The organism is Mycobacterium colombiense, assembly GCF_001672755.1.
Taxonomy (GTDB): Bacteria; Actinomycetota; Actinomycetes; order Mycobacteriales; family Mycobacteriaceae; genus Mycobacterium; species Mycobacterium colombiense_C.
In genome coordinates this window covers 55,763-97,806 of sequence record NZ_LZKI01000119.1, presented here as the reverse complement: position 1 = coordinate 97,806, position 42,044 = coordinate 55,763, and the positions used below count along the sequence as shown (strand labels likewise).

Genomic DNA, 42,044 nt, shown 5'->3' with positions numbered 1-42,044 from the left:
TGACCGATGAGGTGCGGCAGCGCGCCGCCGAGCTGGCCGCCCGGCACCGGACCACCGACCCCGCCATCACCGGCAGCGTCACCGACATGCTGGCCAAGATCGGCGAAGGCATCGCGGTCGACGGCATGGAGGCCCTGCTGCCGGTGCTCCGGCCCGGCGAGCATGTGCTGCTGACCGACCAATTGGCCGAGCGCACACCGGTGTTGCTCTGCGATCCGGAGAAGGTCCGCACCCGGGCCGCCGACCTGATCAAGACCGGCAGCGAGTTCCTCGAAGCGTCGTGGTCGGTCGCCGCGTTGGGTACCGACGCCCCGGTCGACGTGGCGCAGTTCGGCGGATCGGGGTTCGCCGAACTGGACGAGGTGCGGGGCGCGGCGGCCCGTGCCGGCCATCCCTGGTGGACGTTGAGCCAGCTGTCCGACGAATCGGCCGTGGAACTCGATATCCGTTCGGCGCCGTCCGCCCGCGGCCACCAGCACGACATCGACGGCATCTTCGCGATGCTGCGCGCGCACGTCAGCACCGGCGGCTACGCCGTCGTCGTCGCACCCGGCACCGGCACCGCGCATCGCGTGGTGGAGCGACTGGCCGAATGCGACACCCCGGCCGCCATGCTCGAATCGGGTGCCGCGCCCAAGGCGGGCGTGGTCGGTGTGCTCAAGGGGCCGCTGCACGACGGCGTCATCATCCCCGGCGCCACGCTGGTGGTGATCACCGAGACCGATCTGACCGGCAGCCGGGTGGCGGCGGTCGAGGGCAAGCGCCTGGCGGCCAAGCGGCGCAACACCGTTGACCCGTTGGCGCTCACCGCCGGCGATCTGGTGGTGCACGATCAGCACGGCATCGGCCGGTTCGTGGAGATGGTCGAGCGCACCGTCGGCGGCGCCCGCCGCGAGTACCTGGTGCTCGAATACGCCTCGAGCAAGAACCGTGGTGGTGCGGCAAAAAACACAGACAAGCTGTATGTGCCGATGGATTCGCTGGACCAGCTGTCGCGGTACGTCGGGGGGCAGGCGCCCGCGCTGAGCAAGCTGGGCGGCAGCGACTGGACCAACACCAAGACCAAGGCCCGTCGCGCGGTGCGCGAGATCGCCGGCGAGCTGGTGTCGCTGTACGCCAAGCGCCAGGCCAGTCCCGGGCACGCGTTCGGGCCGGACACGCCCTGGCAGGCCGAGATGGAGGACGCGTTCGGCTACACCGAGACCGTCGACCAGCTCACCGCGATCACCGAAGTCAAGGGCGATATGGAAAAGCCGATCCCGATGGACCGGGTGATCTGCGGTGACGTCGGCTACGGCAAGACCGAGATCGCGGTGCGGGCGGCGTTCAAGGCAGTCCAGGACGGCAAGCAGGTCGCCGTGCTGGTGCCCACCACGCTGCTGGCTGACCAGCATCTGCAGACGTTCGCCGACCGGATGACCGGGTTCCCGGTGACCGTCAAGGGGCTGTCCCGGTTCACCGACGGGGCCGAATCCAAGGCCGTGATCGAAGGCCTGGCCGACGGGTCGGTGGACGTGGTGATCGGCACGCACCGGCTGCTGCAGACCGGGGTGCGCTGGAAGGACCTCGGCCTGGTGGTGGTCGACGAGGAGCAGCGGTTCGGCGTCGAGCACAAGGAGCACATCAAGTCGCTGCGCACCCACGTCGACGTGCTGACCATGAGCGCCACCCCCATCCCGCGCACGCTGGAGATGAGCCTGGCCGGCATCCGGGAGATGTCGACAATCCTGACGCCGCCCGAGGAGCGGTATCCGGTGCTGACCTATGTCGGCCCGCACGATGACAAGCAGGTCGCGGCCGCCCTGCGCCGCGAGCTGCTGCGCGACGGGCAGGTCTTCTACGTGCACAACCGGGTCAGCTCGATCGACCGGACGGCGGCCCGGATCCGGGAGCTGGTGCCCGAGGCGCGGGTGGTCGTCGCGCACGGACAGATGCCCGAGGAACGGCTGGAACGCACGGTCCAGGGATTCTGGAACCGCGAATACGACATCCTGGTGTGCACCACGATCGTGGAGACCGGGCTGGACATCTCCAACGCGAACACGCTGATCGTCGAGCGCGCCGACACCTTCGGCCTGTCGCAGCTGCACCAGCTGCGCGGCCGGGTCGGCCGCAGCCGGGAGCGCGGCTACGCCTACTTCCTGTATCCGCCGCACGCGCCGCTGACCGAGACGGCCTACGACCGGCTGGCCACCATCGCGCAGAACAACGAGCTGGGCGCGGGCATGGCGGTCGCGATGAAGGACCTCGAAATCCGCGGGGCCGGCAACGTGTTGGGCGTCGAGCAGTCCGGCCACGTCGCCGGGGTCGGTTTCGACCTGTATGTCCGGCTGGTGGGCGAGGCGGTGGAGGCCTACCGGGCGGCCGCCGACGGCCAGACCGTCACAACGGCCGAGGAGCCCAAGGACGTGCGGATCGACCTGCCGGTCGACGCGCACCTGCCGCCGGACTACATCGCGAGCGACCGGCTGCGCCTGGAGGGATACCGGCGGCTGGCCGCGGCGTCCTCCGACGGCGAGATCGACGCCGTGGTGGAGGAACTCGTCGACCGGTACGGGGCGCTGCCCGAACCGGCCCTGCGGCTGGTGGCGGTGGCGCGGCTGCGGCTGCTGTGCCGCGCCGCCGGCATCACCGAGGTGTCGGCGGCGTCGGCGTCGACGGTGCGGCTCTCGCCGATGACGCTGCCGGACTCGGCTCAGGTGCGGCTCAAGCGGATGTACCCGGCCGCGAGCTACCGCGCCACGACGTCCACCGTGCAGGTTCCCATTCCGCGGGCCGGCGGGGTGGGCGCGCCGCGACTGCGCGATGTCGAGCTGGTGCAGATGGTCGCCAACCTGGTGACGGCACTGCAGGGCAAACCGCAGACCGACATTGGTATAACGAGTGAACTACCTGCATCGATGGCAAGTGAGGAGCGACAGGCGTGATCCGCGCCCGCGACGATGTAGTGGGGGTACCGCCCGCTTGCGGGGGACGAAGCGATGAGGAGGAGGGGCGCCGGTGATCGTCGTCTTGTTCGACCCCCGCCGTCCCTCGCTGGTGCCTGTCGAAGCCATCGAGCACCTCAGCGGCGAGGTGCAGTACACCGAGGAGATGCCCGTCGCGGTGCCGTGGTCGCTGTCCGCGGCGCGCCCGGTGCACTCCGGCGAGGACGCCCCGGTGCTGCTCTCGTCGGACCCCGACCACCCCGCCGTCGTGGCGCGGTTGGCTGCCGGGGCCCGGCTGATCTCGGCGCCCGAGACCCCGCGCGGTGAACGGTTGGTCGATGCCGTGGCGATGATGGACAAGCTGCGCACCGCCGGGCCGTGGGAGAGCGAACAAACCCATGACTCGCTGCGCAGGTTTCTGCTGGAGGAGACCTACGAGTTGCTGGACGCGGTCGGCAGCGGCAATGCCGACCAGTTGCGTGAAGAACTCGGCGACGTGCTGCTGCAGGTGCTGTTCCACGCCCGCATCGCCGAGGACGCGTCGCAGTTCCCCTTCACCATCGACGATGTCGCAGCCACCCTGATGCGCAAACTGGGCAACCGGGTGCCGGGAGTGCTTGCCGGGCAATCGATTTCGCTCGAAGAGCAGTTGGCCCAGTGGGAGGAGCGCAAGGCGGCCGAGAAGCCGCGCAAATCGGTGATGGACGACGTGCACACCGGACAGCCCGCATTGGCGCTGGCGCAGAAGGTCATTGCGCGTGCCGGCAAAGCGGGCCTGCCCGCGGACCTGATTCCTGAGGCGGTCACCTCGATCTCGGTCTCGGCCGACGTCGATGCCGAAAATTCTCTGCGCAGCGCCGCTCTGGAGTTCGTGGCGACGGTCCGCGGAGTCGAGCGGGTGATCGCGGCGGCGCGCCGCGGCACCGGTGTTCCCGAGGAGTTCGACGTCGCCCCGGTGGGCGAGATCTCCGAGGAGGAGTGGCGCGAGCACTGGCCGACCGAGGAAACTGCGGTCGACGATCGGCCGCAGGAGTCGGCGCCCGAGACCGACGGCGCGGCCGACGCGTCCGTCGATGTGGTCGAGGAAGAAACCACCGCGGACGCCACCGCCGAGGACGCCTGACGGGGCGGTGACGCCCGTAGCGCGGTGCCGCGACGCACTAATTCGCACTTTCGGCGATTCAGTCAGAGCGATCACCGGAATGTTTGCCGCTTTTGTCGTCGGCCGCTCGGTAATATCGCGGATGAGGTTGCGAATCCCCGTGGTCGGCGAAGGTCTGACTGCGCTAGCCGAGACGACGAGCAGCTAACCGAGCATTAGCTGAAACCGACGAGAGGTCGGTGCGCCGAGGCCCGAGGCAACCGGGCAGTTGCCGAACGCATGGGACGATGGTGTGGCGGAAGTTGGTGCAGGCGAGTTTAGGGGAGCTCAGAAAAGCATGGTGTCGCCGAGGCGTTGGATGCGCGCGGCCGCCGTGATCGGCGCGACCGCGATTGTTCTGGCCTCCAGCTGCACCTGGCAGCTCAGCCTGTTCATCCCCGACGGCGTCCCGCCACCGGCCGGGGATCCGGTGCCTGCGGTGGACACCCACGCCAGCGGCCGGCCCGCGGATCAGTTGCGGGAGTGGGCCCAACAGCGATCGGCGGGGCTGGAGATCCCGGTGATCGCGCTCGAGGCGTACGCCTATGCAGCCCGGGTCGCCGAAGTCGAGAACCCGAAATGTCACATCGCGTGGACCACCCTGGCCGGCATCGGCCAGGTGGAGAGCCACCACGGCACCTACCGCGGCGCGCGGCTGGCCCCCAACGGCGATGTGAGCCCCCCGATTCGGGGCGTCCGCCTCGACGGCAGCGGCGGCACGTTGCGCATCGTCGACACGGAGGAAGACGTCACCGACGAAGACGGTGTGACGCGCGCCATGGGGCCGATGCAGTTCATCCCGGAGACGTGGCGGCTCTACGGTGTCGACGCTCACAATGACGGCCGCGTCAGCCCGGACAACATCGACGACGCCGCGCTCGCGGCGGCCGGGTATCTGTGTTGGCGCGGAAAGGATCTCGGGACACCCCGCGGCTGGATCACCGCGCTGCGCGCCTACAACAACTCCGGTGTGTACGCCCGAGCGGTCCGCGATTGGGCGACCGCTTACGCGAAGGGTCACCCGCTGTAGCAGGATGTATCGCTGACCGGAAAATGCACGCACCGGCGACGACGCAAGGAGAACTCAGTGCCGATTATCGAGCAGGTGGGGGCCCGCGAGATCCTCGATTCCCGTGGTAACCCGACAGTCGAGGTCGAGATAGCCCTGATCGACGGGACGTTTGCCCGCGCGGCGGTGCCGTCCGGCGCGTCGACGGGCGAGCACGAGGCCGTCGAGCTGCGCGACGGCGGCGAGCGCTACGGCGGCAAGGGCGTGCAGAAAGCGGTGCAGGCGGTGCTGGACGAGATCGGTCCGGCGGTGATCGGCCTGAACGCCGACGATCAGCGGCTGGTGGACCAGGCGCTGCTGGATCTGGACGGCACCCCCGACAAGTCGAGGCTGGGCGGCAACGCGATTCTGGGTGTGTCGCTGGCCGTGGCCAAGGCCGCCGCCGATTCCGCTGAGCTGCCGCTGTTCCGCTACCTCGGCGGCCCGAACGCGCACATCCTGCCGGTGCCGATGATGAACATCCTCAACGGCGGCGCGCACGCCGACACCGCCGTCGACATCCAGGAGTTCATGGTGGCGCCGATCGGTGCGCCCAGCTTCGCCGAGGCGTTGCGCTGGGGCGCCGAGGTGTACCACGCGCTGAAGTCGGTGCTGAAGAAGGAGGGCCTGAGCACCGGCCTGGGCGACGAGGGCGGTTTCGCCCCCGACGTCGCGGGCACCGTCGCGGCCCTGGACCTGATCAGCCGGGCCATCGAGTCGGTCGGTTTCAAGCTCGGCGCCGATGTGGCGCTGGCGCTCGACGCGGCGGCCACCGAGTTCTTCACCGACGGCACCGGCTACAAGTTCGAGGGCGCCACCCGCACCGCCGAACAGATGGCGGAGTTCTACGCCGGGCTGCTCGGCTCGTATCCGCTGGTGTCGATCGAAGACCCGCTGTCAGAAGACGATTGGGACGGGTGGGTGACCCTGACCGCGTCGATCGGTGACCGGGTGCAGCTGGTGGGCGACGACATCTTCGTCACGAATCCCGAGCGCCTGGAAGAGGGCATCGACAAGGGGGTGGCAAACGCGTTGCTGGTCAAGGTGAATCAGATCGGCACGCTGACCGAGACCCTGGACGCCGTCGCGCTCGCCCACCACAGCGGCTATCGCACGATGATGAGTCACCGCAGCGGCGAGACCGAGGACACCACGATCGCCGACCTGGCGGTGGCCGTCGGCAGCGGGCAGATCAAGACCGGCGCGCCGGCCCGCAGCGAGCGCGTCGCCAAGTACAACCAGCTGCTGCGGATCGAGGAGGCGCTCGGTGACGCCGCGCGCTACGCCGGCGACCTGGCCTTCCCGCGGTACGCCGTGGAGGCGAAATAGCTTGACGCTCAACGGCCGACATGGCTGACGCGAAACGGCCCGACTCGAAACGGCGCTCCCCGGCATCCCGCCCGGGGAAGGCCGGCGATTCGGGTCGGGGACGTCGCACGGCCAAGCCGTCCTCCAAGCCGTCGTCGCGGACGTCGCCCGCGGCGAACCAGTCCGGCCGGACCGCCACGCGAACGCAGCAAGAGCATGTCGTCGAGCCCATCACGCGCAAGGCCGCAGAATCGGTGGAGCAGCGCTCCGAGCAGCGGCTGGGTTTCACCGCGCGCCGTGCGGCGGTGCTGGCCGCGGTGATCTGCGTGCTGACGTTGACCATCGCCGGACCGGTGCGCACCTACTTCGCGCAGCGCACCGAGATGAATCAGCTGGCCGCCAGCGAAGCGGCGCTGCGCCGCCAGGTCGCGGACCTGGAGCAGCGCAAGGCCAAACTCGGTGACCCGGCCTACATTGCGGCGCAGGCCCGCGAGCGCCTCGGCTTCGTCAAGCCCGGGGACATCCCGTTCCAGGTTCAGCTTCCGCCGTCGGCGGCCGAGCCCGCCCAGCCGGGATCCCCGACGGCGAAACCGACCAACGGTGACCCCTGGTACACGTCGCTATGGCACACCATCGCCGACACCCCGCACCTGCCGCCGGCCAAAGCGCCTGCGCCCGAAGCCCCGCCGGCCGAACCGGGATCGCCCGGGCCGGTGCCCGCGCCGAATCCCACGGGTCCCGGTGGCTGATCATGCCGACCTGGAAGCGGTGGCGCGCCAGCTCGGGCGCGAGCCGCGCGGGGTACTCGAAATCGCCTACCGGTGTCCCAATGGTGAACCCGGTGTGGTGAAGACCGCACCGAAACTGCCTGACGGCACGCCGTTTCCGACGCTGTACTACCTGACCCATCCGGCCCTGACGGCCGCGGCCAGCAGACTGGAGACCACGGGGCTGATGCGTGAGATGACCGAAAGGCTGGGCCAGGACCCGGAATTGGCGGCCGCCTACCGGCGCGCCCACGAGTCGTATCTGGCCGAACGGGACGCGATCGAATCGCTGGGGACCACGTTCTCCGGCGGCGGAATGCCAGACCGGGTCAAGTGTCTGCACGTGCTGATCGCCCATTCGTTGGCCAAGGGCCCCGGCGTGAACCCGTTCGGCGACGAGGCGCTGGCGATCCTGGCCGACGAGCCCGCGATGGCCGGCATCTTGGTGGCGGGCCAATGGTGAACGGCAGGTTCGCGGGAATCGACTGCGGCACCAACTCAATCCGGTTGCTGATCGCCGACTTTGACCGTGGGCTGCGCGACGTGCACCGGGAGACGCGGATCGTGCGGCTGGGTCAGGGTGTCGACGCGACCGGTGAGTTCGCGGCGGACGCGATCGCCCGCACCCGCGCGGCGCTCACCGATTATGCGGGCTTGCTCGAAAAGCATGGCGCGCAGCGGGTGCGGATGGTGGCCACGTCGGCCGCCCGCGACGTCGCCAACCGCGACGCGTTCTTCGCGATGACGGCCGAGGTGTTGGGTGCGGTGCTGCCCGGGGCGGTTGCGGAGGTGATCACCGGCGCCGAAGAGGCCGAGCTCTCGTTCCGGGGAGCGGTCGGCGAGTTGGACAGTGCAACAGGACCTTTCGTCGTCGTCGACCTGGGTGGCGGCTCCACCGAAATCGTGGTCGGCGGCGACGCGGTGACGGCGAGCTACTCGGCCGACATCGGCTGCGTGCGGCTGACCGAACGCTGTCTGCATTCGGACCCGCCGACGCCCGACGAGGTGGCGGCGGCCCGGCAGGTGGTGCGCGAACGACTCGAGGTCGCGCTTGGTGTGGTGCCCGTGGAGGGCGCGAAGACCTGGGTGGGGCTGGCCGGGACGATGACGACGCTGTCCGCGCTGGCCCACAACATGACGACGTATGACTCTGCGGCCATTCACCTTTCGCGTGTCGCCGGCGATGATCTGCTGTCGGTGTGCGAGCGGCTGATCGGCATGACGCGGGCCGCGCGCGCAGCGCTGCCGCCGATGCACGAGGGCCGGGCCGACGTGATCGGCGGGGGCGCGATCGTCGTCGAGGAGCTGGCGCGCGAGCTGCGCGCCCGTGCGGGGATCGACGAGCTGACGGTCAGCGAGCACGACATCCTGGACGGCATCGTGTTGTCCATCGCCGAGTAGGTCACATCCGCCCCACCGGCCTCTAGAAAGGTGGGCATGTCTTTTGCCCGCCTCGTAGCGACAATCTGGCGGTGTCGTACCCGTGTGCGACCGTCCGGGAATGAGCTATTCACTCAAGGGGATCGAGCTGCGCTACGTGCTGGCGATGCAGCTGGCGGTACATGGACCGGCCACCATCACCGAGCTGACCGAAGCGCTTGACTGGCATGGATTCTGCGTGCCCGGCCGAACATCGAAAGCTATCTCGGATGCGCTGCGATGGGAGGTCGGACGAGACAGGGTGCGACGACTCGGGCGCGGCCGGTATGGGCCAGGATACCTGCCGCGCGGCACCGAGCATCGGATCCACCAACGCGTGCTGGCGTTGCGCGAGGCGGCCAAGTTGTCGCTATGAGGCGGGCGATTAACCAACCCACCTGCGTAGAGGCGAGAGTGGCTGGTGTGACCCGGGCGCGAGCCACAAGTCTCACGCCTCGAAGCGGTACCCCATGCCCGACTCGGTCAGCAGGTGTTTGGGATGCGACGGGTCGTTCTCGAGTTTGCGGCGCAGCTGCGCGAGATACACACGTAGATAATGCGTTTCGGTGGCGTACGCCGGACCCCACACCTCTTTGAGAAGTTCCTCGCGGCCGACGAGCTTGCCACGGTTGCGGGCGAGGACCTCGAGCATTCCCCACTCGGTCGGGGTAAGGTGCACCTCGCTGCCGTTCTTGGTGACCTTCTTGGCGGCCAGGTCGACGGTGAACGATTCGGTCTCGATGACCGGTTGCTCCAATTCGGAGGCGGCGGTGTTGCGGCGCACCGCCGCGCGTAGCCGGGCCAAGAACTCGTCCATCCCAAAGGGTTTGGTCACATAGTCGTCGGCACCGGCGTCCAGCGCCTCGACCTTGTCCGACGAGTCGGTGCGCGCCGACAACACGATCACCGGCGCGGTGAGCCAGCCGCGCAGCCCGGCCAGCACATCGATGCCGGAGATGTCGGGCAGGCCGAGGTCGAGGATCACCACGTCGGGTTTGTGCTCGGCGGCGGCGCGCAACGCGCCGGCCCCGCTGGACGCGGTGATCACCTCGTAGCCCCGCACGGTCAGGTTGATGCGCAGCGCGCGCAGGATCTGCGGTTCGTCGTCGATCACCAAAACCCGCGTCATACCGCGTCCATCGCCTGCGGCGCAGCCATATCCACGATCACGGTTAGTCCGCCTCCCGGGGTGTCGGTGGCCGTAATTGTCCCACCCATCGCCTCGACGAAGCCGCGCGCCACCGACATCCCAAGCCCGACGCCGATGGTGTTGTCCTGATCGCCAAGCCGCTGAAACGCTTCGAAGATCTGGTGCTCGGCCCCGTGCGGGATCCCGGGTCCCTCGTCGATGACGTTGATCAACACGCGATCACCCACCCGCCCGGCGTTGACGCGCACCACACAGTTGGGCGCGTAGCGCAGCGCGTTGTCGATCAGGTTGGCCAGCACGCGCTCCAACAGCCCGGCGTCGGCCATCACCATCGCATCGGCCACGTCGACCTTGACCCGGTCGATGGCAGACCGGAAGAAACCGGTGGCGCCCTTGCCGATGCTGACCAGAGCCCGCTGCACCGCCTCCTCCAGATACACCCGGCGCAGATCCGGGTGGATCACCCCGGCGGCCAAACGCGATGAATCGAGCAGGTTTCCGACCAGTGCGGTCAGCTGATCGATCGACTCCTCGATGGTGGCCAGCAATTCGGCGGTGTCGGCGGGGGAGAAGGCGACGTCCTCGGCGCGCAGGCTGGAGACGGCGACCTTGGCCGCCGCCAGGGGCGTGCGCAGGTCGTGGCTGACCGCCGACAGCAGCGAGCGTCGCAGCTCGTCGGCCCGGACGATCGCCTCGGCGCGGCTGGCCTCTTCGGCGAGCTCACGCTGCCTGATCAAGCCCGCGGCCTGCCTGGCCACCGCGCTGAGCACCCGCCGGTCACGCGCGGAGAGCTTCCTGCCCGCCAGCAGCATCCAGAACTCGTCGTCGCCCACCTCGATCGCGGTGTCGGCGGAATCGACAGTGACACAGGGATTGCGCCCCACGCAGGCGACGACGTCGCCCCTGGTGCCGCCGGCGCGCGCCTCCTCTCCGGGTTCGCGCAACATGGTGACCGTCCGCTGCGCGTAGGTCTCGCGCACCCGCTCGAGCAGCGTCTCGAGATCGGCACCGCGCAGGACCGACCCCGCGAACAGTGTCAGCAGCTCCGCCTCCTGCGAGGCGCGACGGGCTTCCCGGGTGCGTTTGGCCGCGAAGTCGACCAGTACCGCGACGGCGACGGCGATGAGGAGCAGCACCAATTCGGTGATGGCGCTGTTGGGTTCGGCGATCGTGAAGCTGTGCCGCGGGGCGATCAGGAAGTAGTTCAGCAACAATCCGGACAGCACTGCCGAAAGCGCCGCGGGCGCAATGCCTCCCAACAACCCGACCAGCAGCACGCCGACAAAGAACAGGGCGCTCTCGCCGCCGGTGTCTAGGTACGGGTCCAGCGTCGTCACGGTGACCGCGCAGATGGCCGACGGCACGATGATGGCCGCCAGCCACGACGCCACCCGCCGCTCGCGGGGCGCCAGCGAGGACGCACGGAAGCCGCGCTTGGACTCCTCGTGGGTGACCAGGTGCACGTCGATCTTCCCGGACAGCTCGACGATCCTCGGGCCGATGCCCTCCTCGAACAGCCGCGCCCAGCGCGACCGCCGCGAGGTGCCGATCACCAACTGTGTGGCGTTCATTTCGCGGGCGAACTCGAGCAGTGCCGTGGGCACCTCGTCACCGACCACGGTGTGCAGCGAAGCGTCGAGGCTGTTCGCGAGCTCGCGGATCTTCGCCATCCGCGACTCCGACAGACCGGCCAGCCCGTCTCCGCGGATGACGTGCACCACCATCAACTCGGCGGTGGACTTCGACGCGATCCGCGACGCGCGTCGCACCAGGGTCTCGGACTCCGGACCGCCGGTGACCGCCACGACGACCCGCTCGCGGGCCTCCCACATGTCGGTGATCTTGTTCTCGGCCCGGTACTTGGCCAGCGCGGTGTCGACCTGGTCGGCGAGCCACAGCAACGCCAATTCCCTTAATGCTGTGAGGTTTCCACGCCTAAAGTAGTTGGACAGCGCCGCATCTATCCGTTCCGGCGTATAGACGTTGCCGTGAGAAAGCCTGCGCCGCAGAGCTTCTGGTGTAATATCGATGAGCTCGACTTGTGATGCCTGCCGCACGATCGAGTCCGGTACAGTCTCTTTCTGTTCGATGCCGGTGATCTGCGCGACGACGTCGTTCAGGCTTTCCAGGTGCTGCACGTTGACGGTGGAGATCACCGTGATCCCGGCGTCGAGCAGTTCTTCGACGTCCTGCCACCGCTTCGGGTTCTTACTTCCCGGTGTGTTGGTGTGCGCGAGTTCGTCGACGAGGACGACCTGGGGTCGGCGCTCCAGTACGGCCGGCACGTCGAGCTCGGAAAAGGTGCCGCCGCGATACTCGACGTAGCGTGGCGGAATGAACTCGATGCCCTCAAGCAGCTCAGCGGTTTTCGCCCGCCCATGAGTTTCGACCACGCCCGCCACCACATCGGTGCCGCGCTCCAGCCGGCGATGCGCCTCGCCCAGCATCGCGTATGTCTTGCCGACGCCCGGAGCCGCGCCGAGATAGATGCGCAGCTCGCCGCGTTTGTGAGGGTGATCGGTGACGCCCACGTCATCCATCATCCCCCCTCGGCGCTAGCTGGTGACCGGATACCGGCGGTCGAGTTGCAGATTTAGTTGCAGCACATTGACGCACGGTTCACCGAAAAAGCCGAGACCGCGGCCGCTGCTGTTCTGCGCGACCACTTCACGTATCTGATCTGGGCTGACGTGGCGCACTTTGGCCACTCGTGCCACCTGAATGTCGGCGTAGGCGGGGGAGATGTTCGGGTCCAGGCCGCTGCCGCTGGCGGTCACCGCGTCGGCGGGTACGGCCGGGTCGGCCGGTGCGGCACCGCGGATGGGGACGGTCTGTCCGATCGAGTAGTCCTCGCCGTACTTGGCGCATTCGACGCGCACACCTTCGTAGAGGCTGAGGAACGGCATTGTGGTCGAGCCGCACGGCTCGTTGACGCTGACCACCCGGGTGGGGTGGACGACGTTGCCCCGTGCGTCGCGAGCGCCGATCACCGACAGCACCGCGCCGACACCGCCGCCGGTGCAGAATGGCCGCGACCCGTCGACTCCCTCCAGCTTGCCGACCGTGACGCTGCGTGAGCACACGGTCGTCAACAGGCTCGGCTTGAAGCCGGCGTCCGCCGCGGACTTGCCGGCCGCCAGCTGCGACGGATCGGCGAGCGTGTCGACGATGCTCTCCGGACCCAGGTTGCTGCCGCCCGTCGAGGTCGGGTCGTACCCGTCACCGGCCGCCGACGGGCGGCTCTGGAAGTACTGCGGCAGCGCGTTGCCGTCCTTGTCGGTGAATGCCTGGCCGATCAGCCTGCTGCCCACCGGCTTGCCGTGCGCGGTCAGGATCGACCCTTCGGCCTGGTCGCGCAACCCGGGAAACTGCGCGACCAGCCAGATGAACAGGGGATAGGCAAGACCGGTGATGACGGTCAGCACCAGCAGGGTGCGCAGTGCCGCCCAATGCAGGCGAGCGAAGTTCGAAAACGACATGTCAGGACATCCCTGGAATGAATTGGACGACGAGATCGATCAACTTGATTCCGATGAACGGGGCGACGATGCCGCCGAGGCCATAGACATAGAGGTTGCGGCTCAACAACTTTGACGCGCTGCTCGGTGTGTAGCGCACGCCACGCAGCGACAGTGGGATCAGCATGACGATGACGATCGCGTTGAAGATGACCGCCGACAGGATCGCCGACTGCGGGCTGTGCAGCCGCATCACGTTGATCAGGTCCAGGCCGGGGAACAGTGCGACGAACATCGCCGGGATGATCGCGAAGTACTTGGCGATGTCATTGGCGATCGAAAAGGTGGTCAGCGCGCCGCGGGTGATCAGCAACTGCTTGCCGATCTCGACGATCTCGATGAGCTTGGTGGGATCGGAGTCGAGGTCGACCATGTTGCCCGCCTCTTTGGCGGCCGACGTGCCGGTGTTCATCGCCACGCCCACATCGGCTTGGGCCAGGGCCGGTGCGTCATTGGTGCCGTCGCCGGTCATCGCGACCAGCTTGCCGCCTTCTTGTTCGCGCTTGATCAGCGTGAGCTTGTCCTCGGGCGTGGCCTCGGCCAAGAAATCGTCGACACCTGCCTCGTCGGCAATCGCCTTGGCGGTCAACGGGTTATCGCCGGTGATCATCACCGTTCTGATGCCCATCCGGCGCATCTCGTCGAAGCGCTCGCGCATGCCCTGCTTGACGACGTCCTTGAGGTGGATGACACCGAGCACCGTCGCCTTGCCATCGACACTCTCCCCGACGACCAAGGGGGTCCCGCCTCCGGCGGAGACGCCGTCGACGATCTCGCCGAGCTGATGCGGCACCGTGCCGCCGTGGGCGCGTACCCATTCCGCGACCGAACTCGCCGCACCCTTGCGCAGTCGGTGCCCGTCGAGGTCGACACCGGACATGCGCGTTGCGGCCGAGAACTCCACCCAGTGCGCCTGAGCGAGCTCGCCGGGCGTGCGTGCGCGCAGCCCGAAGTGCCGCTTTGCGAACACGACAACCGAACGGCCCTCGGGTGTTTCGTCGGCGAGGCTGGACAACTGCGCGGCATCGGCCAGCTGTTCATTCGTTATCCCGGTGAGCGGGATGAACGCGGCGGCCTGACGGTTGCCCAGCGTGATGGTGCCGGTCTTGTCCAGCAGTAGGGTGTTCACGTCGCCGGCGGCTTCCACCGCCCGGCCCGACATCGCCAGCACATTGCGTTGCACCAAGCGGTCCATGCCCGCGATGCCGATTGCCGACAGCAGCGCGCCGATCGTCGTCGGAATCAGGCAGACCAGCAGTGACACCATCACGATTCCGGTGACACCGCTTGCGCCCAGCGCCTGGCTATCCGGGACACCCGGATTGTTGACCTTGGAGTAGATCGCCAGCGGCTGCAGCGTCGCGACGGCGAACACGAAAATGATCGTCAACGCGGCCAACAGGATGTTCAGCGCGATCTCGTTGGGGGTTTTCTGCCGGTTGGCGCCCTCGACGAGCGCGATCATCCGGTCGATGAAACTTTCGCCGGGCTTCTGGGTGACCTTCACGACGATGCGGTCGCTGAGCACGGTGGTCCCGCCGGTGACCGCCGAACGGTCGCCGCCGGACTCGCGAATCACCGGCGCCGACTCGCCGGTGATGGCCGATTCGTCCACGGAGGCAATGCCTTCCACGACGTCACCGTCACCCGGGATCACCTGCCCCGCCTCGACCACGACGATGTCGCCCTGCAGCAGCTGTGGCGCCGCGACCGCTTCCTCGACCCCGGGGGTGCCGGGTGCCCAGTCTTTGAGTCGCCGGGCCATGGTCTGGGTCTTGGCCCGGCGCAGCGTTTCGGCCTGGGCCTTGCCCCGGCCTTCGGCCACCGCCTCGGCGAGGTTGGCGAACAGCACGGTCAGCCAGAGCCAGACCACCGTCAGCCAGGCGAACCACGTCGGGTTGATGATCGCCAACACGGTGCTCCAGGCGGCACCGATTTCGACGATGAACATCACCGGGTTGCGCCACAGGGTGCGTGGGTCGAGTTTGCGTAGCGCATCCGGTGTCGACTTCCACAGCATCTTCGGATCGAGCAGGCCGCCCTGCACACGCTTTTTGCCTGTTGGCGTTGTTGGCGGTTGCGTCTGCTCGGCCGGTTGGATCGCGGTCGCGGTCATCAGTGGATTCCTTCGGCGAGAGGCCCGAGCGCGAGCATGGGCAAGAACGTGAGGGCGACGACAATCAACGTGACGCCGGCGACCATGCCGACGAACTGTGGCCGATGGGTCGGCAGGGTGCCCGCCGATTCCGGCGTGTGGCCTTGCCTGGCCAATGAGCCGGCCAGGGCGAGCACGAGCACGATGGGCAGGAATCTGCCGAATGCCATGGCCAGGCCGAGAGCGGTGTTGTACCAGTTGGTGTTCGCGCTCAGCCCGGCGAACGCCGACCCGTTGTTGTTGGCCGCCGAGGTGAACGCGTAGAGGATCTCCGACAGACCGTGCGGGCCGCTGTTGGCCATGCCGGCGCGTTCGCCCGGCAGCGCCATCGCGACGGCGGTACCGGTCAGCACGATCAACGGTGTGACCAGGAAATAGCTTGCGGCAAGCTTGATCTCGCGCGGATTGATCTTCTTGCCGAGGTATTCCGGGGTACGCCCGACCATCAAACCCGCGACGAAGACGGTGATCACGGCAAGCACGAGCATGCCGTACAGGCCGGAGCCGGTGCCGCCCGGTGCGACCTCGCCGAGCTGCATGTTGAACATTGCGACCATGCCGCCCAGGCTGGTTAGAGAGTCGTGGGCCGAGTCGACGGCGCCGGTCGAGGTGAGCGTCGTCGAGTCGGCGAACACAGCTGAGTTCGCGATGCCGAATCGCTGCTCGACGCCTTCCATCGCCGAACCGACCGAGGTCGGAACCGTGCCGTGATGCTGCAACTGGAACCACAGCATGAATGTCACGCTGGTGGCATACAGCGTCGCCATGACCCCGGCGATCGCGAAGCCCTGCTTGGTACTTCCCACCATGCGCCCGAAGGTGCGCGGCAGCGAGAAGCTGATCACCAGCAACAGGAAGATTTCCAGCCAGTTCGTCCACGCGGTCGGGTTCTCGAAGGAGTGTGCGGAGTTCGCGTTGTAGAAGCCACCGCCGTTGGTGCCGAGCTCCTTGATGACCTCCTGGCTGGCCACTGGGCCGCCGGTGATGGTCTGCTGGGTGCCGTTGAGGGTGGTCGCGATCTGGTCGTGCAGGTGGAAGTTCTGGATCGCTCCGCCGGCCACCAGCAGGATCGCGCCGATGATCGCGATGGGCAGCAGGATGCGCAACGTCCCGCGCACCAGGTCCACCCAGAAGTTGCCCAGCTCCCCGGTACGCCTGCGGGCGAACCCGCGCACCAGCGCCACCGCCACCGCCATGCCGACGGCGGCCGAAACGAAATTCTGTACCGCCAGCCCGGCCATCTGGACCAGATGGCCCTGGGTTGTCTCACCCGAATAGGCCTGCCAGTTGGTGTTGGTGACGAAGCTGACCGCGGTGTTCCAGGCCAGCGAGGGTGTCATCTTGGTGGCGGGGTCGTGCAGGTGCAATGGCAGCTTGTCCTGCACGAGCTGGAACACGAACAGGAACAGGATGCTGATCGACGAGAACGCCAACACGCTGCGCGCGTAGGCGCCCCACGTCTGCTCCGAGCGGGCATCGACGCCGATCAACCGATAGATCGCCCGTTCCACGAAGGAGTCTTTCTGCGACGTGTACACGCGAAACATGTAGTCGCCCAAGGGGACATGGACCACCGCCAACGCCGCGACGAGGACGGCGAGGAAAACGATCCCCGCTGTTGTTGTGCTCACTAGAACCTCTCCGGGAACAGCAGGGCACCCCCGAGATACAGGGCGATGACGATGGAAAGCACCAGACCGACGATGTTTTCGTAGTTCACAGCCGCTCGACCAGCTTCTGCGCGAGGCCGAGCACGGCGAAGATCGCCACCGTAGCCACGACGTACACCAACACGCCCATCTTGTCTCCGTTCCGCGCCAATCACAGTGCATACGAAAGCGACCTCGGTGAGCCAGCCACAGGACGGGGTGATCGCAAGCGCGGCCGGAGCCGGGCGCCGCGGGTCACCACCATCAAACGACGGTCTCGCCAGCCAAGATCAGCTCGAAATTATCGGGACCTCATCCGCCGGAACGTTCGATTGACGGTTTCCTAACGGGCGCACACTGCACATTTACGGTTTCTTAACGCCCCCGGGCGGGCCGCATCGCGCGTCGCCTTACCGTCGCCTCCGGCGACCAGGCGGAAGAGACGGTACAACCGTTAATTACCTTCTGCAGCAATGTTATTCGTGACCAGCGTGGTGACACCGCCGGTGAGTCAACGTGGTGGTTCGTCGGCGCTCGAGATCAACGGCAGCCGCACCCGGAACACCGTGCTGCTCTCGTTGGATTCGGCGGTGACCGAACCATGATGGGCCTTGACGATCGAGCTGACGATGGCCAGACCCAGCCCATTGCCCGTGCCGTTGGATCTCGACTTGTCGGCCCGAACGAACCGTTCGAACAACTTGGGCAACAGTTCCGCGTCGATTCCCGGACCGTCGTCGGTGACGGTCAGTTCCGCGTAGGGCGCGTCGGGACCGTCACGGCGGCAGGTGATTCCGGTCGTCACCGTGACCCCCGGCGGGGTGTGCACGCGGGCGTTGCTGAGCAGATTGCTGACCAGTTGATGTAGCCGGGCGTTGTCGCCGCGCACCCATACCGGCTCGTCGGGCAGATCTTTGACCCAGTGATGCGTCGACGCTCCCACGGTCGCGTCATTCACCGCATTGCTGACCACCTCGGCCAGGTCGACGTCCTCGGACTGCAGGTCTTGCCCTTCGCCCAGGCGGGAGAGCAGCAGCAGCTCGTCGACGAGCGAAGCCATCCGTCGGGCCTCGGACTCGATTCGGGCCAACGCGTATTCGGTGGTCGGCGGGAGCGCCGAACTGTCCTGACGGGTGAGTTCCGCGTAGCCCTGAATGGCCGCGAGCGGTGTGCGCAATTCGTGGCTGGCGTCGGTGATGAACTGGCGCTGCCGTAGATCCGAGTCGACCCGATGCGCCAGCGCGCTGTCGACGTTGTCCAGCAAGCGGTTCAGCGTATGCCCGACGATCCCGACCTCGTTTTGCGGATTGGTGTCTTGCGGTGGCACCCGGACGCTGATCCGGTGGTCGTCGTCGGTGAGCGGCAGAGCGGCGACACCGGCCGCGATCGACGCCAGCCGGCGCAGCGGACGAAGTGTGTAACCGACCACCCACACGGTGAGTCCGGCGGTGATCACCAACGCCGCCCCGGTGAGCACTATGGTGGTGAGCTGCTTGCGGGCGATGATCCGGTCGGCGAGGTTCTGCGACACCCCGACCACCAGGACGTCGGACCCGGCGACGGTGCTCTCGACGCGGTGAGGCCCCAGCCTGCCGAGGATTTCGGTGCGTGGCGGCCCGTCACTCCACGTCTGCGCTTGCAGGTCGCGGACGACGTCGGCCGGCGCGGGCTTGGGTTCGTCTTCGGAGAAAACCGCCGACCCGATCACGGTGCCGTTGTGCAGCACGGCGATCAGGTTTCCCGGCGTCTGCCCGGTGAACTCGAGCATCGCCTGTGCGATCGGCGGGGTGCCGGGGCGTGGCGAAACATGTTCGCCATTGCGATATTTGGTGTACTGGTGGCTCAACGCGTCCAGGGACTCGGCGACATCGGCATCGCTCATGGCGTTGACATAGCCGCGCAGGCTCAGCACCGAGACGATCCCCACCGTCACCAGCACAACGCTGACCACAGCCAGCACACCCAACAGCAGTTGGCGGCGTAGCGAATGGGGGAACCAGCGCGGAAAGCCCCCGGATGTGGTGTCCAGGTCTCGGGTCATTCCGCAGGCCGCAGCATGTACCCCACACCGCGGACGGTATGAATCATCGGTTCCCGGCCCGAGTCGATCTTCTTTCTCAGATAGGAGATGTAGAGATCCACGATGCTGGTGCGGCCGGCGAAGTCGTAATTCCAGACGCGGTCCAGGATCTCGGTGCGGCTCAGCGCACGGCGGGGATTGCGCATGAGAAAGCGCAGCAATTCGAATTCGGTGGAGGACAGCGATATCGGGTCGCCATCGCGGGTGACTTCCCGGCTGGCGCTGTCGACCTTGAGGTCGCCGACCTTGAGGGTTTCGGCCGTCGGCGTGGGCTGCTGGCCGGAGCGGCGGAGCAACCCACGCAGCCGCGCGACCAGTTCCTCGAGGCTGAACGGCTTGGTCATGTAGTCGTCGGCGCCCGCGGTCAGGCCGGTGACGCGGTCCATCACCGAGTCGCGCGCGGTGAGGAAGAGCGTGGGGGTGTAGGCGTCGGATTGGCGGACGCGTTCCAGGATCCGCAATCCGTCCACGTCGGGAAGCATGATGTCGAGGACGAGCACGTCGGGACTGACGCGATCGAATTTGGCCATGGCCTCGCGCCCGTTGTGGGCGATCTCGACAACCCAGCCTTCGTAGTGCAGCGCCATCTTCACCAGATTGGTCAGCGCCGGCTCGTCGTCGACCAGCAAAACCCTGATGGGTGACCCGTCGGCACGGTAGATCCTGGGCAGCTGCCCCAGGATGGCTTGGCGTGGGCGCTGCGCGGCTGAGTATCCCGACATTGCGCTCATGCTCCTACATTCTGGCAAGCCACACACAGGACTGTCACGGAGTTCATAGAATTCTCAAATGTAGGCCTGTTCGCCGGATCACATCCGGTGCGGCTCAAATATGTGTTCTCTATGTCCCGCGTGTGTCGCCTTGAGATGAATCGGCCTTCGAAAAATACTGGAATGCAGAGTCGTTGGTTTGACGGATGCGATCAGGTACATGGTCGCAGTCACCAAACCAACGGTGCCAGAATCGATTTCATCTAAATCTCAAGCGCTGCGGAGCAGCGAATGTCGTCGATTGTCTAAAACATGCGCACGACGGCAGAGGACGACGGTGTCCCGAGCATCATCACTTTCAAGTCACATCCTGTTACGAATAGTGGTTCATTGACCTGTTTTTCGTGGCGCAGCCCGGCTGCGCGAATTCCCAGACATCGAGCGCGGAGCCGTCCCGGGTCGGCGGCGATGCCCCGACGTGCCCAACGGTGGCCATCGCGGATACGGCGCGTCGCTTCACCGAAGGCATCGCGCTCCGGGCCGCCCAACAAACGACCCGTGCAGCCAAAGGTTCGGCCTTACCCGCCGGCGCCGCACCGGCGGCGCACCGCGCGGGACCGCACGGGCTGCCGGGCGTCATGAGGCGGCTGCGTCGCGGTGGGCCTGCGTCGTTCGTCACATGCGGCCGGCCCAGCAAACTTTTCTAGGATTAAGGAAGACAATGGATTTCGGCGCGTTGCCTCCGGAAGTCAACTCTGGGCGGATGTATCTGGGGCCGGGCCCCGCAACGCTACTGGCCGCCGCGGCGGCCTGGGACGCATTGGCCGCTGAGCTGAGCGCCGCCGCCGGCGGATACGAATCGGTGATCACCACCCTGACCAACGATTGGCTGGGCCCGACGTCGATGTCGATGGCGGCCGCCGTCGCGCCCTACGTGTTGTGGCTGCGGGCAACCGCCGAGCAGTGCGAGCAGTCGGGCATGCAGGCCGCGGCCGCCACGGCCGCGTACGAAACCGCGTACGCGATGACGGTGCCACCGCCGCTCATCGCGGCCAACCGCGCTGCGCTGATGGCCTTGATCGCGACCAACTTCGTCGGGCAGAACACCCCCGCCATCATGGCCACCGAGGCGCAGTACGGCGAGATGTGGGCCCAGGACGCCGCCGCGATGTACAGCTACGCGGCCAGTTCGGCAACCGCCTCGACCTTCAGCGCGTTCCCGCCACCACCACAGACGACGAATCCCGGCGGCGTGACCGGTCAGGCCGGTGCGGTCGCCCACGCGACCGCGGTGCAGGCGGGCGGGCACGCCCAGACGGCCTCGGCGCACGCGATGTCCTCGGTGCCCCAGGCGCTGCAGAACCTGTCCACCCCGGGTTCGTCGACGGGCGCGGGGCTGTCGCCGGCCGCGATGGGCACCGGGGCGTCGCTGGGGTCGTCCGGGGCCTCCGCCCCGGTCAGCGCGCTATCGAGTTTGTCGGGCACCGGTAAAGGTGCCACCAAGGGCGCGAGCACCGGGCTGGGGGCCGTGCAGGGCGTCAGCTCCGCGCTCGGCGGTGCCGCGGGGTCCGGGGAGGCGGCCGGCCTGGCGTCGGATGCGATCGGGCTGGGTTCCGATTTTGCCGGCCTGGGCGCCGACGGTGCCGGGTTGGGCGGCGACGGCGCCGGAGTCGCGATGGACGTGTACGGCTTGGGGCTCGACATGGAGGGGGCGGGTTCGATCATCGGCGCCGAAGGGGGCGCGGCCCCGGGCTTGGGAAGCCTGGGTGACATGGGCGCGCTGGGAAGCCTTGGGCCGGTGGGCGGACTCGGCGCAACCACGTCGGCGAGTGTGGGGCAAGCGTCGTCGCTCGGCACTCTGTCGGTGCCGCCGACGTGGGCCGAGACGGTTTCGTCCGTCGCGCCGCTGCCGGCTTTCGACGCCGCCGCACCCGGGACGGTGGGGGCGGTGTCATCGCCGGCCACCGGCACGGGCATCTCCAAGCTGCCGCTAGGCGCGATGGTCGGACGCGAGTCCGACGGTGGCGCACATCGAATCGGTCTGCGCCCGTCGCTGTTTCCGCGTTCGCCGGTGGCCGGATAGCCGGCGCCCGGCGATCAATCGGGCTTGCGCCGTTGCGGCACAAGCCCGTTCACATACCGAAAAACGGGGCCGCACACCAAGTGGTGTGCGGCCCCGGTGTCGGAGGCGTCAGGCCCAGGAGGACCCAACGGCGCTGTCGGTGCTGGCCATGTTGCTGCCCGCGGACTGAACCTTCTGTCCGTGAGAGTTGGCCTGCTCGTAGATGACCTGGAAGTTGCGACCCAACTGGGTGATGAACTCCTGGCATGCCACCGAACCCGCACCGCCCCAGAAGTCGCCGGCAGCAAGCACATCGCGAACGATGGCCTGGTGCTCTTGCTCCAAGGATGCGGCCTGGGCGCGGATCAACGCACCGTGGGCGTCTACATCGCCGAACTGGTAATTGATGCTCATTTGTTTGGCTCCTTAAAAGTGTTGAGCGACAGCCGCTTTGACTGCTAGCTGCCGAGGATCTGCTGCGAGGCCTGCTCTTGCTGCTCGTAGTTGTTCGCGTCGCGAATCAGTCCGTCACGCACCCCGTGGAGCATGTTGACGATGTTGCGGAAGGCCTGGTTGACCTGTCCCATGGTGTCGTACGAGGTGGCCTGGGCCTGACCGCTCCAGCCGGAGCCGGCGATGTTCATCGACGACGCCCACATCTTGCGAGCCTCGTCCTCAACGGTCTGGGCGTGCACCTCGAAGCGGCCCGCCATCGCCCGCATCTCGTGCGGGTCGGTCATAAAACGTGTTGCCATGTCGGCTGTCTCCTATCGTGAAGCTTCAGTTCGCCGAAGTCTTAACAGTTGTAATTGATGTGGTGGTGGCCGCGTTGCAAATAGACTACGGCCTACCGGTTAATTGCTCGCCTCAAATGGGTGACATGTACCCCCTTCTTCCCATATCAGCGGACCCTCTCAGACGACAACCTGTTTGGGCATGACGATCGGCTTGAAGCCGTACCGCGGGCCGTTGCCGTAGGCGCCGGCTGCCTTTGCTGCCCCCGCCATGCCGGGCATGCCGGGCATCGCGGTGACGGGTTCGGCGGCCTCCGAGGCGACGGTCCAGCCCGACCCCTCGAGCGGGGCGGCCGCCGAGGCCAACTGCGTCGCGGGTGCGGCCGCAGACCACGTGGACGGCACCGACAAACGGCCGACCGTGGATGCCTGTCCGACGGCGGCCGATGTCGCCGCGCCCAGGCCGCCCGTCGGCGCCACCGAACTCACCATGGTGCCTTCGGTGATGCCCGCGATGCCGTCGGGCGCCACGTCGCCGACCGCAATGGCCGGCACGGCACCCAGGGTGTGGCCCAGCGATACAGCCGTCGGAATCGCGTTCATGGTGAACCAGGCCCCGGTGTTGACGGCGCCGTTGATGGCGTTGTACACGGCCGGCGTGCCGAGGAAGTTGTCGATCGAGTCCAGCAGATTGCTGTTGGCATCAGGCAAGGACGACAGAGCGCTCGAAATCGGCGAATCCAGGGCCTGGATCGTGCCGCTCGTCGAGTCGCCGGCAAGGGCGGCATTGTCAACGCCCGAGGCCGTCTCCGGGTTGGTGGTCGACGTCAGCGGCGTCACCGGTTGAAGGGCCGAGGACGCCGTCGACGCTGCCTGGTAGGTGGCGTACATGGTGGTGTCTTGAACCCACATTTCGGCGTACTGCGCCTCGGTGGCTGCGATGGCGGCCGAGTTGATGCCCAGGAAGTTCGTCGCGACCAGCGTCGCCAGCTGCGTTCTGTTGGCAGCGATCGCCGCTGGGGGCACCGTCGCCGCATACGCGGCCTCGTACGCGGCCGCGGACGCAGTGGCCTGAGCGCTGGCCTGCTCGAGGGCAGCTGCAGTCTGGTTCAGATAAGCCACGATCGGCTGTGCTGCGGCCGATGCCGCGGCCGATCCGCCGCCCGTCCAGGAGCCGGTGGTCAGCGTCGACATGATCGACTCCCACTGGGTTGCCGTGCTGCTGACCTCGGCAGCCAGGTTGGCGTATGCCGTCGCAGCGGCCATCATCGGCCCGGACCCCGAGCCGGCGTACATGAGTCCCGAGATGACTTCCGGTGGTGAACCTTCGAGCATTTCTGTCTCCCGTTCCTTTGTCAGTTGGAATTTCGCGGTGCGTTGAGTGGCAGTGATTGCGTCGGCTGGCTAGACGGCCGTCGGCTTCGGCATGACGATCGGCTTGACGCCGTAGCGCGGCGCACCGAAACCGGCGCTGCTGCGGCCGGCCATGCCCACCCCCGGCATGCCCGGGACAACGGTCCCGGCGCCGGCCTGGGGCGCGGCGGCGGTCCATCCCGCCGTTTGGATCGCGCTGACGGGTGTGACGACCGGGGCGGACGTGCCGGCCCAGCTCGGCGGCACCGCCATATTGCTGACCATGGTCGCCGAACCCATCGAGGCCACAGGCACCGCGCCCACGCCCACCATGCCGCCGCCCGCGGCGCCAACGGCGCCGGCCCCGGGCGACGCGGCGATGTCCGCTGCCAATCCGGCGCCGGCGGCATCACCGGAAGTGTCGAGCAGACCACCACCGGCCATTCCCAGCAGGTCGGACGCGGCGGATGCCCAGTTGCCGCCGCCGATGTTCAAGATGTTGGCACCGTTGCTCGAGAGGCCGAAGATCCCGCCGAACATGTTCGGGTTGGTGTTGTTGCCGGTGCTGCCGAGCAGGTATGCGAGCAGGTCGAGGGGAGTGCCCGACGAGCTGCTCGAGCTCGAGGAGGTCACATTCGACAGCACGGCCTGGCTCGCGTTGACGGCCTCGGTGTCGCCGTAGGCGTTGGAGCTGACTCCCAACGTGCTCGCATATTGGTGCAGCTGGGTCTGGGCCTGGGCGGCGACCGTCTGGTACTGGGTGCCGTACGCCGAGAAGAGTGCTGCCTGCTGGATCGATACCGGGTCGGAGGCGGCGGGCGAGACGACGGTGGTCGCAGACGCGGCGCCCGCGTTCTGTGCTTCCAGATTGCCGTTGACTGACGTCAACTGCCCCTGGGCGGCGAGCAAATCTGCAAGCAGTGTCTTTACGAACGACATCTATTGCTCCTTGGGTTCTAAAAATGCCGATCCCCATGCGGTGAGTCGGCCTGTGTATTCACGTCACGTCCCCTGCGTTGGGGAAAGGCTAGCTATCCACCGCCTCCACATTCCCGTCGAAAAGGCGCACGTGATAGCCGTTTACGGCTTCTTAACGGAGAGTGTCATAGTTTTAACAAGCCCTTGCTGGCTGATACCGCGACGTCATCTGAAGTCGGGTGGCGCAAGAGGGAAACGCGCGTGATGCGCGGATACTAGTGGACGCCATCCCACACCGCATGTTAGACGTCTGGCTAATATCGAGACCTGTGGCCGCGCCGTTCGAGTGGGCCGACGCGCCAGGCTCCGACAGCCCGCGCGGCGCAGGGGGACGGAATCAAATCCTGCAGTGCCGGTTGAAGTTCGACCGCCGCACGGGGTCATTGCCGCGCTCAATCGACCCGAGTTGCGGTTCCGGCGGCGCTCGGCTTTGGCCGGGTGTCGCGCAAACTGGGCTGAGCTTCCGGTCGGTTCCCTGAACGGCGGCCCGTGGCGCGTGCTGTGGCGTAAACCACGGGCATGTTCATCGCGGACCGCCGGCTTTGCTCCCGCGATTAGGTGGCACTATTCCCGGCGTTAGGTGGCAAACCCGCGAGCGGCCGCGAGCGTTAGGGGATCTTGCTTCGGAATTCCGGGCAGTATGCGGCCGTCGCGGCGCCGACGATGGTGCCGCTGCCGTTGTTGCTGAGCCCGAGGGTCTTCTGCACGTCGCCGACCGTCTGGGCCAGCGTGTCGCCGCCCGCCCAGTCCTGGCAAACCGCGTGCCCGACGTTGATCATCGCCTGCTCGGAGCCGTTCGGCCAGCCGATCCCATGCTGCTGGAGGGTGTGCAGGTACTGGTCATCCGCCGGGTCGGCGCTCGCCATCGGCGCGACGGCGATGCTGATCAAACCGGCCACCGCGACAGCCACCGGACCGACCAACCGTGCCGCGTTCTTCACTCGTCGACTCCTCCGTGGCGATGCCTGCGTGCAGAAGCCGAATCATAATTGTCTTCGGCAATTCTGTCTCGATGGCTCACCAGCGGTTTCACGCCGCGCAGACAACGAAGGAGCTTGTGCCGAAGTGACCGAGGATCCGCGCGGTGACGGGGTCTCCCGCCAATACGATCGGTGGGAATATCCGCCCCCGGTGGCCGACCTCGCGGCGTGGAGCGAAACGCACTGGGACTGGTTCGATCCGTTCTGGGCCCACCGGTTGTTGTGGCCGGACCGCGAATACCAACCGGACCTCGACATCCTCATCGCAGGTTGCGGCACTTTTCAGGCCGCTCTTTTCGCCTTCAAAAACCCCGGCGCCACGGTGGTGGGCATCGACGTCAGCCAGAATGCCCTGAACCATCAGGAGCAGCTGAAAGACAAGCACGGGCTAAAGAATTTGGAGCTGCGGCTGCTGCCGATCGAAGAGGTCTCGGCGCTGGGGCGCAACTTCGACCTCATCGTCTCCAGCGGCGTCCTGCACCACCTGGCGGATCCACTCGCCGGGCTGACGGCGCTGGGCCAGTGCCTGCGCAGGGATGGGGCCCTGGCCGTCATGCTCTACGCGAAGTACGGCCGCATCGGCGTCGAAATGCTCGAATCGGTGTTTCGCGACCTTAAGCTGTCGCAAGACGAAAGGTCGGTGCAACTGGTCAAAGAGGCGGTCGCGGTGCTGCCCGCCGAACACCCGGCGCACAGCTACTTGAAAGCGGCGCGCGACCTCGTCTCCGACGGCGCCCTGGTCGACACGTTCCTGCACAGTCGCGCGCGAAGCTACACTGTGGCGGAATGCCTGGACCTGGTCGCCGCGGCTGGACTCGCTTTCCAGGGCTGGTTTCACAAGTCGCCGTATTACCCGCACGACATGCTCGCGCCGGTGAGCGAATTCCAATCGGCTTTGAACCGATTGCCCGACGCCCAACTGTGGTCAGTGATGGAACGCCTCCAGCCGGCCAACGCCACCCATTTCTTCCTGGCCTGCCGCCCGGAACGCCCCTCGGAGCAGTACTCGATCGATTTCGCGTCACCGGCGTCACTCGATTACATCCCGCTACTGCGCACGTCATGCCTGCTGTTCGGCGACGAGATCCATTGGCCGGGTGGGAAGCAGAAGCTCAATCCGGCCCAGCTTCCGTTCGTGCAGCACGTCGACGGCCGCCGCACCATCGCGGAGATCATCGAATGTGTGGCACACGCCGGGAACGTCGCCGACGCGCATAGGGACCTGCTGCAGGATTTCGGGCACAAGCTGTTCCAAGGACTTTGGCGCCTGGACTTTCTGGCCATGGCGCTGCACGCCGACCCCACCGGGTAGCTTGCCCACCGTCGGCTACATTCGCGACCGGGCCCCCATAGCCCAATTGGCAGAGGCAGCGGACTTAAAATCCGCCAAGTGTCGGTTCGAGTCCGACTGGGGGCACTGCACTTCGCTGCCGGTTGCCGCCATCGTGCACGCGGACCAACAGTTTGGGCCTGCCGCCGACCGGCCCGCAAATCGTCATCCATACACTGACCCAGCATGGGCATGCTGTTCGGCCTCGCGCCGTGGATCGTGTATTGGGTACTCGTCGGTAACGTTCCGTTCCCCGCGGCCGTGCTGGTCGCATTGGCGATCGCCGCCGCCAGCCTGGGCGTGGGGGGCGCGGCGGGCAGGAAGTGGCAGTTCTTCGATTTTGCTTCCGTCGCAGTGCTTTTGGGTCTCGCCGTGCTGGCCTTCACGCTCGGCGATTCGTTCCTCGAGCGGTGGATACTGCCGCTGAGCAACGCCGGGATCTTTCTGGTGACGCTGATCGGGATGCTGGTCGGCAAGCCCTTCGTGGCCGAGTTCGCCGCGGCGGAACAAGCCGCCGACGTCGTCAAAACCGAGCTGTTCGGCCGGATCGTCAAGATCCTGAGCTGGCTGTGGATCGCGACATTCGCGGGGATGACCGTGTCATCGGTGATCCCGTCGATCCTGGAAGGTCCCGCCGGGCCCGCCGGGACCACCGCCGCCCTGATGCTGGACACGAAGACCCCGCTGTCGTTTCTCTGCTACTGGATCATTCCCTTCGGGCTGCTGGGGCTCACGGCCGTCGCGTCGCGACTGCTGCCCGACCGGATGCTGGTCGGCATCGACGACGTCGCGCGGGAAACCTCGTTCGTCGCCTACGACGAAGCCACCATCGACGAGCTCTACTTTCTGGCCCAGGAACACGCCAACCGCGAGGTCGGCCCCGGCAAGGAAGCGTACGCCGTCAAGGTCGGCGGGATGGGAACTCCGTTGACCGGAGACGAGTCCCGCAAGTCGTGGCCCTCGACCTACAAGGTGCGCGACAAGCGGCACTGAGCCCGCAGCGCGATTGGGCTACGTTGGTTCTCGGCGGAGCGGCCCCGAAACCTGCCGCAGCGCTCCGCATCCGGGTGGTCACAACGGAAATGCCCACCGGAGCGGAGAAAAGGAGTCGTGATGAACGCACCCAGCGCAGACGCCATCCGCGCAGAGACCATCACCATCACCGGCCACGGCGGCGACGAGATCGAGGCCTACCAGGCCGTGCCGCTCGCGCAGGCCTCGCGCGGCGGCGTCGTCTGGATCCACCACATGCCCGGGTACGACCGGGAGACCAAGGAGTTCGTCCGCCGGCTCGCCGTCAGCGGCTACAACGCCGTCGCGCCGAACCTGTACTCACGCGAAGCCCCGGGCGCCGCGCCCGATGACGCGGCCGCCGCGGCGCGCGCCGCCGGCGGGGTGCCCGACGAACGATTGGTCGGCGACGTCGCGGGCGCGGTAGAGCACCTGCGCACGTTGGACGGTGCCAACGGCAAGTTCGGTGTCATCGGGCACTGCTCGGGCGGACGGCACGCCTACCTGGCGGCGTGCTCGCTGCCGTTCGACGCGGCGGTGGACTGCTATGGCGCCTTCATCGTCGAGGATCCGCCGGAGGGCATGCCCAAGGCCATGAAGCCGATTCTGGACCTGGCCCCCCACCTCAGCTGTCCGCTGCTGGGCCTGTTCGGACGCGACGACCGATTCCCGGCGCCCGCCGCGGTGGCCACTTTGGACGCCGAGCTCGACAAGCTGAACAAGCCGCACGAGTTCCACTCCTACGAGGGCGCGGGCCATTCGTTCTTCTCCGTCGACCGGCCGGCGTATCGGCCGGAGGCCGCGGTGAAAGGCTGGCAGCGCATCGACGAGTTCTTCGCCACCTACCTGAAAGGCTAGGCATCTCCCATGTGCACCTACCTCACCGAACATGTCGAGATCGACGGCAGCGGCAAGGGCGCGACGGGATGGTTCGGCGCCAACCGCGCGACGGTGTATGTCGACCATCCCGTCCACGCGCCCTACGGCCACACCGTCAACATCGACGTGATCAACCCGCAGCTCGGCCCGTCGGCCCGGGTGGCCCTGGAACTGACCGAGGAGAGCGCGCTCGCGCTGGCCGAGGCCATCCACAAGGCCATCGGTCACGCCCCGGCCGGACTGGCCTCCAAGGACCAGTAGGTCAGCGATGACTGCCGAAACGGGCTACCCGCAGATGGCCGCCGCGCGCGGCAGGATCGAACCCGCCCCGCGGCGGATCCGTGGTTATCTCGGCGACGCGCTGGTCTTTGACACCACCGCCGCCCGGTACGTGTGGGAAGTCCCGTACTACCCGCAGTACTACATCCCGCTCGACGATGTCCGTTCCGAGTTCCTGCACGACGAAAACCACGCCCAGAAGGTGCAATTCGGCGCGTCGCGGTTGTACTCCCTGGTGGTCGCCGGCCAGACGTACGAGTCCGCCGCACGGGTATTCGACGCCGACGGGGACGGCCCGCTGGCCGGAACCGTGCGCTTCGAGTGGAATCCGTTGCGCTGGTTCGAAGAAGACGAGCCGATCTACGGCCACCCGCGCAATCCGTATTCGCGGGTCGACGCCCTGCGCTCGCACCGGCATGTGCGCGTCGAGCTGGACGGAATTGTCTTGGCCGACACCGCAACTCCCGTGTTGCTGTTCGAAACAGGTTTGCCGACAAGGTATTACATCGATCCGACCGATGTCGCCTTCGAGCACCTGGAACCCAGCCCCACGCAGACGTTGTGCCCGTACAAGGGGACAACGTCGGGTTATTGGTCGGTGCGCGTGGGTGACGCCGTGCACGAGGACCTGGCATGGACATACCACTATCCGCTTCCGGCGGTCGGTCAGATTGCCGGTCTAATCGCTTTCTACAACGAGAAACTCGACATCAGCGTCGACGGGGTCAGGTTGGCGCGACCGCAGACGCAGTTCAGCTAGCCGCGGAGCAATCCGAAATAAATTCTTAAAATCGTGCTCATACAGACGAAACATTGCCATTCGACGCTTTCACCCGTCTACGGCGTCACTTCGCACCGCAGCTGATTCTCAAAGGCCTGCCGGCCCGAATTGGGGTGTGTCTGAACCATGTTGCCATATCCGGATTGGGTGAATCCCGGGGACAACGCCTGGCAGTTGGTGGCGGCGACCCTGGTCGGCCTGATGAGCATTCCAGGCATCGCCGTTCTCTACGGCGGAATCGTGCAGCGAAAGTGGGCCGTCAACACCATGTTGATGGCCTTCACCGGATTCTCCTTGGTGCTGGTCGTGTGGGTGCTCTGGGGTTTCAAGATGGGCTTCGGCGAACCGCTGAAACTCGGCCCCGGCATCCTGCAGTCGGCAGTGGGGAAACCAAGAACCATCCTGAGTAGCAACAACCAGCAGATCGCCTATATCCCGCTGCTGGACGGCACCATGCCGTCTTTCCGCTTTTCGGAGACCACGCTGGCGTACTTCCAGTTCGTGTTCGCGGCCATCACGCCGCTCCTTTTTCTCGGCAGCGTGCTCGGGCGAATGAGCTTCAAGGTCTGGCTGATTTTTGTGCCGCTGTGGTCGACGTTCGCCTACTCGGTCAATGCGTTTCTGTTGTGGGGCGGCGGCTGGTGGTCACACGCGGGCGCGCTGGATTACAGCGGCGGCTACGTGATTCACCTCGCCGCCGGGACTTCCGGGTTCGTCGCCGCGGCGGTGATAGGTCCGAGGCTGGCGCGCGACCGGGAACGCGCGGTGCCGAACAACTTGCCCCTGGCCGCGGTTGGTGCGGGCGTTTTGTGGTTGGGCTGGAACGGCTTCAACGGTGGTGACCCGTATTTTTCGGGTGCCGACGCGTCACTGGCGGTGATCAACACCAATCTCGCGACCGCAGTCGCATTGCTCACCTGGGTGATCTGGGACCTCGTCGGGAGCAAGCAGCGCAAACCCACATTCCTGGGCGCGGTAAACGGGATGATCAGCGGTTTGGTCGCCATCACGCCGGCCGCCGGCTTTGTGAACAGCTTCGGTGCGATGATCATCGGCGCGGTCGCCTCCTCCCTGGTATGGATGTCGTGGAATTGGCTCGGTACGACAAGGCTTTTCAAGAAGGTGGATGACACGCTGGGCGTGTTTCACACGCACGGTGTGGCGGGTTTGGCCGGCGGGCTGCTGGTAGGTGTGCTCGCCGATCCGCACATTGTCGAATATCTGGGCGGCAGCACGGGACAGAACGTGACCTTCGCCGGTTGGCTGTACGGTCACCATCCCAAACAGATATTGATCCAGGCCGGTGCTGCGGGCACGGTCATCGTCTGGGATGCGCTCGTCACGTTTGTCATCCTGAAAGCCCTTGGTCTCTTTATGAATCTGCGGTTGCCCGACGAGGTATTGGAAACCGGCGATCTCGGTGCCCACGACGAAGAGGCTTACCCCGACGAAACACTCGTCACGGGTCGGCGGCTCGAGTTGTCCTCCACATCACGGAGTGACGCGACCGCATCCAAAGCCGCTGAGCCGGTGGATGATTGAGAATGCGAACACGTCATGAAGCTGATTACCGCGATCGTCCAACCCTTTACCCTCGATGACGTCAGGCATGCCGTGGAGTCCGCCGGTGTGCTGGGTTTGACCGTCACCGAAGTCCAGGGGTACGGCAGGCAGCGGGGGCACACCGAGGTCTACCGGGGAGCCGAATACGCGGTCGATTTCGTGCCGAAGGTCCGGGTCGAAGTCCTGATAGACGAGGAATTCGTCGACCGTGTCACCGGGGCGATCATCGGCGCGGCGCGCACCGGGAAGATCGGTGACGGCAAGGTGTGGGTGTCCCCGGTGGAAGCGCTTGTCCGCATCCGGACCGGGGAACGTGACCACGACGCGCTGTGATCCAGGGCAATTCCTGCGCACGGCCATCGTCAGCCCACCGAGGTGTGATCTTTCCCTCGCCGGCCGTAAAACCTGAGAGTTCCTTACTTCTTCGCCCGAAAGCGCGCTCACGTGGGCTGTTAGCGACGCGGGCGAAATCCGCCGGAAGCGGGTTTGCCTGACTTTCGCTACGGGTAAGCGACTGCGAGACAGCGTGACTGGAACCCTGAGCAGAACCTGAGTGCGCGGAGTGACGTGGCTTACGTCGAGCATCTCGAACTGCGGTGGAGCGATCTTTGGCCAGTAGACTACCGAAAACCAGTCTCGTCAGCGCCTTTCGGTGCTGAAAGCCGGTGGATCCGGAGGCCAGATCGTCGCACACGTATCGGCGGCTTCGCCACTGCGCCCACCAGAGCCGACAAACACAGCAAAGGCGGTGCCAGCGTGAACGATGTGAACGGCCCTACGGCCGCGCACGACGATCGAGACGGCCGACTCTTCGAGCTCGACAACACCTCCGTGGTGCGAGTCCCGTTGCACAACGGCCCGATCAGCGATCTTGACATCAGCCCCGACGGGCGCCGGCTGATCGCAACGAACTACGGCCGCAACATGGTTTCGGTCATCGACGCCCACACGTGCCGAGTGTCGAGCACGATCACCGGGCTGTCCGAGCCGTTCGCGGTCGCCATGAGCAGTGCGGACTCGAACTATGCGTACGTCAGCACCGCGACTGCCGGCTGCGACGCCATCGAGGTCATCGACGTCGTGACGAACTGGCGCATCGCCACACACCGGCTCGCGAACAGCGTGACCGACCTGACGGTGAGCCCGGATGGAAAGTACCTTTACGCCGGCCGGAATGCGGCTCGCGGTGCTGATGTGACGGCGTTGGACACCACGACCGGCGAACTCGAGGTCATCGACCTGGCGACCGTGGCGGGAACCAGCACCGAATGCGTGCGGGTCAGCGCCGACGGCCGTCGGCTGTACGTCGGCATGAACGCCCCGACCGGCGGCAGTCTCGTCATGATCGAAACCCGGACGCGGTCCGACAATCGCCGGGTGGGCGGCCGCTCGCGCATCGTCGGCGTCGTCGACCTCGGTCTGCCCGTTCGCGATGTGGCGCTGAGCGACGACGGAGGCACGGCGTATGTGGCGAGCTGCGATCCGGTCGCGGGTGCGGTGCTCGACGTGGTCGACACCCGGGTCAACAAGATCGTCGGCACCCACAAGATCCCGGAGATCACCGGCCCCCTCACGCGGATTACGCTCAGCCGCGACGGCGCGCGGGCCTACCTGGTCAGCGACGACCGCGTCACGGTGCTGAGCACCCACGAGCAGGACATCATCGGCGAGGTCGAGGTGTCCAAACACCCGTCGTGCGTGGTGGAGAGCCCCGACGGCACCCATCTCTACGTTGCCGATTACTCCGGCGTGGTCACCGCGGCGCGCATCGCCTCGACCGCGCCGACACGGGCCCACCGCGGCGCCGGCGACCGGGACCTGTCGGTCGCCGGCTGGCTGCCCGAGCTGCCGGAGTGGGAGTTGGCCCTGGCCTGAGCGGCGGGGCGCCCAAAGCGGCCACGGCCGAACGGGATCCACGCAGTCGGCCGGCAGTCTCCTCGGGTGCTGACACTCTCGCCGAATTCAGGCTTAGGGTGGGAGGCGGCCGAAGGCACAGGTGTTGCCCCGAGACTAAGGCGGTAGATCAGTGGACGGCACGATGCAGGACTATCCGTTGACCATCACCGCGATCATGCGTCACGGCTGCACCGTGCACGGCGAACGCGCCGTCACGACCGCCACGGGGGACGGCTACCGGCGCACGACCTACCGGGAGCTGGGCAGCCAGGCCGCGCAACTGGCGAATGGCCTGCGCCGGCTTGGCGTCACCGGTGACCAGCGGGTGGGCACGTTCATGTGGAACAACGCCGAGCACCTCACCGCATACCTCGCCTTGCCGTCGATGGGCGCCGTCCTGCATACCCTCAACATCCGGCTGTTCCCCGAGCAGATCGCCTTCGTCGCCAACGAGGCCGAGGACCGGGTGGTGCTGGTCGACGCCTCACTGGTCAAATTGCTGGCACCCGTGCTGCCCGAGCTCGAGACCGTGCACACGGTGATCGTGGTCGGCGACGACACCGAGCCGCTGCAGGGCGTGGGTAAGACCGTGCTGCGCTACGCCGACGTCCTCGACGGGGAGCCCACCGAGTTCGACTGGCCGCGCATCGACGAGAACTCCGCGGCCGCGATGTGCTACACCAGCGGCACCACCGGTAACCCGAAAGGCGTTGTCTACAGCCACCGTTCGAGCTTTCTGCACACGATGGCCGCGTGTAGCACCAACGGCATCGGCGTCGGGGCCACCGACTGCGTGCTGCCCATCGTGCCGATGTTCCACGCCAACGCCTGGGGGCTGCCGTACGCGGCGCTGATGGCCGGCGCCGACTTGGTGTTGCCCGATTGCCATCTCGATCCCCGCTCGCTGGTCGCGATGGTCGAGGACCTCAGGCCCACCGTGACCGGCGCGGTGCCGACGATCTGGAACGGCGTCCTGCATCACCTCGAGGACGACCCCGACCACGACATGTCGTCGCTGCGGTTGGTGGTCTGCGGCGGCTCGGCCGTCCCCGTGTCGCTGATGCGCACCTTCGAGGAGAAGCACGACGTGCAGATCCGGCAGCTGTGGGGCATGACGGAGACGTCGCCGCTGGCCACCATGGCGTGGCCGCCGCCGGGCACCCCGGAGGACCAGCACTGGGCCTTCCGCGGGACGCAGGGTCAGCCGGTCTGCGGGGTGGAGATGCGCATCGTCGACGACGACGGTCAGGTGCTGCCCAACGACGGCGAGGCCGTCGGCGAGGTCGAGGTGCGCGGGCCGTGGATCGCCGGCTCCTACTACCTGGGCCGCGACGAATCGAAGTTCGATTCCGGCTGGCTGCGCACCGGCGACGTGGGCCGCATCGACGAGCGCGGGTTCGTCACCCTGACCGACCGCGCCAAGGACGTCATCAAATCCGGTGGGGAATGGATCTCCTCGGTCGAGTTGGAGAACTTCTTGATCGGGCACCCCGATGTGGTCGAGGCGGCCGTGGTCGGCGTTCCCGACGAGCGCTGGGAGGAACGGCCGCTCGCGGTGATCGTGGCCAAGGAGGGCGCGGCGGTGAGTCCCGAACAGCTGCGAAACTTCCTCGCCGACAAGGTCGTTCGGTGGTGGCTGCCCGAGCGGTGGACCTTCGTCGATGAGATCCCGCGCACCAGCGTCGGCAAGTACGACAAGAAAACCATCCGGTCGCGATACGCTGACGACGAATACCAGGTGGTCGAGGCACACTGAGCTGAAAGGCGTTACCCCGGTGGCACATTCACTCGTCGTCGATCAATCCGTGGTGACCCCGGTCGCGGCCCGGGACGCTTTCCATCGGACACTGCCCATTCCGCTGCCGACGCTTTTCCACCGCTGGTATGGGCCCTTCCCGCCGATCAAGGAGGTGCGCGAGCAGACCGGCGCGTGGGACGCGGCGGGCCAGACCCGCGTCGTGCACCTGGCCGGCGGGGCCACCATGCGCGAGGAACTGACCAGCGTCGACCCGCCGCGGTCGTTCAGCTACCGGCTTTCGGAGGTCACCGGCCCGATGGCGCTGCTGGTCGACCACGTGCTCGGCGAATGGATCTTCGCCCCGGCCGGGGGCGGCACCGAGATCACCTGGCGCTGGGACATCCGCCCGCGCTCCGCGCTGACGGCCTGGGCCCTGCCGGTGCTGGGCAGGATGTGGAAGGGCTACGCGCGCCGGGCGCTGCACGACCTGTCGGCCGTGCTGACGGGCTGACCCGCGACCGCTAGCGTGGGGAGCCATGTGCCGACTCTTTGGCCTACACGCCGGGACACACGCGTGCACCGCGACCTTCTGGCTGCTGGACGCCCCGGACAGCCTGGCCCAACAGAGCAGGCGAAATCCGGACGGCAGCGGGCTGGGCGTCTTCGACGAACAGGGCCAACCGCACCTGTACAAGGAGCCGATAGCGGCCTGGCAGGACGCCAAATTCGCGACCGAGGCGCACCGGATGACCGGCACGACCGTCATCGCCCATGTCCGATACGCGACCACCGGTTCGCTCGACATCCGCAACACCCACCCGTTCCTGCAGGATGGACGGATCTTCGCGCACAACGGCGTTCTCGAAGGATTGGACATCCTCGACGAGCGGCTACGTGAGGTCGGCACCGACGACTTGGTGTTGGGCGACACCGACTCCGAGCGGGTCTTCGCGTTGATCACCGCCGCGATCCGGGCACACGACGGCGACATCACCGCCGGCCTCACCGACGCCGTGCGATGGCTCGCCGAGCATGTTCCTATCTACGCGGTCAACGTGTTATTGAGCACGGGCACCGACATGTGGGCGCTGCGCTACCCGGAAACCCATTACCTCTATATTCTGGATCGATCCGACGATGCGGCTTCGCATGATTCCGAATTCGACTTGTGCACCAAGCGGATTCACGCCCGGTCGGAGCATCTGTGTGAGCGGTCGTCGGTGGTGTTCGCCACTGAGGTGATGGACGACGAGCCACGCTGGCGGCTGCTGCCGGCGGGTGAACTCTTCCATGTCGATGCAGATCTGCACATCCACCGCAGCATGATCCTGCCCGACCCGCCCAAACATCTGCTGCGTCGCGAGGAACTGAGCTCGCCGGTGGAGGCGTCGCAGCACGCCCTGCCGAACACCCGGCAACTGGCCTGATCCGTGCTGGCAGGGTAGACGACGTGACAACCAAACGCGCCCTGGTGCTGGCCGGTGGGGGAATAGCGGGAATCGCCTGGGAGACAGGTGTTCTGCGAGGCATCGCCGACGAGTCGCCGGCGGTGGCCCGGCTGCTGACCGAGTCGGACGTGCTGGTCGGGACATCGGCGGGCTCGGCGGTCGCCGCGCAGCTGGGCAGCGGCCACACCCTGGACGAGCTGTTCGACCGGCAGGTCGCCGAGTCGTCGGCAGAGATCGATTCCGGCGTGGACATCGAGACCATCACCGAACTGTTCCTCACGGCCCTGGGCGAGCCGTACGAAGACACGCTGGACCGGACCCGGCAACAGATGCAGCGCATCGGCGCCGTGGCGCTGGCCACCAAAACCGTTCCCGCGCCGGTGCGCCGCGACGTGATCGCGCGGCGCCTGCCGTCGCACCACTGGCCGAACCGGGAGCTGCGGATCACCGCGATCGACGTCGACACCGGCGAATTGACCGTCTTCGACCGCGACTCCGACGTCGAGCTGGTCGATGCCGTCGCGGCCAGCTGCGCGGTGCCCGGGGCGTGGCCGCCGGTGACTATCGCGGGCCGCCACTACATGGACGGCGGCGTGGCCAGCTCGGTCAATCTCGTGGTGGCCGCCGACTGCGCGACGGCGGTGGTCCTGGTGCCCTCGGGCGTGGATGCGCCGTCGCCGTTCGGTGCCGGGCCGGCCGCCGAGGTCTCCGCGTTTCCCGGCGCGGCGTTCGCCGTGTTCGCCGATGCGGGTTCGCTGGCCGCCTTCGGGCCCAACGCGCTGGACCCGGGCTGCCGCATCCCGTCGGCCCGGGCCGGACGCGAGCAGGGCCGCCGCGAAGCCGCGGCCCTCGCCCGCTTCCTAGGCCTGTGATAGCGGTTGGCGCGCAAGCGATTTGAGCGCGGCTCAGCGCTCGATCGCGGGCGGGACGTCCTGCTCGTCCTGGACTTCCAGGGCGTCCAGCGCGTCGTCCGCCAGCGCGCGGCCGGCGGCGATCACCTCCACCGCCCGGTGAAATTCCAGCGCCCGGCACGTCGATCGCGGGACCTCGATGTGCAGGTCGGGCGGGTAGACCGCCAGGGTGTGGCGGGCCAGGGCGGCCTGGGCGATGTCGATCGTCCGGTTCATCACCTCGAAGCTGCCCAGCTTGGGGACGTCGGGTTCCACGCCGGCCAGTGCGCCGGCGTCGTCAACCGGCTGCTCGTCCTCCTGGGTGTCCGCCCAGCTGTCCGGCTCGCCGGCCGGTCCGCCCAGCCTGCTCAGCACCGCCCGCGCCGTCGGCCGATCGAGCAGCGACCGGGCGGCGGCCGTGTCGAGCAGCGCGGAGGTGCTGCGCACCATGCGGGTCAGCCACTCGACGGTGGCACCCGGCTCCGGCTCGCGGTTGCTGACCGCCTCGCTGCCGGACAGGCTCACCGCGATGGTCAGGTGAGCGTTGACCGCGGCGAGCGGCGCCAGCGGCAGCGGATCCAGGATGCCGCCGTCGGCGAGCAGCCGCCCGTCGACCGCGTGGGGGGCGATCACGCCGGGGATCGCAATGGACGCCCGGATCGCCTCGTCGAGGGGGCCGCGCTGAAACCACACGGACTTGCCCGCCAGCAGGTCGGTCGCCACCGCGGTGTAGGGGATGGGCAGTTCTTCGATGGCGACCGGCCCCAGGATGTCGCGCACCGCGTCCAAGATCTTGCCGGCCCGCATCACGCCGGCGGCGCTGATGGACGGGTCCAGCAGCCGCAGGATGGTGCGCTGGGTCAGCGACTTCGCCCAGTCGGCGAACTCGTCGAGCCGCCCGGCCGCCTGCAGGCCGCCGACCAGGGCGCCCATCGAAGAGCCGGAGATGCCGACGATGTCGTAGCCGCGGGCCTCCAGGGCCTCGATTACCCCGATGTGGGCGTAGCCGCGGGCGCCACCGCTGCCGAGGGCGAGTGCCACCCGGGTCGCTTCTGATCGACGCGGAAGTTCGTCAGGCACCCCTACATTTTGCGCGGAGGCGCTCGGTGAGCGGGCGGCGCGGGCACTTTTTTCCGCCGTGATCCCAATTACGCGGCGGCCGAGAATTGCCAGGACGCAGCGCTACCCGCATTCGTCGTTGGCGGCCGCGCGGGCGGCGACGATCACGGCGGCCTGGCGGGCCGGCGTCAGCTTCGACCACGGCGCGTTCCAGCTGCCCGCGGTGCCCGCCGGGGACGCCTGAACCATCGACAGATACGGCTCGAACAGCGACGTATCCCTCTTGGGCTGGGCGTCCATCCACTCTTTCGCGGCGTGACAGGCCTGGTAGTACTCCTCTTCGGTCGAGTCCGCGGGCACGTCGACCCTGGTCGTCACGCCGGCGGGGGACAGGCCCACCGAGCCCGCGGGCGCCGAACCCGGGCCGTTGGCGCCGCCGGATTGCCGTGCCGGGGACGAAGAACCACCGCTGTGGGCGCCGTGCGAGCACCCCGTGACCGCCAGGATGACGGCCGCGGCAACAACCGCAGCCCACCGCCGGGACCGATCACCGCGCCAGCGCACGGTCTCAATCTATGCAACACTGGCGGCCGTGATGGAGCGCTTCGGATTTTGCGAGTGTTGTCGGCCGTAACACGCCGCCGCTTGTCCTGTCCGTTTTCGCGTGAAAGCTCCCGTAAATGTCTGTGCCCGTCGTCACGGTCCCTACTGTGGCTGCCCCGCGCCCGCGAGCCCTCTCCGCCCCGTCCGCCGGCCCGACGCGGCTGCGAGTGCCCGATCTGCTCTACGCCACCGACCAGGCCGCCGACGATGTGCTCAGCGGGCGGTGCGACCATCTGTTGCCCGCGGGCGGCATACCCGAGTCGCGGCGCTGGTTCACCCGCATCCATGGCGACGAGGAACTCGACGTCTGGCTGATCAGCTGGGTGCCCGGCCAGCCGACCGAGCTGCATGACCACGGCGGGTCGCTGGGCGCGCTGACCGTCATATCCGGATCGCTGAACGAATACCGTTGGGATGGACGGGCTTTGCGACGACGTCGGCTGGACGCCGGCGATCAGGCCGGATTCCCGCTGGGCTGGGTGCACGACGTGGTCTGGGCGCCGCGGCCGGTCACCGTGCCCGTTTCGCTACCGGTCGCAGCGGCGCCCAGGGCCGCCGCCGCGCCGGTGCAGCCGACCCTGAGCGTGCATGCCTATTCGCCACCCCTGACGGCGATGTCGTACTACGAGATCACCGACCGCAAGACGCTGCGCCGCGAACGCACCGAACTGACCGACCAGCCGGAAGGATCGCCATGAGCCGCATCGACGTCGTCTTGAGATCCGCCCGGCGCCGGTATCGCCGCCTGCCCGCCGTGGAAGTGCCCGATGCGCTGCGGCGCGGCGCGGTGCTGGTCGACATCCGGCCCCAGGCCCAGCGCTTTCGCGAGGGTGAGGTGCCCGGGGCGCTGATCATCGAACGCAACGTCCTGGAGTGGCGCTGCGATCCCACCAGCGAGGCCAGGCTGCCCGAGGCCGTCGGCGACGACGTCGAATGGGTGATCCTGTGTTCGGAGGGCTACACGTCCAGCCTGGCGGCGGCCGCGCTGCTGGACATCGGCCTGCACCGGGCCACCGACGTCATCGGCGGCTATCACGCGTTGGCCGGCGCGGGTGTGCTGAGCGAGCTGGCCGGGGGCCGGGTCGATCCGGTGTTCGCCGATACCGGCGGCACGGCGCGACGCTGGCTCTAAGTCGTCTCGTCGGAGTGCAGCAGCGGACGCAGTTTCGCGGTCTTGTCCGGCGTCCAGCCGGGCGGTGGCAGCACCGCCGCCCAGCCGTCGGCGACGTCGGCGACGTAGTGGTGGCCATGCCCGTCGGGTACGTCCACCGCCACCGCCATGTCGGCCGACACCTGCAGGAACGTGACGACGGGAATCCAGCGCGTCTGTGGCAGCACGTCGTAGCCGCGCGGCTCTTTCAGCCAGTCGGGCTTGCTGAACAACAGGTCCGGCGTCCACCAGGCGATGGGGTCCGACGCGTGCTGCAGGTACACCACCCGCGGGTGATCCCACGGCGCATTGGGACGCGTCAAATCCTTTGCGCGAGCGACGAATCGGACATACCGACCGTCCTGGTAGATCGGTAACCACTCCGGCGATCCGTTGTCGCGCGTCGACGTAAGATCGGTCCAGATGGTGTTTTTGAAGGTCGGTCCGCTGAACAACGCCCCGTCGGTGCGGGCCAGCACGTTGTTCAGGCTCAGGAACGGCGCCTCGCCCCCGAACGATCCCAGGCTCTCGCCGAACACCACGAGCTTGGGCCGGCTGCCCTCGGGCATCTGGCGGATCAGCTTGTCGACGGCCTCGAAGAGCGCCTGCCCGGCGTGCCGGGCGTTTTCCTTATCCACCAGGAACGACAGCCAGCTCGGCAGGAACGAATACTGCATGCTCACGATCGCGGTGTTGCCGTTGTACATGTATTCCAGCGCCGACGCTTCCGCCTCGTTGATCCAGCCGGTTCCGGTGGTGGTGCCCACCGCGACGACGGCGCGCCGCAGCCCGCCGGTGCGCTGCAACTCCTGTGCCGCCAGCTCCGCGGCGGCCGTGATGCCCTTGGACGAATCCAATCCGGCGTAGGCCCGGATCGGCTCGGTGGCCGGCGCCCCGTTGAAGGAGGTCAGATCGGCGACCTTTGGACCGCCCTCGACGAAGATGCGGCCCTCGCGGCCCAGCGACTCCCACGACACCAGCGACTCCGGACCACCTGATCGCAGCGGGGTTTTCGGGGGAGCGGTGTCGGGATTCATCTCCTCGTTGGCCGAGGCGAAGGTGTGGTTCATGGTGCGCATCGCGAACTTGAGCACGACGCCGTTGAGCAGGGTGATGGTCAGGACCACCAGGGTGACGACCACGATGGTCGCCGAGAGCCGAAACGGGACGAACCGGTCAACCTGACCGACCAGGAACTTGACCAGCCAGCGGGTGAATTGACCCAGCTCGACCACCGTGAACAACACCACCAGGGACAGCACCGCGGCCAGCGGGTAGTCGTACCACTTCAGGTGCTCCACGCCCATCAGGTCGCGCACGTCGTCCTGCCACACGTGCAGCCAGATCGCCATGAGTACCTGGCCCACCACGCCGATCGGGATCAGCACCTTCCATGCCCAGCGTGGCGGCGGCGGGCTGTGATCCTTTTCGCGCATGA

General features: G+C 67.3%; 39 protein-coding genes, 1 tRNA gene and 2 pseudogenes (1 of these 42 cut by a window edge). 25 read left to right on the top strand and 17 right to left on the bottom strand.

Features of this window, described 5'->3' with window-relative positions; translation table 11 throughout:
* The 9 genes and pseudogenes from mfd to A5708_RS16750 all read left to right on the top strand — a co-directional run.
* On the top strand, positions 1 to 2,927 hold a 2,927-nt coding region (gene mfd / locus A5708_RS16785; RefSeq protein WP_065029711.1), incomplete at its 5' end, for a transcription-repair coupling factor.
* A 2-nt stretch (positions 2,928 to 2,929) separates the two neighbouring features.
* Positions 2,930 to 3,004, top strand: a pseudogene (locus tag A5708_RS27600) (16S rRNA (guanine(966)-N(2))-methyltransferase RsmD); the annotation flags it as partial.
* Complete coding sequence (locus A5708_RS16780) at positions 3,001 to 4,050, top strand: nucleoside triphosphate pyrophosphohydrolase (protein WP_065029706.1); 1,050 nt, start codon at positions 3,001 to 3,003, stop codon at positions 4,048 to 4,050. The pseudogene A5708_RS27600 and the gene A5708_RS16780, both read left to right, overlap by 4 nt.
* Positions 4,051 to 4,369: 319 nt before the next feature.
* A complete protein-coding gene (locus tag A5708_RS16775) occupies positions 4,370 to 5,098 on the top strand; it encodes a lytic transglycosylase domain-containing protein (RefSeq protein WP_155766051.1) in 729 nt (242 codons plus the stop codon).
* A 57-nt stretch (positions 5,099 to 5,155) separates the two neighbouring features.
* Positions 5,156 to 6,445 (top strand): phosphopyruvate hydratase, encoded by a 1,290-nt coding sequence (gene eno, locus A5708_RS16770; RefSeq protein WP_065029704.1) that lies wholly within the window; start codon positions 5,156 to 5,158, stop codon positions 6,443 to 6,445.
* A 20-nt stretch (positions 6,446 to 6,465) separates the two neighbouring features.
* Complete coding sequence (locus A5708_RS16765; RefSeq protein WP_065029703.1) at positions 6,466 to 7,173, top strand: FtsB family cell division protein; 708 nt, start codon at positions 6,466 to 6,468, stop codon at positions 7,171 to 7,173.
* A complete protein-coding gene (locus tag A5708_RS16760) occupies positions 7,166 to 7,654 on the top strand; it encodes a DUF501 domain-containing protein (RefSeq protein ID WP_065029702.1) in 489 nt (162 codons plus the stop codon). The genes A5708_RS16765 and A5708_RS16760 overlap by 8 nt, the downstream gene beginning before the upstream one ends.
* On the top strand, positions 7,648 to 8,592 hold the full coding sequence (locus A5708_RS16755; RefSeq protein ID WP_065029701.1) for a Ppx/GppA phosphatase family protein: 945 nt from the start codon (positions 7,648 to 7,650) through the stop codon (positions 8,590 to 8,592). Before A5708_RS16760 ends, A5708_RS16755 begins: the two co-directional genes overlap by 7 nt.
* A 100-nt stretch (positions 8,593 to 8,692) precedes the next feature.
* Positions 8,693 to 8,999: pseudogene (locus tag A5708_RS16750) on the top strand (hypothetical protein).
* A gap of 59 nt (positions 9,000 to 9,058) precedes the next feature.
* Here the strand turns inward: A5708_RS16750 and A5708_RS16745 are convergent.
* The 9 genes from A5708_RS16745 to A5708_RS16710 form a co-directional block, all read right to left on the bottom strand.
* Positions 9,059 to 9,739, bottom strand: coding sequence for a response regulator (locus A5708_RS16745; protein WP_065029699.1), 681 nt, complete (start codon positions 9,737 to 9,739; stop codon positions 9,059 to 9,061).
* Positions 9,736 to 12,303: a sensor histidine kinase gene (locus A5708_RS16740; protein ID WP_065029698.1), complete on the bottom strand. Its 2,568-nt coding sequence runs from the start codon at positions 12,301 to 12,303 to the stop codon at positions 9,736 to 9,738. The genes A5708_RS16745 and A5708_RS16740 overlap by 4 nt, the downstream gene beginning before the upstream one ends.
* A 12-nt stretch (positions 12,304 to 12,315) precedes the next feature.
* Positions 12,316 to 13,239, bottom strand: coding sequence for a potassium-transporting ATPase subunit C (locus A5708_RS16735; protein ID WP_065029697.1), 924 nt, complete (start codon positions 13,237 to 13,239; stop codon positions 12,316 to 12,318).
* 1 nt (position 13,240) lies between these two features.
* Positions 13,241 to 15,394 carry a potassium-transporting ATPase subunit KdpB gene (gene kdpB / locus A5708_RS16730; RefSeq protein ID WP_065029696.1) on the bottom strand — a complete coding sequence of 718 codons (2,154 nt, stop codon included), beginning with the start codon at positions 15,392 to 15,394 and terminating at the stop codon, positions 13,241 to 13,243.
* Complete coding sequence (gene kdpA, locus A5708_RS16725) at positions 15,394 to 17,064, bottom strand: potassium-transporting ATPase subunit KdpA (protein ID WP_065029695.1); 1,671 nt, start codon at positions 17,062 to 17,064, stop codon at positions 15,394 to 15,396. The genes kdpB and kdpA overlap by 1 nt, the downstream gene beginning before the upstream one ends.
* Complete coding sequence (locus tag A5708_RS26900; protein ID WP_155766044.1) at positions 17,064 to 17,153, bottom strand: potassium-transporting ATPase subunit F; 90 nt, start codon at positions 17,151 to 17,153, stop codon at positions 17,064 to 17,066. The genes kdpA and A5708_RS26900 overlap by 1 nt, the downstream gene beginning before the upstream one ends.
* A complete protein-coding gene (locus A5708_RS26895; RefSeq protein WP_155766050.1) occupies positions 17,150 to 17,233 on the bottom strand; it encodes a potassium ABC transporter ATPase in 84 nt (27 codons plus the stop codon). The genes A5708_RS26900 and A5708_RS26895 overlap by 4 nt, the downstream gene beginning before the upstream one ends.
* 360 nt (positions 17,234 to 17,593) lie before the next feature.
* Positions 17,594 to 19,123, bottom strand: a complete 1,530-nt coding sequence (locus A5708_RS16715) for a sensor histidine kinase (RefSeq protein ID WP_065029693.1) — start codon at positions 19,121 to 19,123, stop codon at positions 17,594 to 17,596.
* On the bottom strand, positions 19,120 to 19,893 hold the full coding sequence (locus tag A5708_RS16710) for a response regulator transcription factor (RefSeq protein WP_065029692.1): 774 nt from the start codon (positions 19,891 to 19,893) through the stop codon (positions 19,120 to 19,122). Before A5708_RS16710 ends, A5708_RS16715 begins: the two co-directional genes overlap by 4 nt.
* Before the next feature lie 700 nt (positions 19,894 to 20,593).
* Here A5708_RS16710 and A5708_RS16705 point away from each other — a divergent pair.
* Complete coding sequence (locus A5708_RS16705) at positions 20,594 to 21,955, top strand: PPE family protein (protein WP_065029691.1); 1,362 nt, start codon at positions 20,594 to 20,596, stop codon at positions 21,953 to 21,955.
* Between the two features lie 108 nt (positions 21,956 to 22,063).
* Here the strand turns inward: A5708_RS16705 and A5708_RS16700 are convergent, their stop codons facing one another.
* The 5 genes from A5708_RS16700 to A5708_RS16680 form a co-directional block, all read right to left on the bottom strand.
* On the bottom strand, positions 22,064 to 22,348 hold the full coding sequence (locus A5708_RS16700; protein WP_065029690.1) for a WXG100 family type VII secretion target: 285 nt from the start codon (positions 22,346 to 22,348) through the stop codon (positions 22,064 to 22,066).
* A 44-nt stretch (positions 22,349 to 22,392) separates the two neighbouring features.
* On the bottom strand, positions 22,393 to 22,689 hold the full coding sequence (locus A5708_RS16695; RefSeq protein WP_007771418.1) for a WXG100 family type VII secretion target: 297 nt from the start codon (positions 22,687 to 22,689) through the stop codon (positions 22,393 to 22,395).
* A 159-nt stretch (positions 22,690 to 22,848) separates the two neighbouring features.
* Complete coding sequence (locus tag A5708_RS16690) at positions 22,849 to 24,003, bottom strand: PPE family protein (RefSeq protein ID WP_065029689.1); 1,155 nt, start codon at positions 24,001 to 24,003, stop codon at positions 22,849 to 22,851.
* Between the two features lie 69 nt (positions 24,004 to 24,072).
* Entirely contained in the window at positions 24,073 to 24,960 is an 888-nt protein-coding gene (locus tag A5708_RS16685) for a PPE family protein, SVP subgroup (protein ID WP_065029688.1), read from the bottom strand.
* Between the two features lie 647 nt (positions 24,961 to 25,607).
* On the bottom strand, positions 25,608 to 25,940 hold the full coding sequence (locus tag A5708_RS16680) for a DUF732 domain-containing protein (RefSeq protein WP_081292987.1): 333 nt from the start codon (positions 25,938 to 25,940) through the stop codon (positions 25,608 to 25,610).
* Between the two features lie 124 nt (positions 25,941 to 26,064).
* On the opposite strand from A5708_RS16680, the gene A5708_RS16675 reads away from it, so the two are divergent.
* The 13 genes from A5708_RS16675 to A5708_RS16615 all read left to right on the top strand — a co-directional run bounded on the left by A5708_RS16675 (position 26,065) and on the right by A5708_RS16615 (position 37,776).
* Entirely contained in the window at positions 26,065 to 27,291 is a 1,227-nt protein-coding gene (locus A5708_RS16675) for a class I SAM-dependent methyltransferase (RefSeq protein ID WP_065029687.1), read from the top strand.
* A 31-nt stretch (positions 27,292 to 27,322) separates the two neighbouring features.
* Positions 27,323 to 27,396: transfer RNA gene (locus A5708_RS16670), tRNA-Leu, on the top strand.
* 99 nt (positions 27,397 to 27,495) lie between these two features.
* On the top strand, positions 27,496 to 28,302 hold the full coding sequence (locus A5708_RS16665; protein WP_065029686.1) for a hypothetical protein: 807 nt from the start codon (positions 27,496 to 27,498) through the stop codon (positions 28,300 to 28,302).
* 120 nt (positions 28,303 to 28,422) lie between these two features.
* Complete coding sequence (locus tag A5708_RS16660; RefSeq protein WP_065029685.1) at positions 28,423 to 29,178, top strand: dienelactone hydrolase family protein; 756 nt, start codon at positions 28,423 to 28,425, stop codon at positions 29,176 to 29,178.
* A 9-nt stretch (positions 29,179 to 29,187) separates the two neighbouring features.
* Entirely contained in the window at positions 29,188 to 29,460 is a 273-nt protein-coding gene (locus tag A5708_RS16655) for a DUF6295 family protein (RefSeq protein ID WP_065029684.1), read from the top strand.
* A gap of 7 nt (positions 29,461 to 29,467) precedes the next feature.
* Positions 29,468 to 30,238, top strand: a complete 771-nt coding sequence (locus A5708_RS16650) for a DUF427 domain-containing protein (protein ID WP_065029683.1) — start codon at positions 29,468 to 29,470, stop codon at positions 30,236 to 30,238.
* Positions 30,239 to 30,406: 168 nt separating this feature from the next.
* Positions 30,407 to 31,801 carry an ammonium transporter gene (locus A5708_RS16645; protein WP_231117935.1) on the top strand — a complete coding sequence of 465 codons (1,395 nt, stop codon included), beginning with the start codon at positions 30,407 to 30,409 and terminating at the stop codon, positions 31,799 to 31,801.
* 15 nt (positions 31,802 to 31,816) lie between these two features.
* Positions 31,817 to 32,155: a P-II family nitrogen regulator gene (locus tag A5708_RS16640; protein WP_065029682.1), complete on the top strand. Its 339-nt coding sequence runs from the start codon at positions 31,817 to 31,819 to the stop codon at positions 32,153 to 32,155.
* A gap of 423 nt (positions 32,156 to 32,578) precedes the next feature.
* Positions 32,579 to 33,697: a WD40 repeat domain-containing protein gene (locus tag A5708_RS16635; protein WP_065029681.1), complete on the top strand. Its 1,119-nt coding sequence runs from the start codon at positions 32,579 to 32,581 to the stop codon at positions 33,695 to 33,697.
* 151 nt (positions 33,698 to 33,848) lie between these two features.
* Entirely contained in the window at positions 33,849 to 35,474 is a 1,626-nt protein-coding gene (locus tag A5708_RS16630; protein ID WP_065029680.1) for a long-chain fatty acid--CoA ligase, read from the top strand.
* 19 nt (positions 35,475 to 35,493) lie between these two features.
* Complete coding sequence (locus tag A5708_RS16625) at positions 35,494 to 35,967, top strand: SRPBCC family protein (RefSeq protein ID WP_065029679.1); 474 nt, start codon at positions 35,494 to 35,496, stop codon at positions 35,965 to 35,967.
* A 25-nt stretch (positions 35,968 to 35,992) separates the two neighbouring features.
* Positions 35,993 to 36,883: a class II glutamine amidotransferase gene (locus A5708_RS16620; protein WP_065029678.1), complete on the top strand. Its 891-nt coding sequence runs from the start codon at positions 35,993 to 35,995 to the stop codon at positions 36,881 to 36,883.
* Positions 36,884 to 36,906: 23 nt separating this feature from the next.
* Complete coding sequence (locus A5708_RS16615; RefSeq protein WP_065029677.1) at positions 36,907 to 37,776, top strand: patatin-like phospholipase family protein; 870 nt, start codon at positions 36,907 to 36,909, stop codon at positions 37,774 to 37,776.
* A gap of 33 nt (positions 37,777 to 37,809) precedes the next feature.
* Here A5708_RS16615 and A5708_RS16610 read toward each other — a convergent pair whose 3' ends face one another.
* On the bottom strand, positions 37,810 to 38,874 hold the full coding sequence (locus A5708_RS16610) for a patatin-like phospholipase family protein (RefSeq protein ID WP_196772661.1): 1,065 nt from the start codon (positions 38,872 to 38,874) through the stop codon (positions 37,810 to 37,812).
* A gap of 102 nt (positions 38,875 to 38,976) precedes the next feature.
* Positions 38,977 to 39,417 carry a lipoprotein LpqV gene (locus A5708_RS16605; RefSeq protein ID WP_065029675.1) on the bottom strand — a complete coding sequence of 147 codons (441 nt, stop codon included), beginning with the start codon at positions 39,415 to 39,417 and terminating at the stop codon, positions 38,977 to 38,979.
* A 116-nt stretch (positions 39,418 to 39,533) separates the two neighbouring features.
* Between A5708_RS16605 and A5708_RS16600 the strand changes: the two genes are divergently transcribed.
* On the top strand, positions 39,534 to 40,154 hold the full coding sequence (locus A5708_RS16600) for a cysteine dioxygenase (RefSeq protein WP_065029674.1): 621 nt from the start codon (positions 39,534 to 39,536) through the stop codon (positions 40,152 to 40,154).
* Positions 40,151 to 40,588, top strand: a complete 438-nt coding sequence (locus A5708_RS16595) for a rhodanese-like domain-containing protein (RefSeq protein WP_065029673.1) — start codon at positions 40,151 to 40,153, stop codon at positions 40,586 to 40,588. The genes A5708_RS16600 and A5708_RS16595 overlap by 4 nt, the downstream gene beginning before the upstream one ends.
* Here the strand turns inward: A5708_RS16595 and A5708_RS16590 are convergent.
* Positions 40,585 to 42,044, bottom strand: partial view of an alpha/beta hydrolase gene (locus tag A5708_RS16590; protein WP_065029672.1) — the 3' portion only. 331 nt of this gene lie beyond the right edge of the window; the window shows 1,460 of its 1,791 coding nt (coding positions 332–1,791); the start codon falls outside the window, past its right edge — the gene reads right to left on this strand; it ends in the stop codon at positions 40,585 to 40,587. The two genes, A5708_RS16595 and A5708_RS16590, sit on opposite strands and share 4 nt — an antisense overlap.

Coding starts and splice junctions, on each gene's coding strand:
- A5708_RS16755 (WP_065029701.1), top strand. CDS start 7,648: ATGGTGAACGGCAGGTTCGCGGGAATCGACTGCGGCACCAACTCAATC.
- A5708_RS16715 (WP_065029693.1), bottom strand. CDS start 19,123: ATGACCCGAGACCTGGACACCACATCCGGGGGCTTTCCGCGCTGGTTC.
- A5708_RS16705 (WP_065029691.1), top strand. CDS start 20,594: ATGGATTTCGGCGCGTTGCCTCCGGAAGTCAACTCTGGGCGGATGTAT.
- A5708_RS16620 (WP_065029678.1), top strand. CDS start 35,993: ATGTGCCGACTCTTTGGCCTACACGCCGGGACACACGCGTGCACCGCG.
- A5708_RS16700 (WP_065029690.1), bottom strand. CDS start 22,348: ATGAGCATCAATTACCAGTTCGGCGATGTAGACGCCCACGGTGCGTTG.
- kdpB (WP_065029696.1), bottom strand. CDS start 15,394: ATGACCGCGACCGCGATCCAACCGGCCGAGCAGACGCAACCGCCAACA.
- A5708_RS16650 (WP_065029683.1), top strand. CDS start 29,468: ATGACTGCCGAAACGGGCTACCCGCAGATGGCCGCCGCGCGCGGCAGG.
- A5708_RS16735 (WP_065029697.1), bottom strand. CDS start 13,239: ATGTCGTTTTCGAACTTCGCTCGCCTGCATTGGGCGGCACTGCGCACC.
- A5708_RS16600 (WP_065029674.1), top strand. CDS start 39,534: ATGTCTGTGCCCGTCGTCACGGTCCCTACTGTGGCTGCCCCGCGCCCG.
- A5708_RS16595 (WP_065029673.1), top strand. CDS start 40,151: ATGAGCCGCATCGACGTCGTCTTGAGATCCGCCCGGCGCCGGTATCGC.
- A5708_RS16640 (WP_065029682.1), top strand. CDS start 31,817: ATGAAGCTGATTACCGCGATCGTCCAACCCTTTACCCTCGATGACGTC.
- A5708_RS16765 (WP_065029703.1), top strand. CDS start 6,466: ATGGCTGACGCGAAACGGCCCGACTCGAAACGGCGCTCCCCGGCATCC.
- A5708_RS16660 (WP_065029685.1), top strand. CDS start 28,423: ATGAACGCACCCAGCGCAGACGCCATCCGCGCAGAGACCATCACCATC.
- A5708_RS16710 (WP_065029692.1), bottom strand. CDS start 19,893: ATGAGCGCAATGTCGGGATACTCAGCCGCGCAGCGCCCACGCCAAGCC.
- A5708_RS16685 (WP_065029688.1), bottom strand. CDS start 24,960: ATGTCGTTCGTAAAGACACTGCTTGCAGATTTGCTCGCCGCCCAGGGG.
- A5708_RS16695 (WP_007771418.1), bottom strand. CDS start 22,689: ATGGCAACACGTTTTATGACCGACCCGCACGAGATGCGGGCGATGGCG.
- A5708_RS16740 (WP_065029698.1), bottom strand. CDS start 12,303: ATGATGGATGACGTGGGCGTCACCGATCACCCTCACAAACGCGGCGAG.
- A5708_RS16690 (WP_065029689.1), bottom strand. CDS start 24,003: ATGCTCGAAGGTTCACCACCGGAAGTCATCTCGGGACTCATGTACGCC.
- A5708_RS26895 (WP_155766050.1), bottom strand. CDS start 17,233: ATGGGCGTGTTGGTGTACGTCGTGGCTACGGTGGCGATCTTCGCCGTG.
- A5708_RS16655 (WP_065029684.1), top strand. CDS start 29,188: ATGTGCACCTACCTCACCGAACATGTCGAGATCGACGGCAGCGGCAAG.
- A5708_RS16745 (WP_065029699.1), bottom strand. CDS start 9,739: ATGACGCGGGTTTTGGTGATCGACGACGAACCGCAGATCCTGCGCGCG.
- A5708_RS16665 (WP_065029686.1), top strand. CDS start 27,496: ATGGGCATGCTGTTCGGCCTCGCGCCGTGGATCGTGTATTGGGTACTC.